Source organism: Neoalteromonas arenosi (assembly GCF_030362855.1).
Classification (GTDB): Bacteria; Pseudomonadota; Gammaproteobacteria; order Enterobacterales; family Alteromonadaceae; genus Alteromonas_E; species Alteromonas_E arenosi.
This window is the reverse complement of sequence record NZ_JAUCBP010000006.1, coordinates 96,892-154,562: the sequence shown is the minus strand read 5'-3', so window position 1 is coordinate 154,562 and position 57,671 is coordinate 96,892. Positions and strand designations below refer to the sequence as shown.

The 57,671-nt window shown below is 46.0% G+C and carries 46 protein-coding genes, 2 tRNA genes and 1 riboswitch (1 of these 49 running past the window's edge); of the genes, 24 read left to right on the top strand and 24 right to left on the bottom strand.

Features of this window, described 5'->3' with window-relative positions; all coding sequences use genetic code 11:
- From QTP81_RS04910 to QTP81_RS04895, 4 genes are all read right to left on the bottom strand, one after another.
- Window positions 1-1,832, bottom strand: the 5' portion of a protein-coding gene (locus QTP81_RS04910) for a copper-binding protein (protein ID WP_289364125.1). It extends 442 nt beyond the left edge of the window; 1,832 of the gene's 2,274 nt are visible here — the first part of the coding sequence; the start codon lies at window positions 1,830-1,832; the stop codon falls past the left edge of the window.
- Window positions 1,832-3,352: a TolC family protein gene (locus QTP81_RS04905; RefSeq protein ID WP_289364123.1), complete on the bottom strand. Its 1,521-nt coding sequence runs from the start codon at window positions 3,350-3,352 to the stop codon at window positions 1,832-1,834. The genes QTP81_RS04910 and QTP81_RS04905 overlap by 1 nt, the downstream gene beginning before the upstream one ends.
- A 147-nt stretch (window positions 3,353-3,499) precedes the next feature.
- The gene (locus tag QTP81_RS04900; RefSeq protein WP_289364122.1) at window positions 3,500-3,946 is read right to left on the bottom strand and encodes a hypothetical protein; all 447 of its coding nucleotides are present in this window, start codon (window positions 3,944-3,946) and stop codon (window positions 3,500-3,502) included.
- Between the two features lie 32 nt (window positions 3,947-3,978).
- Window positions 3,979-4,722: a MauE/DoxX family redox-associated membrane protein gene (locus QTP81_RS04895; RefSeq protein WP_289364121.1), complete on the bottom strand. Its 744-nt coding sequence runs from the start codon at window positions 4,720-4,722 to the stop codon at window positions 3,979-3,981.
- A 100-nt stretch (window positions 4,723-4,822) separates the two neighbouring features.
- Here QTP81_RS04895 and QTP81_RS04890 point away from each other — a divergent pair, with 100 nt between their 5' ends.
- Window positions 4,823-5,203, top strand: coding sequence for a MerR family transcriptional regulator (locus QTP81_RS04890; RefSeq protein ID WP_289364120.1), 381 nt, complete (start codon window positions 4,823-4,825; stop codon window positions 5,201-5,203).
- A gap of 140 nt (window positions 5,204-5,343) precedes the next feature.
- Here the strand turns inward: QTP81_RS04890 and QTP81_RS04885 are convergent, their stop codons facing one another.
- The gene (locus QTP81_RS04885; protein WP_289364119.1) at window positions 5,344-7,188 is read right to left on the bottom strand and encodes a CocE/NonD family hydrolase; all 1,845 of its coding nucleotides are present in this window, start codon (window positions 7,186-7,188) and stop codon (window positions 5,344-5,346) included.
- A gap of 178 nt (window positions 7,189-7,366) precedes the next feature.
- Here QTP81_RS04885 and moeB point away from each other — a divergent pair, with 178 nt between their 5' ends.
- A complete protein-coding gene (gene moeB / locus QTP81_RS04880) occupies window positions 7,367-8,116 on the top strand; it encodes a molybdopterin-synthase adenylyltransferase MoeB (RefSeq protein WP_289364118.1) in 750 nt (249 codons plus the stop codon).
- Window positions 8,117-8,166: 50 nt separating this feature from the next.
- On the opposite strand, the gene QTP81_RS04875 is transcribed toward moeB, so the two are convergent.
- From QTP81_RS04875 to asnS, 9 genes are all read right to left on the bottom strand, one after another.
- On the bottom strand, window positions 8,167-9,393 hold the full coding sequence (locus QTP81_RS04875; RefSeq protein ID WP_289364117.1) for a threonine/serine exporter family protein: 1,227 nt from the start codon (window positions 9,391-9,393) through the stop codon (window positions 8,167-8,169).
- A gap of 23 nt (window positions 9,394-9,416) precedes the next feature.
- On the bottom strand, window positions 9,417-11,711 hold the full coding sequence (locus QTP81_RS04870) for an efflux RND transporter permease subunit (protein WP_289364115.1): 2,295 nt from the start codon (window positions 11,709-11,711) through the stop codon (window positions 9,417-9,419).
- Between the two features lie 148 nt (window positions 11,712-11,859).
- Complete coding sequence (locus tag QTP81_RS04865; RefSeq protein ID WP_289364114.1) at window positions 11,860-15,015, bottom strand: efflux RND transporter permease subunit; 3,156 nt, start codon at window positions 15,013-15,015, stop codon at window positions 11,860-11,862.
- A gap of 13 nt (window positions 15,016-15,028) precedes the next feature.
- On the bottom strand, window positions 15,029-16,192 hold the full coding sequence (locus QTP81_RS04860) for an efflux RND transporter periplasmic adaptor subunit (RefSeq protein ID WP_289364113.1): 1,164 nt from the start codon (window positions 16,190-16,192) through the stop codon (window positions 15,029-15,031).
- 134 nt (window positions 16,193-16,326) lie between these two features.
- Window positions 16,327-17,421, bottom strand: coding sequence for a GGDEF domain-containing protein (locus QTP81_RS04855; RefSeq protein ID WP_289364112.1), 1,095 nt, complete (start codon window positions 17,419-17,421; stop codon window positions 16,327-16,329).
- 8 nt (window positions 17,422-17,429) lie between these two features.
- Entirely contained in the window at window positions 17,430-18,038 is a 609-nt protein-coding gene (locus QTP81_RS04850) for a PqiC family protein (protein ID WP_289364111.1), read from the bottom strand.
- Window positions 18,031-19,689, bottom strand: coding sequence for an intermembrane transport protein PqiB (gene pqiB / locus QTP81_RS04845; protein ID WP_289364110.1), 1,659 nt, complete (start codon window positions 19,687-19,689; stop codon window positions 18,031-18,033). Before pqiB ends, QTP81_RS04850 begins: the two co-directional genes overlap by 8 nt.
- On the bottom strand, window positions 19,679-20,731 hold the full coding sequence (locus QTP81_RS04840) for a paraquat-inducible protein A (RefSeq protein ID WP_289364109.1): 1,053 nt from the start codon (window positions 20,729-20,731) through the stop codon (window positions 19,679-19,681). The genes pqiB and QTP81_RS04840 overlap by 11 nt, the downstream gene beginning before the upstream one ends.
- 217 nt (window positions 20,732-20,948) lie before the next feature.
- Entirely contained in the window at window positions 20,949-22,346 is a 1,398-nt protein-coding gene (gene asnS / locus QTP81_RS04835) for an asparagine--tRNA ligase (RefSeq protein WP_289364108.1), read from the bottom strand.
- A gap of 141 nt (window positions 22,347-22,487) precedes the next feature.
- On the opposite strand from asnS, the gene QTP81_RS04830 reads away from it, so the two are divergent.
- On the top strand, window positions 22,488-22,916 hold the full coding sequence (locus QTP81_RS04830) for a hypothetical protein (protein WP_289364107.1): 429 nt from the start codon (window positions 22,488-22,490) through the stop codon (window positions 22,914-22,916).
- A 1-nt stretch (window position 22,917) separates the two neighbouring features.
- Here the strand turns inward: QTP81_RS04830 and bioA are convergent, their stop codons facing one another.
- Window positions 22,918-24,192, bottom strand: a complete 1,275-nt coding sequence (gene bioA / locus QTP81_RS04825) for an adenosylmethionine--8-amino-7-oxononanoate transaminase (protein ID WP_289364106.1) — start codon at window positions 24,190-24,192, stop codon at window positions 22,918-22,920.
- Window positions 24,193-24,290: 98 nt separating this feature from the next.
- Here bioA and bioB point away from each other — a divergent pair, with 98 nt between their 5' ends.
- The 4 genes from bioB to bioD are packed head-to-tail and all read left to right on the top strand — an operon-like array spanning window position 24,291 to window position 28,088.
- Window positions 24,291-25,394 carry a biotin synthase BioB gene (bioB, locus tag QTP81_RS04820; RefSeq protein WP_289364105.1) on the top strand — a complete coding sequence of 368 codons (1,104 nt, stop codon included), beginning with the start codon at window positions 24,291-24,293 and terminating at the stop codon, window positions 25,392-25,394.
- Between the two features lie 4 nt (window positions 25,395-25,398).
- Window positions 25,399-26,565: an 8-amino-7-oxononanoate synthase gene (bioF, locus tag QTP81_RS04815; RefSeq protein ID WP_289364104.1), complete on the top strand. Its 1,167-nt coding sequence runs from the start codon at window positions 25,399-25,401 to the stop codon at window positions 26,563-26,565.
- Window positions 26,562-27,389, top strand: coding sequence for a methyltransferase domain-containing protein (locus QTP81_RS04810; RefSeq protein ID WP_289364103.1), 828 nt, complete (start codon window positions 26,562-26,564; stop codon window positions 27,387-27,389). The genes bioF and QTP81_RS04810 overlap by 4 nt, the downstream gene beginning before the upstream one ends.
- A 3-nt stretch (window positions 27,390-27,392) precedes the next feature.
- Window positions 27,393-28,088 carry a dethiobiotin synthase gene (bioD, locus tag QTP81_RS04805; RefSeq protein ID WP_289364102.1) on the top strand — a complete coding sequence of 232 codons (696 nt, stop codon included), beginning with the start codon at window positions 27,393-27,395 and terminating at the stop codon, window positions 28,086-28,088.
- Here bioD and pepE read toward each other — a convergent pair.
- On the bottom strand, window positions 28,085-28,804 hold the full coding sequence (gene pepE, locus QTP81_RS04800; protein ID WP_289364101.1) for a dipeptidase PepE: 720 nt from the start codon (window positions 28,802-28,804) through the stop codon (window positions 28,085-28,087). The genes bioD and pepE overlap by 4 nt on opposite strands.
- Window positions 28,805-28,930: 126 nt before the next feature.
- Here pepE and QTP81_RS04795 point away from each other — a divergent pair, with 126 nt between their 5' ends.
- The 4 genes from QTP81_RS04795 to QTP81_RS04780 are packed head-to-tail and all read left to right on the top strand — an operon-like array spanning window position 28,931 to window position 32,571.
- A complete protein-coding gene (locus QTP81_RS04795; protein ID WP_289364100.1) occupies window positions 28,931-29,413 on the top strand; it encodes a low molecular weight protein-tyrosine-phosphatase in 483 nt (160 codons plus the stop codon).
- The gene (locus QTP81_RS04790; protein WP_289364098.1) at window positions 29,403-30,413 is read left to right on the top strand and encodes a FecCD family ABC transporter permease; all 1,011 of its coding nucleotides are present in this window, start codon (window positions 29,403-29,405) and stop codon (window positions 30,411-30,413) included. The genes QTP81_RS04795 and QTP81_RS04790 overlap by 11 nt, the downstream gene beginning before the upstream one ends.
- 1 nt (window position 30,414) lies before the next feature.
- On the top strand, window positions 30,415-31,173 hold the full coding sequence (locus QTP81_RS04785) for an ATP-binding cassette domain-containing protein (protein WP_289364097.1): 759 nt from the start codon (window positions 30,415-30,417) through the stop codon (window positions 31,171-31,173).
- Window positions 31,174-31,224: 51 nt separating this feature from the next.
- Window positions 31,225-32,571: a class II 3-deoxy-7-phosphoheptulonate synthase gene (locus QTP81_RS04780; RefSeq protein ID WP_289364096.1), complete on the top strand. Its 1,347-nt coding sequence runs from the start codon at window positions 31,225-31,227 to the stop codon at window positions 32,569-32,571.
- 69 nt (window positions 32,572-32,640) lie between these two features.
- On the opposite strand, the gene QTP81_RS04775 is transcribed toward QTP81_RS04780, so the two are convergent.
- A complete protein-coding gene (locus tag QTP81_RS04775; RefSeq protein ID WP_289364095.1) occupies window positions 32,641-34,431 on the bottom strand; it encodes an ABCB family ABC transporter ATP-binding protein/permease in 1,791 nt (596 codons plus the stop codon).
- 187 nt (window positions 34,432-34,618) lie between these two features.
- On the opposite strand from QTP81_RS04775, the gene QTP81_RS04770 reads away from it, so the two are divergent.
- From QTP81_RS04770 to QTP81_RS04745, 6 genes are all read left to right on the top strand, one after another.
- On the top strand, window positions 34,619-35,365 hold the full coding sequence (locus QTP81_RS04770) for a tellurite resistance TerB family protein (RefSeq protein WP_289364093.1): 747 nt from the start codon (window positions 34,619-34,621) through the stop codon (window positions 35,363-35,365).
- Between the two features lie 24 nt (window positions 35,366-35,389).
- A riboswitch (molybdenum cofactor riboswitch) is annotated at window positions 35,390-35,552 on the top strand.
- Window positions 35,542-36,510, top strand: coding sequence for a GTP 3',8-cyclase MoaA (gene moaA, locus QTP81_RS04765; RefSeq protein ID WP_289364092.1), 969 nt, complete (start codon window positions 35,542-35,544; stop codon window positions 36,508-36,510). (Overlaps the previous riboswitch by 11 nt.)
- 1 nt (window position 36,511) lies before the next feature.
- A complete protein-coding gene (locus tag QTP81_RS04760; protein ID WP_289364091.1) occupies window positions 36,512-37,054 on the top strand; it encodes a GNAT family N-acetyltransferase in 543 nt (180 codons plus the stop codon).
- A 71-nt stretch (window positions 37,055-37,125) separates the two neighbouring features.
- Entirely contained in the window at window positions 37,126-37,758 is a 633-nt protein-coding gene (locus QTP81_RS04755) for a YceI family protein (RefSeq protein ID WP_289364090.1), read from the top strand.
- Window positions 37,759-37,775: 17 nt separating this feature from the next.
- Window positions 37,776-38,333 (top strand): cytochrome b, encoded by a 558-nt coding sequence (locus QTP81_RS04750; protein ID WP_289364089.1) that lies wholly within the window; start codon window positions 37,776-37,778, stop codon window positions 38,331-38,333.
- The gene (locus tag QTP81_RS04745; RefSeq protein ID WP_289364088.1) at window positions 38,330-38,884 is read left to right on the top strand and encodes a YceI family protein; all 555 of its coding nucleotides are present in this window, start codon (window positions 38,330-38,332) and stop codon (window positions 38,882-38,884) included. Before QTP81_RS04750 ends, QTP81_RS04745 begins: the two co-directional genes overlap by 4 nt.
- A 61-nt stretch (window positions 38,885-38,945) precedes the next feature.
- Here QTP81_RS04745 and QTP81_RS04740 read toward each other — a convergent pair whose 3' ends face one another.
- From QTP81_RS04740 to putP, 3 genes are read right to left on the bottom strand one after another with little or no spacing between them, the layout of a single operon-like run.
- A complete protein-coding gene (locus QTP81_RS04740; RefSeq protein WP_289364087.1) occupies window positions 38,946-40,193 on the bottom strand; it encodes a glutamate-5-semialdehyde dehydrogenase in 1,248 nt (415 codons plus the stop codon).
- Window positions 40,190-41,293 carry a glutamate 5-kinase gene (gene proB / locus QTP81_RS04735; RefSeq protein WP_289364086.1) on the bottom strand — a complete coding sequence of 368 codons (1,104 nt, stop codon included), beginning with the start codon at window positions 41,291-41,293 and terminating at the stop codon, window positions 40,190-40,192. The genes QTP81_RS04740 and proB overlap by 4 nt, the downstream gene beginning before the upstream one ends.
- Before the next feature lie 13 nt (window positions 41,294-41,306).
- Complete coding sequence (gene putP / locus QTP81_RS04730) at window positions 41,307-42,803, bottom strand: sodium/proline symporter PutP (RefSeq protein ID WP_289364085.1); 1,497 nt, start codon at window positions 42,801-42,803, stop codon at window positions 41,307-41,309.
- 314 nt (window positions 42,804-43,117) lie between these two features.
- On the opposite strand from putP, the gene QTP81_RS04725 reads away from it, so the two are divergent.
- The gene (locus QTP81_RS04725) at window positions 43,118-43,597 is read left to right on the top strand and encodes a MarR family winged helix-turn-helix transcriptional regulator (RefSeq protein ID WP_289364084.1); all 480 of its coding nucleotides are present in this window, start codon (window positions 43,118-43,120) and stop codon (window positions 43,595-43,597) included.
- A gap of 10 nt (window positions 43,598-43,607) precedes the next feature.
- Window positions 43,608-44,180, top strand: a complete 573-nt coding sequence (locus QTP81_RS04720) for a tRNA-uridine aminocarboxypropyltransferase (protein WP_289364083.1) — start codon at window positions 43,608-43,610, stop codon at window positions 44,178-44,180.
- A gap of 38 nt (window positions 44,181-44,218) precedes the next feature.
- On the opposite strand, the gene QTP81_RS04715 is transcribed toward QTP81_RS04720, so the two are convergent.
- The gene (locus QTP81_RS04715) at window positions 44,219-45,841 is read right to left on the bottom strand and encodes a response regulator (RefSeq protein WP_289364082.1); all 1,623 of its coding nucleotides are present in this window, start codon (window positions 45,839-45,841) and stop codon (window positions 44,219-44,221) included.
- A 60-nt stretch (window positions 45,842-45,901) separates the two neighbouring features.
- Complete coding sequence (gene glpK / locus QTP81_RS04710; RefSeq protein ID WP_289364080.1) at window positions 45,902-47,410, bottom strand: glycerol kinase GlpK; 1,509 nt, start codon at window positions 47,408-47,410, stop codon at window positions 45,902-45,904.
- A gap of 201 nt (window positions 47,411-47,611) precedes the next feature.
- Between glpK and QTP81_RS04705 the strand changes: the two genes are divergently transcribed.
- The 5 genes from QTP81_RS04705 (at window position 47,612) to QTP81_RS04685 (ending at window position 57,307) form a co-directional block, all read left to right on the top strand.
- Window positions 47,612-49,213, top strand: a complete 1,602-nt coding sequence (locus QTP81_RS04705) for a glycerol-3-phosphate dehydrogenase/oxidase (RefSeq protein WP_289364505.1) — start codon at window positions 47,612-47,614, stop codon at window positions 49,211-49,213.
- Window positions 49,214-49,716: 503 nt separating this feature from the next.
- Complete coding sequence (locus tag QTP81_RS04700; protein WP_289364078.1) at window positions 49,717-52,284, top strand: TonB-dependent receptor plug domain-containing protein; 2,568 nt, start codon at window positions 49,717-49,719, stop codon at window positions 52,282-52,284.
- A 164-nt stretch (window positions 52,285-52,448) separates the two neighbouring features.
- Window positions 52,449-53,018, top strand: a complete 570-nt coding sequence (locus tag QTP81_RS04695; RefSeq protein WP_289364077.1) for an RNA polymerase sigma factor — start codon at window positions 52,449-52,451, stop codon at window positions 53,016-53,018.
- Window positions 53,015-54,070 (top strand): FecR family protein, encoded by a 1,056-nt coding sequence (locus QTP81_RS04690; RefSeq protein ID WP_289364076.1) that lies wholly within the window; start codon window positions 53,015-53,017, stop codon window positions 54,068-54,070. The genes QTP81_RS04695 and QTP81_RS04690 overlap by 4 nt, the downstream gene beginning before the upstream one ends.
- Before the next feature lie 324 nt (window positions 54,071-54,394).
- The gene (locus tag QTP81_RS04685) at window positions 54,395-57,307 is read left to right on the top strand and encodes a TonB-dependent receptor plug domain-containing protein (protein WP_289364074.1); all 2,913 of its coding nucleotides are present in this window, start codon (window positions 54,395-54,397) and stop codon (window positions 57,305-57,307) included.
- A gap of 174 nt (window positions 57,308-57,481) precedes the next feature.
- On the opposite strand, the gene QTP81_RS04680 is transcribed toward QTP81_RS04685, so the two are convergent.
- Window positions 57,482-57,557: transfer RNA gene (locus tag QTP81_RS04680), tRNA-Val, on the bottom strand.
- Between the two features lie 38 nt (window positions 57,558-57,595).
- Window positions 57,596-57,671, bottom strand: a tRNA-Val gene (locus tag QTP81_RS04675).

The window sequence follows — 57,671 nt, the reverse complement described above, 5'->3', positions numbered from 1 at the left end:
ATACCCGTTTTGAAATCCGACAATGCGATGTCATCCGCCACGCTGAAATCCATCGTCATGCCCATCATGTCAAAGGCATCGAGATAATCATGGGTTAAGTTAACGCGACGCCTTTCTACATCAATGTCATTGACCGTGGCTTGGGTCCACGCGCTTAAATCGTCTTCTAATAGCCCGTTTTCAGGCATATCCATTTTGCCCATCGCCATATGCTGATGACTGGCAATAGGGGGGGAGTCGCTGTTATTGACATCAGTGCTGACATCCTCATCTATTGAAGTCTGATCGACAAAATGGACGGTTTTTATTTGAAACATACCTGAAGGTTCTCGAATGACTTCAACGTGGATCTTCATGCCTTCCTTGAAATCTGACAAAGCGATGTGATCCGCCAAGGTAAAATTCATCGTCATGCCCATCATGTCGAAAGCATCAAGCGGACCATGAGTGATATTGATCATGTTTCGGTCAGCTAAGACTTCATTCACTGTCGCTTGAGTCCAAGCACTGGTATTCATATCCAAACTATTTTCGGCAGGTGCCATGCGCATGAAGTCAGAGTTAATACTGCTCTCTGAATCAATGAGAAACTGCGCGGAAGTGACAATTTCATCACCTTCTACCAGGCCATCGAGCACCTCAAAAACATCTTTGAAGTCTCGGCCCAGCTGCACATCAATGGATTTGTATTTGCCATCACCCAAGGCTAAGACGACACGGTCGCTCATACCTGTCCGAATAACAGCTTGCTTAGGAACTACTAAAACGGATTCCTTTTGTCCCGTCGGATGCTGACTCTCGTAGGAAATGTGAACGTTCGTATACATCGCTGGCTTGAGCCAGTACGACAGTTTGTCATCCTCTTCGTAATGTTGGTTGTTCACCACAAAACGAGCTTGTACAGTACGCGTAGTAGTGCTCAATGTGGGATAGATATAATCCAGCTCAGCATTAAATGTTTTACCGGGAAGATCATTGCTCATAATGACAGCACTTTGACCTAAGCTCAGCATACTCGCGTCGCTGGGAAACACATCAGCAAACACCCAAACTGTTTCTAGCGAAGCAATTGAAAGCATGGTCATGCTGGGTTTGACATAAGACCCTTGTTGAATATTAAGCGATTCGATAAAACCCGTTGAAGGCGCAAGAAATGTAACTGTTTGAGATACTTTGCGTGTTTTCTCCAGCGAGTCTATTTGTGATTGTGGCACGGCCAAAGCGCGTAATCTTGATTTGGCTGCATTGATGAGTGCCGGGTTATTTTGACTCAGTGCTATGACAAACTCTTCTTGCGCATTAACCAACTCTGGCGAATAAATCGAATAAAGTGGCTCACCTTTTGTGATGAAATCACCTTGCGTACGAACATTCAGCACCTCTATCCACCCTTCAATACGAGAATGTACGTGCTGAATGAGGTCTTGCGCAAACTGCACTTGGCCAACCGCAGTAATGGTTGCGTTAGGAACAATAGTTTTAATAGTGCTTGTTTTGACCCCTAGATTTTGAATTGTCACAGGGTCGATAGAAACTGTACCCGGTGAGTCGTTTGCACTACTTTCCTCATAAACGGGGACCAGATCCATTCCCATGGGGGATTTACCGGGTTTATCACGTTTAAAGTTTGGATCCATAGGAGCTACCCAATACAAGGGTTCATTTGCACCCACAATTTCATCGCCGGATGACCCGGTCATATCATGAGACGGTGCCAAGAGAAGGTAGCCGAGCACACTAAGCAATACTCCTGTAGCCAATCCAATACCCAGCGCTTTTTTTGTGTTTTGGCTGGTTGCCAAAGCGTCAGAACGTTTTGAATGATTAGTCATTATTTGATACCCCCGGCTCTTTCGGTTGAGCTACTCAAACGGCTAGCGTCGGCGGTGCTCTGCGCACCGGTGTGATATTCAGAAAAGTAATATTCAATTGTGGCCAGTGCTTTGCGCTTGGCTACGTCAATATTAACGGTGGTGATTTGAGCGTCCAACTCTGCAATTTTAGCTCTCACTACTTCAGAAAAGTCCCCCAAATCATTGGTGTAAGCATTAAGCACAGCATCAGTTTGTTGTGACATTTGCGGTAAGATCTGATCGCGATACACATTAAGTCGCTGTGACGCACCTTGATACTGATCTATGCTGCTTTTCAAGCCCGCAATCAATTCACGAAGTAATAGGCGCTTTTCAGTTTTCGTGATCTCAACCCGCTGAATACTACTGCTGACTTGCGCATCCTGTTTGGCGGTGGAGAACAAAGGCAGCGATACACTCATGCCAATGGAGAAAAAGTCCGCTCGACTATTGCCACCTTGAGCCACTGGAGTATCGTCGCGAAGTGCATAACTGGCGTTAACTCCATATTGTGGTTTATGGCTTTGTTGAGCGATATTTACACCAATCTGCTCAGCTGATATTCGTTGATCAATGGCTACTACTAAGGGGTGATTTATGAGCATCGAATACAGGGTATACTCATCGACGCTGTCTGACGTAAGCAAAGCCTGTTTATCGTGAGGAAGAAATTGCAGCTGTTCACTGGGAAGTGCACTGACTGACGTATAGTGAGTAGCAACACTGTTTGTATGATTAGTTGTTTGGCCTGCCTCACTTAAAAACTGTGTTAACTTGGACAATGCGAAGCGCTGTTGCGTTGACAATGTAACGAGACGATCCTGTAACCTAACTAATTCTAATTCGGCTCTGATTAGATCCTGTTGATTCGCTTTTCCTGTTGATGAGGTATACCCGGCACTGACAATATCCCCTAATTTATCAAATAGAGGTTCAGCGTCTTTCACTATGGCGTAGCTTGCTTGACTTTGGTACGCATCCAGCCATAACAAAGTCGTTTGTAACGCGACTTTTTGTCGTCTATCAGCCCGTTTGATGGGTTGTATATCAGCCATTTGCTGTAATTGTGCCTCTTGCAACGACAGAGTATCACCACGTGGAAACATTTGTGACACACCTACCTTTAGCTGTGTCATGGGCTCTTGATCTAAAGCTAAGCTGTCTGTAGGTAAATTGAGGAACCCCACACTTAATGTAGGATCAGGCAACACATTTGCCCCTTCACTTAGTGTAATTAAACGTTGTTGTTCAACTCGACTTTTAATCAGCCAGTCATCTCGGGTCTGAGCAATATTGATAGCGTTCTCGAGACTCAGTGTTGACTCGCCATTTTCATTGGTCAATCTAAGCTCTTTTGCGAAGGTCCAAGCGCTACTTGCGCAAAGTGACAACAACAGTATTGCACTGGTTAGAGTCTTATTAGAACTGGCGCGATGATGCGACCAATCTTGATTATTAAAAGAAAACAATCGTTTACGAGCAATTTGTAATAGGTCCATTTTGGATCCCCAGCAAAAAAGAGTTTGCGATTAGCGAAAGTGATGTGTACGACCGCACCAAAAAATGCTTTAAAGTGGCAAACGGGCAGGTGTAAGTACATTAACCGATCTAAATTGATCAATTAGTCGCTAAGGTATATGCGTTGATTAGGCGTGAAACTGGATTGGGGGCCGAATAAGAAGCGCTGAGAAGGCAGAGTGAGGCGGTGACGAAACGTGTCTGATTGCGTCGTTTGTACTAGGCATTTTCTCGTCAGAGAATTGAGCTTGTATAAACACATAGGTTGCAGCAAACGCGAAGCATCCACATTGTCCATCGCAGCAAACATTCACATCGTCAGTGTCACAACAATCCATTTCCATGGACATGCCATGTTCCGAAATTGTGGACTCAGACATCTTGGATTTTGCCATGTGGGTGTCATTCAAGGATTCAGCGTGAGCCCCGGACTGGGAAGAATGCTGGGGTGCTAAATGCATTGAACAAGGCATGTCTGGCGTCAAAGAAAATGCCATAACAGGGGCAAACGCTCCACTTATCTGTGTGATAAGGAGCGTCAACATCATAACGATCGTCGCAAGTTGCTTTGGCATTTTCATCCCACCAGTATAATTAATAACATCGATTAAATAAACAATTGGTGGAACAACATCCAAATCGCAGCTCCGAACATCACCGCATTTTCTGAAAATGATACAAAGCCGAGAGGTACGTTGGAATCGCCACCGACACAAGCACATTTCAGCTCACGTTTGTCGATGTATACAGCTTTGATCACTGACACGCCACCAATACCGCCGATAAACAACATGATAGGAATGGAAATCACGGATAACGTCCCAGCGACCATCAAAAGGCCTCCGAGGACTTCAGCATAGGGGTAAGTAAAAGCATAGGGCACATATCGGCGTGCTAGTAAGTCATATCCAAGAAAGCCGTTAACGAAAGCTTGCAAGTTTTGCAGTTTAAGTAAACCAAGCATAATCATAGATAGTCCGATGAAATGCATTACCAGAGTTTGTATCTCTAATTCACCAGCAAAAGGATATGCAATAGCACATGCAAGTAATGCTGCGACACCAAACACAGCCATCACAGGAAAATAAGTGGTTTTATTTTTATCTTTTGTAGCGATTCCTAAGTGACGTTGCAAGTCTTCAAAACCGCCAATTCGCTTATCATTAATGATGATTTGAGGCGTAGTCTTAACATCAAGTTTAGATTTCAGCTCGTCCACCTCTGCCCGAGAGGTCAAAATTTTATCGTCTATCTGGAAACCGTTTCGCCGCAACAAATCTTTGGCACGAAGCCCAAAGGGACAAGTATGGGCGTCGGTTTCCATACGATATAGCGTTGCTGATTTACTCATTGTCAGTCACCTTATTTGTGAAAACACGATGAAATGATAAACTGCGTACTTTACTACGGTGTCAAGTGGAATTTGATCAAACTTGTCGTATGAGGTGATTATGAAAGTGGGAGAGTTTGCGAAACATACTGGCGTGAGTGTGGAAACTGTTCGTTATTATCATCGCGAAAATTTGTTGCCTATTCCCGAATCTCCAGGTGCCTTTCGTCATTACACGACAAAGCACGTCGAAAGAATCGCTTTTATTCAAAGTGCTAAGTTAGCGGGATTTTCGTTGGCAGATATAAAAAAGCTGAACCGACTTGATGCATCAAACGATAAAACTACAATCAGGCAGATGTCTGAACAAAAGATGTGTCTTCTTGAACGTAAAATCCAAGAATTAGAAACGGCTAAAAAATTTCTGGCTGAGCTCGTCGATGCATGTCGAAGAAGTAATGATGAACCCTGCCCAATATTGCAAACACTTAGTGGCAAGTAGAGTAGTCATATCTACACGCCAACTACTGATCTGGAAGGCGTGCGTTTGGGGGCTCAGAGGTTATAAGCGGCAGTTAGCTTAAAACTATGCACATGCGGACTTTTAACCCGTTAGAGCTGACCAAAGCGGTCAGCTCGCCTTTATTCAATTACCGGTAAAACAATCTCTGCGGTAACACCTTCACCCAGATGAATACTGTTAGTTGCAATCGCGGTTTCAGTCGATGTGTACGGGTTGGCTGCCGTGTTTAAGTTACGCGCATATGAAGGGAAGTTGCTCGAAGAAACTTCCACTTGTAAGCGATGACCAGCAGCGACTGTGCGCGACAGTGGGATAGGTGGCAGCTCAATCGTATAGGCTTCTCCAGCAGTCATAAACACTTCTTGCTCTAGCCCGTCGCGGTAGCGCATACGCAAAATGGTATCGCCCAAATTAAACGCACGCCCATCAGGTAATACCTGATTAATTTTTACCGTAAAGTCGGTATCAGGCTGGTCTGAGGATACGGTTAAACGAACATTTGCTAAACCGAACACACTAAGGGCTTGCTCCAACGGTTCAGACGTAAAGACCAGCACGTCTTGACGGCTATGCAGTTTAGTCTGATCAAAACTGCCATCTTCATGGTCATCACCTTCGCCGTAGATTTCACCACCAACACTAGGTACGGGATTGGCTGGATCATATTGATAACTTATCGTCTTAACGGCACTGCTGTGCTGCATCGCGAGTGAGCCATCGCCATTTAAGTACCATGTTTGATTGCCGTTCATTGGCATGCTGTCTGTTTGATGCCACTGGCCATTGCCAAGATAAGCGGTGTAAGCCGCTGTGGACCCCGTTTCAGGTACTGCTTTTAGCCATTGATCAAACCAGCCGGTTACCTCGGCCACATAGTCATAACGCATATCGCCCAGTTCAAGATCGCCCATTTTAGCCGTCTCAGTTTCAACACTTGCGCGCCCAAATGAACAGTGGCCACCTTGGGTTAAGCGCAGTTTTTGGTTGTCGCGACCGGCGGCTGCGTTGGTTGCGCGATTCCATTCAAAATAGGCCAAGGTTGAACGTGCTGATATGTCATACAAGCTTTCAAACCATAGGGCAGGGATGTTTATTGCCTCGCCTTCACTGATGCGATTCACGCCCCAGCTCGGATCAACGGGGCCCATTTGCAAATAGCTGGGCACCTCATTACGAGGCGAATTAAGTTCGTCCATGATGTCAATCATCGGCAAGTGCATACGCGTTTGATTGTAGGTGCTGGAAGGGATTTTATAACCGGCATTGCTCAAGCTAAAATGGCCGATGATTTTTTGCCGTTCTTCGTTAGTCAGTTCAGGCGGGAACTGCGGCCATTCCTGGTGCATGGCTTGGTGGAAATAATTCATCCAGCCCTGCTGCCAAACACCGCCACGCCAAAAGTTACCTTGTTCGCGAAACGGCCCAGCTTCAGCCACGCCAACACCCGATGAGCCAATAACCATGGCTTTGTGAGCGGGGTGGTTGGCATTGCCCAGTTGCAACTGGTTTTCGCCTGATGATGAGCACCCATAAGTACCTATTGAGCCGTTTGACCAGGATTGCTCGACAATCCAGTCCATGGTATCCCAACCGTCTTCTAATGCACCACCGAGCATATTGAACTCGCCTTCACTGAAATAACGACCACGCTCGTGCTGCATAACGACTGCATAGCCTTTGTTTAACAGTGTTTCATGCAATACCGAGCCTGGCCTAACTTCCGTTTTATACGGCGTTCTGATCATTATCGCGGGCACTTTTTCGGTCTGCGCCACAGGAGGCAAAATCACCAGTGTATTCAGGCGCGCACCATCGCGCATGGTCACTTGCACATTGGCTTCAATGACAGAGCCTTGTGGCGGCACAAATTCAGTAGGACGCTTTTGAGCAGCGCTCGATTGCGGTGGCTCAGAGCAAGCCGTGACAGTGGTTAACAACAGTAAACTCAAAGCGACAGTACGCATGAAGACCTCAACAACAAAAATTAAAAACACGATTTCATTGAATGGCGCGCTTACGCCCCTTAAATTCATCGATAGAGCCAAAAGCATAGCGAAATCTGCGGGACGCGCAATCGTAAAGTTTGCAGCAACATAAGAGTAATGCTACAACTCCAAGCTAATTATACTGACTCGTAGTGTTATGACTCTCGAAATATCTACCGCCCAAGCAGTGCGTTATAGTCGCCAAATCAATCTGCCCGGCATTGACCTAGACGGTCAAGAACGGCTATTGGCTAGCAGAGTTTTGATTATCGGAATTGGGGGGCTCGGTTGCGCAGCTGCGCAGTATTTGGCAACTTCTGGTGTCGGACACCTAACCTTGGTTGATGACGATGTCGTTGAAGTGTCAAACTTGCAGCGCCAAGTCTTACATTCTGAGGCAACACTGGGAATGCTTAAAGTTGACTCAGCTAAGCAAGCACTCGAAGCGTTGCGGCCTGATCTGTCGCTCGCTACCATATCCGAGCGTTTAGATGAAATGGCCTTGGCGAAGCAGGTAAGTAGCCACGATGTAGTGCTGGACTGTACCGACAACTTAATCAGTCGTAATGTCATCAACAGCGCATGTGTAGCGGCTGAGAAACCATTGGTGATTGGCGCCGCTATTCGCATGGAAGGTCATTTGTTCAGTGTAATTCCCAAACAAAATACGGCGTGTTATGCCTGTTTGAGTCGCTTTTTCGCAGAGTCTGACTTAAGTTGTGCTGAGGCAGGTGTGCTTGCACCTGTTGTCGGTATTGTCGGTGCTGCACAAGCATTGGAAGCGATAAAACTATTACTTAAATTGGGCGAGCCAACGCGCAATGGATTACACGTATTTGATGCTCGTCAGTTCAGTTGGCAACGTTTTAATGTCACTAAACAAGCTGATTGTAAAGTGTGTAGCTAGGGCGTTTTCAACGTTTTTTTGATACGTCCGACAGTACACTGAATTTATCGTCAGAGTGCTTTCTTGGTCGGCATTATGACGTTTGCAAATATTAATCCAGCAACCAATGACATGAAAATAACAAAAGTTTCTTGGCCAATATGGTCAGTCGAGACAAAATCTTGGCCTGAGACAAATGAATTCAATCCAATATACGTTTTAGAGCCCGGTACCAGTACGATTAAACCTTGCATCAGCACTATACTGGCGGGTGCGTTGGCTATCCGAGTGAACAGGTTAGCAAATACACCAACAGCAAATGCCCCCACGAAGGTGCCCAGACCAAATTCCAAGTATTTCGACGCCCAGTAGGTGCCGAAATAACCAATAAAACCGCAGGTTATTGCCCAGGGAGCGTGTTTTATTCGGATTTTAAAGATAATCACAAGTGCCGAACACAAGATTAATACGGCAACAAAAATCGCCCATTTGGGTAAGGCCTCAGTGGTTGTCATTGCGACTTCACTGAACAGAGTGAAGCCTAAGGCTATCCCCAAGAAGGCGCCAAAATACAGCTTAAACAGTTGCATCAATGCATCCATTACGCGCGCAGTGCCCGATACCAAGTGCCGTGATGATAATTCGGCAAGTCCTATGGTCAACGCCAGTCCGGGGATAAATATGATAATTGACGAGAGGACAACTAGACGGATGTTAATCGCTGGGTCGATAAAACTACTGATGGCGCACGCACACAAACCGGCAACTAGTGCGACTGCAACTTCAAGCATGTGATTAACACGCTTGCTGCGCATCGCCCATGCTGCGAATAAATACATGATAAGGCCAATAAAGCCAGACGCGTAAGCATCGACCAAACTAGCCCCCATCACAATGGCAAAGGCGCCAGTGGATAAGCCAAACGCAATGCAGGTTAAAAAAGAATTGTAGAAATTGGGGAGCTCGTCAATCTCATCGAGTCTTTCATTCGCTTCTGCCAAGGTGTACTCACCAGCCAACAATTTATTGACCAGTTCGTCTGTCCGCGATAATGAGCCTAGATCAATATCGCCAGGCTGAACGCGGGCTGCATGATTGTATTCATCTTCATGCTTGTCACTCCAAATCACAAAGGTCAACGACGTAGGCGTGCTGATAAAGCCTGCATGGACGTTTAAATAAGCAGCCACTTCGGACATATGAGCCTCCCAGCGAAACGCTGGGGTGCCGTATTTGTGTAACATCTTACCGAGTTTAACGATAAATTTACGGATCTGAATAAATTCTTGTTTATCCACTACTTCTCAGTCTTAAGGGATGGTTAGGCTGGCTTTGTTGGTGCTTGTTTACGATCAAAAAACAACAGTGCAGCCGGTAAAAAGATCAAATCGACAATCAGTGCGACAACAATAATGATGCTGGTCAGTAGACCCATATCTTCATTAAGCGCAAACGTTGAGAGCGACAATACCGCAAACCCCAAGGCAAGCACAACCGTTGTAATCAATAATGCTCGTCCAACGCTTTGAAATGCATAGCGAACACTTTTTTCCGCGCTGTCTCCGCGCTGTCGCGCGTAATTGTATTTGCTTAAAAAGTGCACTGTGTCGTCAACAATAATACCCAAGGTCATACTTAACACTACGGCAAGTGCCATATTGATTTGACCGGATATCAGCGCCCAAATACCAAAGCCAATACCTGCTGGTAACATGTTTGGGATTAAACTGATCAGTCCCATACGCAAAGAACGCAGAGCGAATATTAACAGGCCTGAAATCAGTACCAACGCTAGTAAGGTGCCTTCAATCATACTTTTCATGTTGGTTTCACCGATGTGGGCAAACATCAAGGGGGGACTGGCCGCCGTGATGCGTAAATTCGGTGCAAGCTGAGCAAACCAATCCAATGCGCGTTGTTCGAATTCGACGAATTCATTGCTGCCAAGGTTTTGCATGGTGACCATTATCCGTGTTGCGGATTTGTCGATATCGATTTGATTATTCAAATCAAGACCATAGGGCAGGGACATCTCAAATAACAATAAATACTGTGCGGCAAGTTCTTTTTCAGCGGGCAACTTATACATGGTTCGCTCGTCGGCGTGCATGTTTTTATTTAAGCGCTTCATCGTGTCAGACAAGGTCGTCACATGATCGACTTCAGGTTGGGCGCGTAACCAGGCACTAAACGCCGCGATGTACTGCAAATTTTCAGGCTTGTTAATATCAGAAGGCGTTTCGGTGTAAATACCAAAATCGGCGGTCGACATACCGCTTAAGTTTTCGGTTTGAAAATCAGCCGCCTGGCGAAACTCACTGGACTGATCAAAGTACTCAATGGCGACATCGTTGAGCACATTGGTAAAGGCTAATAATATGGCTGCGGCAAACGCAATGACACCATAGGGCAATATGCGCTTGTGATAGGTTATGACCCAATTGGCCATACTTTCCGGCCAAGTATGCTGGCCGCCAGAAACGGGGACTGAAACATTGGATACAACCAATAAGGCAGGTAAAAACGTCAGCGATAACCAACAGGCCAACATGACACCCAATGCGGTTAAGTTACCTAAGTCATTGAGGATCGGCACGGCTGAGAAATTTAAGGTTAAAAAGCCGATAGCAGTGGTAACACTGGTGATCACAATCGGCATGAGGTTGATATCAAGGCTATAGCGAATCGCCTCTTCTTTATTGCGGCCCTGGCGCATAGCAAAGAACATGGAAGAAATAACATGAATACAGTCGGCCACGGCTAATGTCATTACCATGGTCGGCACATTGACCGTTGATAAGCTTAAATAAAAACCGGTCCAGCCAGCAAAGCCCATGGTCGCAATAATCGAGAAAATGACGATGATCAGTGTTGCTATCGTACACTTGAACGATCGTAGCAGTAACCACATAACGACGATTATAGTTAGAAACATTAATGGTATTAGTGTTGAAGCATCCTGATTTGCGGCTTCTTGAAACGCATTATTAAGCATCACCATGCCGGTATGATGAAACTCATGCTCCGGATAACGCTGCTTAAATTCATCGGTCATTGCGCGCACAAACAGATTAATGGCGGTGACTTCTGGGGTTTGGTCTCCATCGGGTAATTGCACCGTAATATTTACCACGGCTACGTGACCTTGCTCAGAAACCAAACGCCCTACAAGGTTAGGCTCTGTTAGCGCGACTTGTTTAACTTGAGCAATTTTTTCAGCAGTTAAATCTTCTGGATACTCAATCAGGCTTTCAACCATCAAATCATCGTATTCAGAGTAAGTGTGTTGAAAGTTGCTGATAGAGTCGACACGTGTCGATAGCGGGGTTTGCCAGGCGGCTTCGGTTAACTCGTGAATCAGTGTGAGCGTTTCCGAGGTAAATACATCGCCATTTGGTGGCGCGATAATAATACTGGCATTTTCGTTTTTGTTGAAAATGTTTTGCATTTCTTCAAATGCCACACGCTGCGGATTGTCTTCGTGAAAGAAGACTTTGTAGTCCCCCCTGAAGTACAAATATTGCGCGCCAGCCGCTAGGGCAAAAACCGTAATAATATTTACGATCATAACTAGCCAAGGGCGAGCGATCACTAAATCCATCCAGCGTTGCTTCATCGAATAAACCATCAATTAGTGGCAAGTCTGCTAATTACACACTGGGTTTGTCGATCGTGCAAACTTTTAACGGGAAATTTATTTTTTATTTTGAGAGAGATAAAAAAACGGCTGCGAAAGCAGCCGTTTGGATAGCGTCAACGGTAGCCTATTTGCCAACACCGACTGGGTCACCAGCATTTGGTGCATCAGTGTCTTTAGTCCGCGTTAATCGACGCTTGATAGCACTGAATGGACGGCGCAGGTCGAGTAAAATCATGTATAAGCACGGCACTAGCAACAGGGTAACCAGTGTTGCATACATAACTGCGAATCCTAGCGCTACGGCCATCGGTATCACAAAAGCGGCTTGCAAGCTTGTTTCAAACATTATTGGCAACACACCAGCAAAGGTAGTTATCGACGTAAGTGTAATCGCTCTAAAGCGCGCACAGCCAGCCTCAACCACCGCTTCCCGAATGGAATAGCCTTGTGCGCGTCGTTGGTTCACAAAATCTGTCATTACTAAGCTGTCGTTTATTACAACACCTGCGGCCGCAATCAAGCCAAAGAATGACATCATGCTGAGGTCAATGCCCATGAAGAAGTGACCCCAAATCGCCCCTGTGAAACTAAATGGGATAACCGACATAATGATCAACGGCTGGCCATAGCTCTTCAGTGGCACTGCGAGCAGAATAAAAACAATAATCAAACCAGCAATAAAGAACATTAGCTGTTCATTTTGTTGCGCTTGCTGCTCTTTGATATCACCGCCCAGCTCGGTTTTAACACCTGGGAATTCCTTGAACAAGTTCGGTAACAAGGTTTCGCGAATATCTTCAACCACTTCGTTCGGTTCAACCAGACGCTCGTCAATTGAGCCCCAAACGTACACACTTTGATAGCCCGCTTCGCGGCGAATGTAACTGATACCTGGCTCTTCGGTAAGCTCTACAACATCACCGAGCATGACCTCTCGGCCAGATGGCGTGGTTATAACCGCGTATTTAAGCGATGCAAATTGCTCACGTGTTAGGCGCGGATAGCGCACCATTACTCGGACTTCTTCACCATTGCGAATTACCCGTTGTGCTTCGCCACCAAAGAAACTAGCACCTACTTGATTGGCTATACTGCTAAGATCGAGACCTAAATCATAGGCCACGGGCAACAGCGTCATTTGAATTTCTTTGCTCGCGGGGTCGATGGTTGAGCTAACGTCAAACAGACCCTCTTGTTGTTGCAGCATTTCAATAAATCGACGACCTGCGGCGTTCAATGTATCGAGATCAGGACCGAAGATTAAATAGCCAAACTCACCATTGTCACCGCCACCATTAACATCATCCTGAACGGTAAACGACTTCATTCCAGGAATGGGAGGGATAGCTTCTCGCCAGCGACGGGCAAGCTCAAATGTATCAAAATGACGCTCATCCTCGCCAACCAGTGGCACAACGATTCGGGCCTCGGTCCGACCTTGGTTAAAGGCAAGTAAGTCTCTGATCATGCCTGAGCCATGCTCTTTAATCGTGTCTTCTTCGATTTGCCAAATAACATTTTCAATCGTTTGCAATGCTTCAATGGTTGCAGTATCAGATACAGTTTCGTTCATTTCGATACGAACACTAGGGAAGTCGTGTGGCACTTTTGGATTCGGCACCGTTCTGACGTAGTTGGCTTGAATTAATCCAACACTGATTAACAGCATCGCCAAAAAGCCCATAAATACTGCCCAGCGCCACTCAATACATGCGGCAATGGCGCGTTTATAAGGACCATTGACGAAGCCAAAGAAACGGCTGTTAAAACGAGCGCGCCAGCTGTTTTTCTTTACGGGTGGAAACTTAGTGTGCGCCAAGTGTGCCGGTAAGATGAGTTTGGATTCAATCAAACTGAAGACCAAACACAAGATGACAACGACCGAGATATTATAGAAAAACGCCCCCTCTGGACCAGAGCTCATCGTGGCAGGCGCAAATACTGCTATAGTCGTTAATACACCGAAGGTCGCTGGTGTTGCCACGCGCTTAGCACCGCGTACGACGTTATCGACTCCTCCACCTTTACTTTCAATTTCAGTATAGGCGCTTTCTCCTATAACAATCGCATCATCGACCACAATACCCAGTACCATGATGAATGCGAACAGTGACAAAATGTTAATGCTGACGCCAAAGACTGGCATCATCATTACCGCCCCTAAAAAACATACCGGTAAGCCGACCATTACCCAGAAGGCCAAACGGAAGCGCAGGAATATTGTCAGTAATAATGCAACCAGTATTGCGCCTTGGAACAAGTTGCTGAGCATCATATCCAGACGTGCATTGAGGTAATAGGTCATATCGACCAGTATTTCGAGCCGGACGCCATCAGGAAGGGTTTTGTTACGCTGCTCAATATATTGCTTAACGCTCTCAGCTACGGGGACCATATTTTGGGTCTTGGTGGCTTTAACCGCCATCCACATCGCATTTTGGCCGGAGTATTTGAAGTAACGCTCACCCTCTGTAAAGCCATCAGTTACAGTAGCCACGTCACCGAGAAGCACTCGAGCCCCGTTATTACCTATCTTGATAGGTATTTGGCGAAATTCTTCACCACTGTAATACTGATTTTCTACACGCACTGAAATAATCCCGGAATCTGTGCGTAATTGACCAGCAGAAATATTCGCAGAATAACGACGAATAGCCTGAGTGATGTCGTTAATGGTGACATTGTATTTGCGCAACATTTCTGGTTGCACCTCAACGGCAATTTCGTCATCAGGCGCGCCCATCTCAACCAATGCGACGTTGTCGAGTTGTAACAATTCCTGCTCGATTTGTTTAGCTAATACTTTCAGCTCACCTAAGGGCAGGTCGCCGACCAAAGGCATTTCTAACACATCTTGCCGGAATTCGATTTGGTAAACAGTTACCGGCTCCATATCCGCCGGAAAAGTTGCTATGCCATCGACCCGCAATTTGACCTTGTCGAGTACGTCAGTTAAATCTTCTTCAGGAAAAATTTCCAGCGTAACCCGGCCACTATTCCTGAAGCCACGTGACACGATGCGTTTGATCTCGGTGACGTCTTTGAGCGACTCTTCGATTTTGATTAAAATTGATTCTTCAATTTCTTGCGGTGATGCGCCGCGATACTGAGCTTCAATATTGATGTAATTAATTTCAATATTGGGAAACATTTGGCGCTGGATAGTAAGATAACTGACTATCCCCATGATGATGATAAAAAACATCATGAGATTGGCCGCTACTGAATTATTTGCGAAAAATGCAATTATGCCGCTTTTTGCGTCGTTTCGAGCATTCATATTCTGTACCTTACTATTCTGATGGCGCTAGCGCGTCAGTAGTATTCTCGTCAATAACTATCACTTCCATACCGGTTTGTGGGTATTCAGGTAGTGTAAGAACGATTCGCTCGCCGCTATGTAAGCCAGCGTCAATCAAAAAGTAATCGCCTTGTTCGCGGACAACATTGACCTGACGTTTTTGCATTTGACCGTTTTCATCCAGTAGCCAAACAGCACTCTTATTCACCAAATCTTGTTTGATTCGAAATACATCTTCGAGCACAATGCCGGCAAAACTTACTTCGACATAGTTACCAAACTTCAGGGCTTGCTCACCGCTGTTGACCCCATAAGGATCGTCAATGCGGATCACTAAATTAGACATTCGTGTTGCTTCGTCAACAACGCCTAAATCCCGCGCTACGTACCCGGTTCTTGACACAGGGCGACGACCACGAGTAATAACTTGCGCAGGTTTTCCAGCAATTACCTCTGGCAAATATTCTGTATCAAAACCCGCAATAGGGAAGACAACTTCAGCGGTTTCAATATTGTGGAGCATGGCGGTATTCATGCCCACATTAACAAACTGACCAACACCAATCTCACGCGATACGACCAATGCGTCATAAGGCGCTTTCACTTGGGTATTGTCTAAGTCTCGCTGAGCGATGCGCAACTGAGCTTGGGCTGACTTCACGCTAGCTTGGGCACTCATTACTTGAGGCTTGCGCAGATACAAATCCGACACTTGCTGATTAGGTAAGCTGCTGGCTTCGCGTTTCGCGACGTCTGCTCGCGCTTGCTCTTCAATTAACAGAGCTTGTGCTTGAGAGAGTTGTGCTTCCGCTTGTAAAAGTGCCGATTCGTAGGCATCACGTTCAATGCTAAACAGCACTTCGCCGCGCTTTACAATACCGCCGGGAACAAAGTTGGGATTCCAGCTAACCACTTCACCGGCAACCTGAGCTGACAAGTTAGTGCTCTCGAGCGGACGAACTTCACCGTAACTTTCTATCGTTACGGTGTAATCAAGGGCGTTTAGCGGTTGGATCCTTACCGTTGGACGAGTATCTTGAATTTCCTCTTCCGTTTCCTCGGAGCCACTCGAGCCAATCGCCATCATGCCTCCGATGCCAGCTCCTAATATGACTACAGTGACCAGCAGTTTTAGCCATATATTGTTTGTTCTCATATGCGTAAATTTCTAGTGAGTTAATTCCTTTGTCTAATACTACTTTGATATAGGAAAAAAACGATCAGTGAAATGTAACGAACTGTGATTACAAATTTGTCATGAAACGGTGGAAGGGGAAGCTAAAGGCTATTTTATTGCCATATGACTCTGTTCCGACCATCCTGCTTAGCGATATATAAGCGTTTGTCAGCCAAATTAATTGCATCGTCAATGCTGGTGTTCGGATTCACTTCGGCTACACCAATACTGATGGTAACGGGGATAGGACGTTGATTCTGCCATACCGGTTCGTTGACAGTCTGCAACCGGACCTTTTCAGCCACTTCTGCAGCTTGTTGTAGCGAGGTCTGAGGTAGTAAAAATAAAAACTCTTCACCGCCCCATCGCGAAACTAAATCCTGATTGCGTACGGCTTGTTTGAAGCGTTGAGCAAGTATGAGCAGAACTTCGTCACCTGCATCATGACCGAAATCATCATTAATGCGCTTAAAGAAGTCAACGTCGGCTAAAAGCAACGAAAAAGGCTCTTTTTCGCGCAAAGTTCGCTGATATTCGTGCTTTAGTTGCTCGTTCAAGTTACGACGATTCGGCAGTTTAGTCAGTTGATCATGCAGGGCTTGACGCTCGAACTCATCGCGCAATTGACCAACCGCCGAGTAGCTTTGTTCGCGACTGTATTCATAAAAAGCGGACAAAAAGATGATGGTCATAAACGAGTACAGCAGGCGTGTTTTAAACTCAAAACTATAACTGGTGAGGAGTAACATCTCACTGGGCGCAAACAGAATAATAGCCAGTATTGCGGTATAGATAAGATTCGCAATCAGGCCATACTTGAAACCACCGAGAAACATACATACCGGAGGTACCAAGTAAATCCAAAGGGGGCCGGTATTATTATTACCACCCGCAATGACTAGGTAGAGAGTCAAAACCATTAAGCAACATTGCAAAATGGTTGATGAAACCGTCTGATAAAAGCGAGTCGGTTTGAGAATTTGTAACCAGCGCGTGCTGAAAAACAGTAAACTGGCGATAAATAGCGAAATAGCTAAGTGGTTATCATCGCCCATTATCGCGCGAATACCCAAAACCAAGGTAATCCCGCCACCGATAAAGACGAATAGATTGACCACGACAACTCGACGGTTAGTGTCTTCATCAAAGTGGTCAGAACAACCCGCTTTTGCGTAACGACGTGCTAATTGTCCTAGTAAAGCGAACATATATAAGGCTAATTAACCGTTTGTTGTCGTTGCATTGTAGCACTAATATCTGCCGCCAAAAGGCGAATTAATAACCGCATTTGCGCAACTGAAGCCGCATAACCATCAGCACTGAGGCTTGCTTGATAAGTAAACCGCTGTGGAGCCTGTAAGTGGGCGTTGTGACGCTCCAGCCAATATCCCGTGAAAGTTACATCGCCAGTAGCGAGTGGCATAAAATGCTCAACGTAAACAGATATCACTGCAGTGTTATCCTCATGGCGGCTCATCGCTGCTCCGGTATAAGCATCGAAGGACTGTAATTTTGTGATTTCAGTGGCTAGAAGACCCGCAATATCAACATCCAACGGTTGCGCCCAAACGTGCTTTGTTGCGATAGATAGCGTTCCGTTAGATTGCTGCATGACTAAACTACGCTGCTCTAGATGTTCAGGTAAGTGAACGCGTTCAATACTCACCTGCGGTAAATCGGACGTCGAGCGGGCCACTTCGGATGTCGCCAGGTTCAACATGTAATAGTTAATAACAACAGGTTGTGATGAACAGCCAACAAGCACCAGTGTCAAGGCTGCCAACAAAATGACCTGCGAAGTGCTGCACAATAGTTGCCTAATCATTAGTTGATTTCCTTGTCGGTTGAGGGTCTTGTGAGAGGTTATCCCCAAACACCAGACTGTTTGGTTTTTCATTCAAGCGAATTAACAATGGTTGCATGTCACGCATAGTTTGTTGCAGTGCGCGCATGCTGTCATTGATGTTCTCATAGGAATTAGAACCATCGGAGTAATCGGCTAACAGTTGAGTTAACTGGCCGCTCACGACAGCGATTTGTTGGTTTAACAGTTGCACATCCAATTCGCTAATTTTAGCGTTTATATTGTCGCTGGTTTGTGCCACCGAATCCGCGGTTGCAGTCATGGTTGCAATCACTTGTTGAATATCCTCAACCACAGTATCAAGTGGAACCTGATTGAGCTTGTTGAGTAGCGCGTCAACCTTTTGCGTAATTTGGGTAAATTCATCGGATGCACTGGGTATAAAATCATAACCCAGTAACGCTGCTTGCTTTACAGGAGGGGCATTTTCTACGTGTTGCAGGTCGACATATAGGGCACCGGTTAACACATTGCCCATGCGCAACGTAGCCCGCAGGTCTTGTTGTACCCAATGCTTTATTTGTTTTCGAACAAACTCTAATCCCTGTTGGTTATCTGGTTGGCGAACTTTCCCTGGGTAGATATTGATCAGTACAGGTATATCGTAATCTTCTTCTAAGATCGTCCCAGGCAGCGGGCTTTGCATGTTGATGGCTAATACCTCGCCAATCTCTATACCGCGATATTCCACGGGGGCACCGACTTCGAGTCCGCGCACAGTTTCGTCAATTAACAATATAAACTCCGCCGAGAGCTTAAAGCGCTCATCAGCAGCAGACTCGTAGGACGGATAGATATCAAAATAAGCGCGCTTGGTGATTTGTTCGCCAGCAGCGAAGCCCGGCGGGATCCCAAAGGTCACGCCATTGGTCAAAAGTGTTTCCAAACTGCCGGTTTCAACCGATATGCCACTTGAGGCAAGGTTGATTTTAACGCCACTGACATTCCAAAAACGCGTGTTTTCAGTAATTAACTTGTGGTAAGGCGCTTCGATAAAAGCATTGTAATACACTACGCGCTCTTCGATATTAAAGAATATGTCTTCAAATTCACCGACTTTAAAGCCTTTGTAAATGATTGGGTCGCCTTCTTTAAATGCGAATTCGTCAGCACTGTTAAGTGTGATATGCAGTCCCGGTGTGCCAGGTGGTGTCACGGGGGGACGACTTAAAGCGATAAAGTCGCTGCGGATCTGCCCGTTTTCAGCCGGCTCCATGGCAATGTAACTACCGGATAACAAGGTATTTAGCCCTGATACACCGCTAAACGAAATACGCGGCGATACTACCCAAAATTCTGTGTCGGTAGTAAGCAAGTCGGCAACCGATTTGTCCATTCTAGCCGTAATGACAACGCCATCTAAATCGGGTTTTAAATCGATACTTTTGACGACACCGACGTCGAGATCACGCGCTTTGATCGGGGTTTTATTGACTTCAATGCCACTCGCTGTCTCGAGCTCGATGGTAATTAGCGGACCTTGGTTTGCCCATTGCTGGAATATCATCCAAGCACCAACTAACAATGCAACCAGCGGTATAAACCAAACCTTTGACAATCTTGCTGCCGGCTTAACCGCTGCGGTCCGTGTTACGTTTGTTTCATTCGTCATCAAACTCATACCAAATCAAGCGACTATCAAAAGTCATTGCAGCGATCATCGTAATAAAGACCACTGCACAAAAAGCCAATACAGCTGGGCCAGGGTAAATCGACATGGTGTTACCCAACTGAATAAGCGCGACGAGAATCGCGACTACAAACACATCAATCATTGACCAGCGACCAATTAATTCCGTTACTCGGTAGCTAAATGCGCGCAACCTTTGGTTGGTAACATGCTGATATTGAACTGAATAATTAAGCCAAGCCAAAGCGAAAAGTTTAGCCACAGGCACTACGATACTAGCGATAAAAATTATAGATGCAACCGGATAAGAGCCACTTTCCCATAAGGTTCTGACTCCACCGACGATGGTACTGGGTTCATTGCTACCCAGAAGAGTGGTATTCATAATGGGTAAGGTGTTCGCCGGTATATAGAGTAGCGCAGCCGTGAATAACAAGGCCCAAGTGCGCTGCACACTGATATTGGCTTGCTTCGAATCCAAGGGAATCTCATAACCTGCTTCAATATCCCCTAGCCACCATTCTGCATCCACGCGTTCAAAATAGAGCATGGCGCAGGCAAAGCAGATAGTAAATGCGATATAGGCATAAAACGATAAGCCGAAATAAACGTCCGCCAGTGAGGTTATTTTGATCAGACTTACTAGCGTACCAACAAGAAAAATTTCCGCCATACTCCATGGCATTAAGCGTTTTATCCACAGTAGCGTGTTAGCGGCAAACTTTGACGGCTTGGCAAATAAGCGCAAATGTTGAAACACGGCAATGCCCAACAGCGTTAAACCGGGCAGTACGAGTGTGCCCAGTGCCATAATAATAGCCAGCGAGGTATAATCATTATCACTGAGAGTTAACAATGCCGCAGGTAAGTCCATAGCATTTTGTTGGCCGCTGGCGCGGAACGACAGGAAGTCAAATAACAAAGACAGTATCAAAAACAGCAAACCACTGACTGCGAACGCGTAAGCATATTCAACACCATTGCGTCGATGTGCGACTAATTGATGGCCACAACGCGGACACATGGCCCTTTCCCGATGCGCTAAAACCGGAACGTCTACAGCTAAGTCACAATGTTCGCATTGAATTAATGGCACAGTATTCTTTCGGTACGCGGGAGCATGTCAATAAGTCCAGCATAGAGCAATCGATAGCGTTACTCCAGTTCAAATATACGTGGGATCAAAAGCTTAGCGTGTTCTTAGCAATAAAAAAGGCCGCGGATGCGCGGCCTTCTGACGATTAATATTGAGCGTTGCCCGGTGTTCGCGGAAAGGGGATGACATCGCGGACGTTTTGCATGCCAGTGACATATGCCACTAAGCGCTCAAAACCAAGTCCGAAACCACTGTGCGGTACCGTACCGTAACGGCGTAAATCGCGATACCAAGAGTAGTCCTCTTGGCTCAATCCCATTTCAGCTAAGCGGCGATCGAATACGTCGAGGCGCTCCTCGCGCTGTGAGCCACCAATGATCTCACCAATGCCTGGTGCCAATACGTCCATTGCTGCAACGGTTTTGTTGTCGTCGTTAATACGCATGTAGAACGCTTTAATATCCTTCGGATAATTCTGCATGATGATTGGCGCACCAACGTGCTCTTCAGCGAGATAACGCTCGTGCTCAGACGATAAATCAACCCCCCACTCGACGGGGAACTCAAATGTCTTGCCGCAGTTCTGTAGAATTTCGATAGCATCGGTATAGTCCATGCGCACAAATTCGCTATCGACTAATTGCTCTAAACGACTTATTGCGTCTTTGTTGATACGCTGTGCGAAGAACGCCATATCATCAGGTAACTCTTCAAGTACGGCTTTACATACGTACTTGAGCATATCTTCTGCCAATTGTGCGATATCGCTCAAATCGGCAAATGCCACTTCTGGTTCAATCATCCAGAATTCCGCCAAGTGGCGACTGGTATTACTGTTCTCAGCGCGGAACGTTGGGCCGAAGGTGTACACTTTTGACAGGGCACAAGCATAGGTTTCAACGTTCAGCTGGCCCGAAACGGTAAGGTAAGTTTCTTTGCCGAAGAAGTCTTCTGAATAATCAACGTTACCTTTGTCGTCGCGCGGTAAGTTCATCATGTCGAGCGTACTAACACGGAACATTTCACCGGCACCTTCGGTGTCACTTGCCGTTAAAATTGGCGTGCTGATCCAAAAATAGCCGCGCTCGTGGAAGAATCGGTGGATGGCTTGCGACAAACAGTTGCGCACGCGCGCAACGGCACCAATTACATTCGTGCGTGGACGCAAATGTGCATGTTCTCGCAAGTATTCGATGCTGTGTCGCTTAGCCGCCATAGGATAGGTATCAGGGTTTTCTACCCAGCCATTGACTTCGATAGCTGTCGCTTCAATCTCAAGTGCTTGGCCTTTGCCTTCAGACGCTTTTACTGTGCCAGTTGCCGTAACCGCGCAGCCCGCTGTCAGACGTTGAACGTCTGCATAATTGTCGAGATTATTGAGTGCTATCACCTGTACCGGATCAAAGCAGCTACCGTCGTGTAGCGCAATGAATGAAAGTCCAGCTTTTGAGTCACGGCGGGTTCTGACCCAGCCTTTAACCGTCACAGTTGTGCTGATTTCATATTGACCCTTGAGCACGTCAACGACAGGGGCGTGCGACATAAATACATCTCCATAATTCGAGGCAAAAATCAAACCTCGTAGTATACTGATCCGCAGCGCTTATACCAGCAAAGACTGCTGCATTTATTGGTTATTGTATTTGTTGTTGGTCCAACACTTGTTGGCAGTGGAGAATTAGACGTGAGTGATAACAAAGAGTCTCAGGCACAAGGTGTATTAACCGATTTGGAATACATGCGCATGTCGGGCCGTGACCGGCGCACTACGCCGCGTATTCAAGATCGCATTTACCGTTTATCTGTTGCTCTTAACATAGTTGCCTGGTTGGGGTTAGCAGGCGCTTTAGTCTTGTTTCATTATGCGCGACCCGAGTTGATGACGGGGTTACACGCCTACTTTAATATCGAGGTTCGCGAAGACTGGTCACAGGTTCACGTGGATCTGTTGAATATACTATTACAGGCGTGCTTGATCATTACGCTGATAAGCGTAATTTTAAACCGCCAACGCTCACGCCGCCAAACCGATCGTTTTGGCGTTAATCTGGTCATTCTGGCTGTCATAGTGGTCGTTAGCTTGTTGACCTTGCAAATCACAGTGGATTTTTGACCTAGCTGTATTTGCTCAAGGTAGTAAATAACGACTGCGTAAGCTTTGACAATTGCTCTGCATTAATCACAAATGGCGGCATAATATAGACCAACTTGCCAAACGGCCGGATCCATACGCCATCGGCTACAAAATGGCGTTGTAATTCAGCTACCGGTATAGCGCGCTCAGTTTCAATTACACCTATAGCTCCGAGCACACGTACATCGGCGACAATACTCAGAGCACGACAAGGGGCTAGCTCCTGTTGCAGCTGACGTTCAATTTGCGGCACTTGTGACTGCCAGTGGTTTTGTTGAATTAACTCCAAACTCGCATGCGCGACGGCACAAGCCAGTGGGTTACCCATATAAGTAGGGCCGTGCATAAATACGCCAGGTTCCCCCTCGCAAATACCTAACGCAACTTCTTGCGTACAGATGGCGGCTGCCATGGTCATATATCCGCCAGTTAAGGCTTTACCCAAACACATAATATCTGGCGCAATACCCGCATGCTCGACACCAAATAGTTTGCCTGTACGCCCAAAGCCGGTAGCGATCTCATCGACGATTAACAGAACATCGTATTCATCACACAGTTGACGAACGCGTTTTAAATACTCTGGGTGGTACATGCGCATGCCGCCAGCACCTTGAACGATAGGTTCGAGGATCACAGCGGCCATTTCGTGGTGATGTTGCTCGAATATCTCGATAACGGGTAGCATCTCATCTTCGTTCCACACAGCACCAAAACGTGTTTGTGGTGCTGGGGCGAACAATTGCTGGCTCAACACGGATTGAAACAGACTGTGCATACCATTAACGGGATCACACACCGACATGGCGGCAAAGGTATCACCGTGATAACCGTTGCGCGGACTTAACAAGCGGTGTTTCTGCGGTTGCCCCTGCGCTGCCCAGTATTGAATAGCCATTTTAATCGCAACTTCGACCGAAACCGAGCCTGAATCGGCTAAAAAGATTCGTTCCATCCCATCGGGTAGCAATTCTAAAAGAGTACGACACAGCTGCACTGCGGGTGGATGAGTAATACCGCCAAACATTACGTGTGCCATCTTTGCGGTTTGAGTTTGTAGCGCCGCATTTAAATGTGGGTGATTGTAGCCATGTATCGCCGCCCACCAAGAAGACATACCATCAACCAACTGCCGACCGTCAGCTAAGGTAAGCTCTACGCCTTTAGCGCTAACTACCTCGTAACAGGGCAAAGGATTGGTGGCGGAGGTGTAAGGATGCCAGATATGCTGTTTATCAAATTCAATGATGTTCAAAATTTAACCGTTAGTCAATGTTGGTGAATGGTCAGAGTTGACAAGTCGTTTGCGGCGCTTAGACTAAGCCAGTATTTTTTGCATGTAAAGGGTAACCCATGTCTGCTTCGGCATCGCCTAGTTTGAATTCTGAATCTCTCGTACGTCACGATTGGACCATTGAACAAGTCAATGAGTTGTTCCAAATGCCTTTCAACGATTTACTGTTTAAAGCCCAGACGGTGCATCGCCAACATTTCGACCCTAATCAAGTCCAAGTCAGCACATTGTTATCGATTAAAACCGGTGCTTGCCCGGAAGATTGTAAGTACTGCCCGCAAAGTGCGCGCTACGATACCGGCTTGGAAAAAGAGCGATTATTAGAAATTGAAAAGGTTATTCAGCGTGCGCGCGAAGCGAAAGCTGCAGGTTCAACGCGTTTTTGTATGGGCGCGGCGTGGCGTAATCCGAAAGATCGCGATATCCCTTATGTGGCCGACATGATCCGCGAAGTGAAAAGTCTAGGACTAGAAACCTGCATGACGCTGGGGATGCTAACGCGCGATCAAGCTATTGCGTTAAAACAAGCGGGATTGGATTACTACAATCACAACCTTGATACCTCACCTGAATACTATGGCGATATTATCACTACAAGGACCTATCAAGACCGTTTAGATACCTTAGAGCACGTGCGTGAAGCCGGTATGAATGTGTGTTCTGGCGGCATTGTTGGGATGGGGGAAACGCCTGAAGATCGCTCAGGATTATTGATGCAACTGGCCAATTTACCGCGCCAACCTGAGAGTGTGCCCATTAACATGTTGGTTAAGGTTAAAGGCACACCGTTAGATAGTGTCGAAGACCTCGAACCTTTCGAGTTTATTCGCACCATCGCAGTCGCACGTATCATGATGCCTAAATCCTATGTGCGCTTATCTGCTGGGCGCGAAGCCATGAACGAGCAGATGCAAGCCTTGTGTTTTATGGCTGGCGCAAACTCAATTTTCTATGGTTGTAAGCTGTTGACCACATCAAATCCAGAAACCCATGAAGATGTGATCCTGTTTAAAAAGCTAGGGATTAATTCTGAGCGTACGCGCGAGTATTCTGACGAAGCACATGAAGCGGCGTTGCATGAAGAGATTGATGCTCAGAAAGGTGCTGAATTGTTTTATGACGCGACCCAGGCAAACACTCAAAAGGCTGAAACCGTAAAATAAGCCAATGGCGTTTGATTATATCCAAGCCGACCTAGAGGAGCGTCGGCAAGCCCACCTTTTGCGTCAGCATCAAGTTGTAGACGTTAATTACGACGGTTTAATAACCGTTGCAGATAACGCTTATCTCAATTTTGCCAGCAATGATTACTTGGGGTTGCGCCAGCACCCAGACGTATTGCAAGCGTGGGTTGAAGGACTTGAACTTTACGGCGCGGGCAGCGGCGCTTCACCGCTGGTAACCGGTTTTAGTCGAGCGCACCAGCAGCTAGCAGAAGCGTTAGCTGAGTTTACCGGCCGCGACGCCTGTTTATTATTTAATTCCGGTTATGCTGCCAATCATGCAATTTGTCATGCATTGTTTAAACAGCCGGGTACTTTAATCGCCGATAAATTATCGCATGCCTCTTTAATTGAGGCCGGGCGCACCAGCGGTTGCCAATTCAAACGTTTTAAACACAACGATCTCTACCACCTAGAAGATATTGCCAGCAACCAAGTGAGTGCTGAAGGTGGCAATGTACTGATTGCTACTGAAGGCGTTTTCAGTATGGACGGCGATACCGCCCCGATTGACAAGCTCGCGAATTTGAGTGAGCGGCACAGCGCTTGGTTAATGATTGATGATGCGCACGGTTTTGGCGTATTAGGTGAGCAAGGGCAGGGCATTGGCGCTGCGTCCACCGACCAAAATAAATGTCAGGTGTTGATGGGGACTTTGGGTAAAGCATGCGGTACTGCAGGCGCATTTGTTACGGGCAGCCAAACGTTAATTGATTACCTGACAAACTTTGCTCGTCATTACATCTACAGCACAGCAATGCCGCCCGCGCAGGCCCATGCAACGCTAACGTCGTTAGCGTTAATCCAACAGGGCGATTTACGCCAACAATTACACGCAAATATTGCGTACTTTAAAACTAAGATGGCTGATTTGGATTTTGCGCTTATGCCGTCTGATTCCGCTATTCACCCCTTAGTAGTTGGCGATCCTGCCGCAACTATCGCTTATGCAGAGCAGCTCAAGTCGCTCGGTGTCTGGGTTGGCGCCATGCGTTACCCAACCGTACCTAAAGGATCAGACCGCTTGCGTATTACATTGTCAAGTTTACATTCAGCGCAAGATATAGACGCGTTGTGTGATGCATTGGTTATTGCGAGGGATAGACTATGACTAACCTCGCACTGCAGCAAGATATTGGCACAATTGATAAAAGCCGAGTCGCAGCAGCATTTTCGCGTTCAGCACAAAACTATGCGGAAATTGCGCTGGTCCAGCGCAGTATCGCCGAGCAGCTTGCCCGACAAGTCACCGTACTTCCGATCACTGGGCGGATTATGGACTTGGGCTGTGGCACAGGTTATCTCACTCGGTTATTGAAAAAGCCTCAGCAACAATGGCTATGTGTTGATCTCGCTTCGGGTATGCTTGAACACGCATCTAAGCTCAATCAGCAATGCAGCCATACACGTGACTGTGAGTACTTACAGGGCGATATGGAAGCATTGCCAATCACCGAGAACCTTCTCGACACAATAGTGTCGAGTATGGCGTTGCAATGGGCGCAATCTCCGCAACGTGTATGTGCAGAACTAAAACGCACATTAAAACCGCAGGGACAGGCTTATTTGGCGATATTGCGTCACGATGCATTACCGGAGCTGCGCCAAGGCTGGCAGTCCATCGGTCAGTCAAAGCGGGTCAATCAGTTTGCTACACGCCATCAGTGGTTAAGTGCAGCCCATAGTGTAGGTCTAAAGACTGCTGCCGTAAAACAACATGATTTTGTTACTGAGCACACCGATATTCGTACTTTACTGCACAGTATCAGAGGGATTGGCGCAGGTGTAACTCGCAGCCCCCAGTTACCGCTAAAACGCAATGATTTACACAGTTTGCAGCGCTGGTGGCAGCAAAACCATGCCCGCGAGAACGGTCTACAGCTTACATACAGCGTCGATTTTTATCACTTTCAACAGCAAAGTGCAGGAGCTTAGTGAATGTTAAACTTGTTTGTTACCGGTACGGATACTGATGTAGGTAAAACCCTGATTAGCACCGGTTTACTCGAAGCCTTTAATCGGCTTAACAAGCAAACTATAGGCTACAAACCCATATCTGCCGGCTGTGAACAAACTGAGCATGGCTTAGAAAATGGTGACGCCAAAGCCTTGCTGCAACACAGTAGTGTTGCGCTTACATTAAGCCAGGTAAACCCAATTGCTTTTGCGCCGCCGATCGCCCCTCATATTGCCGCAGAGCAAGTCGGACAGACCATTACCGCTTGCGAGATAATCGCTGGCTGGCAGGCACTGGCCGATTTACAACCTGATGTGTTACTCACTGAAGGGGCTGGTGGCTGGCAGCTACCGATCAACAATCAGCAGTGTTTGCCCGAAGTATTAAGTGAGTTAAAACCTCGCGTACTTATTGTGGTTGGTATGCGCTTGGGTTGTTTAAACCATAGCTTGCTTACGGTTGACGCTATTAAGCGCCAAGGCTTTGAAATAGCTGGATGGGTGGCAAACCACTTGAGTACCGATATGCCTGTTGCGGCTGAAAACCTCGCAACATTAAAGGCTTTTATTGATGCGCCCCTAATTGGTGAAGTGCCGTATTTAGGCGACAACGCACAGTCTACTGCAGTTGAGCGCGTCGCCGATTGTCTTGATGTTAGCGGGTTAACCGTCGCTTAGTCTTGTTCAGTTGCCCATTTGTTGAGTTGCGTACCTGTTGTAATGGGTAGTTTTTCGCTGCCAATAAATACGAATCCATCTAGCGCACCGACTAAGGTTATGTCATCGCCGTACTTAGTCAGTGCAGTACCCTCACGAATCGCAATCACTGGCGTTTTCGGCCATAGTTGACAGAACTCAGCGAGGCGCTGGTCACGGGTTTCACCATTGTGATTGGGCGGTTGATAATCACTGTAGTGTGGGTTTAATTGACAGTCGATAAAGCCTAAAGCAGCAAAACTATCAGGCTCGACAATTGGCATATCGTTGGTTGTGCGAATAGTTCGGCCGCAAATATTTGAGCCAGCACTCCAACCGATATAGGGCAAGCCGTTATTTACCCGATCCTGCAACGGCTCGATAAGCTCGTTGGCATACAGTTGCTGCAACAATTGAAATGTATTACCACCACCGACCATTATCACATCAGCTGCAGCTAGACCTTCTCGTGCCGTGTCGAAGGTGTGAATTCCACGTATGTTTTTACCCGGTAATGCAGCACTCACGCGCGCTGTGTATTCTTCGTAATCAATGGTTACGCCCGCATAGGGAATAAACACGATATTAGTGGTTGCGACGCTGGCTTTAGCCAAGTGTGCATCAATCATGGGGACTGCGTGTTCTAAATAGTCTTCAGTGCTAGCTCTGGAGCTGCTCAACATCAAAATGTGGTGCATGGAGTGCCTGTTTCAGTGGTAAATTTCGCGCCATAGTGTAGCAGCTTCTTTAAAATAAGACTTCAAGCGTTGCAGTCTCACCGAGACTGATTAGAATGATGGCTCTTTAAACTCAAGGGAAATGTTATGTCTGGGTCAGTGCCTTCAGTGCTGTTTGTATGTTTGGGAAATATTTGTCGTTCACCGACTGCAGAAGCGGTGTTTCGCGCAAAGGCACGCGAGGCGGATTTAACGGTCGATATCGATTCGGCTGGTACACATGGTTATCACATTGGCAAAGCACCCGATCCGCGTTCCCAGCAGGCAGCGATTGCGCGCGGGTACGACTTTAAAGGCATTGCCTGCCGTCGGGTCGATGACAGTGACTTTGAACAATTTGATTTAATCTTAGGCATGGACGACGAAAACATCGAGAACTTGCTAAAACGCTGCCCGGAAGAGCACAAGCATAAAGTCAAGCTTATGCTCAACTTTGGTGAAAGCCGTTATACAGAAGTCCCCGATCCATACTACGGCGGTAAGCGCGGTTTTGAATTGGTTCTCGACTTAATTGAAGACGCTTCAGATGGTCTGGTAACTCACTTGCAAAAGGCACAGAGTGACGACTAATTTTGTACTGACTAGCACATCTAGCACAACAAAACCCTTGCGCGTTATTGTCGCGTTAGCTGTGTTAGTGCTCTTGCTATTTGCTGCAGTGTTAGTGCATTTAAAAATGACACTGGCAAATGCCCATGCCTTTGAGCATGTGATGTGGCAACTGACATTACCGACCTTAGTCACAGCATTTTTGGTTGGTGCGGCGCTGGCAGTAAGCGCCGGGTGTTTACAGGTTCTACTGCAAAACCCACTGGCCGATCCCGGGATTATTGGTATTTCCAGTGGTGCGAGTTTAATGGCCGCAGCGGTATTGTTATCCGGCTTTGGTGCTGGTTTTCTAGCGGTACAATATTGGTTGCCGCTTGCGAGCTTTATCGGTGCACTAGTATCTACATTCATTATTATAAAAATCGCCGCGCGTTTACAGCATTCACCGGTAGCAGTGATCCTGGCTGGGATTGCCATTTCTACTTTGAGTGGAGCAATTATCGCTTGGTTGTATTACTTTGCTGATGCTCAAGCCATGCGCAACCTTACTTTTTGGTTGATGGGGAGTTTGTATCAAAGCGATCCGAAAGTTTTACTAATTGGCGCGCCTATTCTCTTGTTCGCGATTGGTTTTATCCTCGGCAAAACAACCCAATTAAATCAGTTGTATCTAGGAGCAAACAATGCCATTGCCGCAGGCGTAAATGTGCAAGCGCTACAAAAGCGGTTGCTAATCGCCTGTGCGCTAGCAGTGGGATGTGCGGTTTCTTTAGCCGGCTCGATTGCGTTTATTGGCTTGTTGGTCCCACATTTCTTGCGCTTCATGATTGGCTATGACAATCGGTGGTTGATACCAGCGTCTGCACTACTAGGCGGGGCATTACTGCTATTGGTAGTTCTGGTTACCGAAGTATGGGCGGTAACGACATTACCGGTATCGATGTTAACGGCTTCCATCGGTGGTCCCATTTTTATTTGGGCCTTGCTACGCGGGCAATTTCGACCGGCGGGCGGGCGTTAGAATGAGTGCCGCGCCTGTGTTGTGTATCGAGCACTTAGAAGTCGACAACCGACTCACAGTGCAACACTTGCAGTTTTATCCCGGCCAGTTGGTACATGTCGTTGGCAGTAACGGCGCGGGTAAATCAACTTTGTTGAGCTGCGCAGCAGGATTGTATGCGGAACATCGCGCTCATGTAATGCTGCGTAACAAACCCTTATCGGAATGGCCATTAAATCTACTGGCACAAGAACGTTGCTTGTTAGAGCAGGGTGTAACTTGTCAGTTTGAAATTAGCGTGCGCGAAGTACTGAATTTTTATGGTGTTACTACAGATATTCCAGAGCAGTTGGCTGTAGCACTGGAACTTAAGAGTTTGCTTAACAGGCCCATAACGCAACTTTCAGGGGGCGAATTACAGCGCGTTCATATTGCCCGCTGTTTGTTGCAAATTTGGACCTGTATCAGTCGCGGAGAAGCACTAATATTCTTAGACGAACCTATGCAAGGATTAGATGTAAAGTATCAGCTGGCAGTGATGGATTTTTTAACTGCATTAGTCGCACAGGGCAATTGCGTAATTATGTCATGTCATGATTTACAACTAACTGCGCGATATGCCACTGATTGTGTCATGTTAGAAGGTGGCAGAGTGACTGCCAGCGGGATTAAATCAGCCGTTTTAACGGCGGCAAATTTGTCGCGTTGCTTTGGATGTGAATTTAATCTTATTTATTCTGAAAATGCATACGAATTCTACCTTCCGAGGCTGATACCGTAACTATGCCTGTGCTATTCTGCACAGCTAAATAAACAACAGGAACGATGACCGATGAGTGAGTGGCGGCCAGATAGCTGGCGCGAAAAACCGATATTGCAACAACCAACATATAAAGATACAGCGCTTCTGGCAGAGGTCGAGCAGCGCTTAGCCACGTATCCGCCGTTGGTATTTGCCGAGGAAACTCGTCAATTGCGTAAGCAATTAAGCGATGTTTGTTTAGGTGAAGGCTTTTTATTGCAAGGCGGGGACTGCGCAGAATCATTTGATGAGTTTAACGCCCCGAAAATTCGTGACACCTTTAAAGTGTTACTGCAGATGGCAATTGTTTTGACTTTTGCGGGGCGCTGTCCGGTGACTAAAGTTGCACGAATGGCCGGTCAGTACGCCAAACCTCGCTCAGCCGACACCGAAACGATCAACGGTGTTACTTTACCCAGCTATCGCGGCGATATTATCAACAGCTTTGAATTTACACCTGAAGCGCGTGAGCCCGATCCTAATCGTCTGCTCGATGCCTACCATCGCAGCGCATCAACACTAAACCTGTTGCGTGCCTTTGCCCAAGGTGGTCTGGCGGATCTACAGCAGGTCAATCGCTGGAATATGGCGTTTGTTGAAAACAACCCACTCAAAGAGCGTTACAGTGATATGGCAACGCGGATCCAAGATACGCTCGACTTTATGAACGTGATTGGAATCAATGCCAGCAATACAGGAACCTTGCATGAGACTTCGCTGTTTACATCGCACGAAGCATTATTGTTGAATTATGAGCAATCGCTAACGCGTATCGATACTTTAACCGGTAAGCCTTACGACTGTAGCGCTCACATGGTGTGGATCGGTGAGCGTACACGTCAGCTCGACCATGCGCACATTGAATTCTTCCGCGGTATCCACAACCCAATCGGTGTGAAAATTGGTCCATCAATGCAAGGTGATGAGTTAATTAAGCTGATTGATGCCTTAAACCCAGATAATGACCCAGGACGCTTAACCTTGATCACGCGCATGGGCGCCGACAACTTAGCTGAAAATCTTCCTGCACTGTTACGCCGCGTTAAGTCCGAAGGCCGCAATGTGGTGTGGAGTTCAGATCCTATGCACGGCAATACGTTTAAAGCGAGTAGTGGCTATAAGACCCGTGATTTCGAAGCAATTCTACGTGAAATCCAGCAGTTCTTTGCCGCACATGAGCTCGAAGGTACCCATGCAGGTGGTATACACTTGGAGATGACCGGACAGCACGTGACTGAATGTACCGGTGGCGCTTACAAGATCAGCGATGATGATTTAGCCCAAGCTTACCAAACACAGTGTGATCCGCGGTTAAATGCTGATCAGGTCTTAGAAATGGCGTTTTTGGTCGCTGACCGTTTGAGAACCCATCGATAAGCTTTTGTTTGCAACGAAAAAAGGCATCCTTGCGGATGCCTTTTTTATTCTCTCACAGAGTGTAACAATTTAGTCTGCCGATTTTCGTTGCTGCGCAGCCCAAAGCGCAGCATAAGCACCTTGCTTGTCCAATAAACTTTGGTGGTCGCCTTGTTCAATAATCTGACCTTTGTCGAGCACGATGATATTGTCAGCATCGACGATGGTAGAGAGGCGATGAGCGATCATAATACTCGTATGGCCTTGGGCAATTTCTCGTAGTGCTGCCAATATCGCTTGTTCAGACTGCGAATCGAGCGACGAAGTGGCTTCATCAAATACCATAATCGGCGGGCGTTTAAGAATAGTGCGCGCGATGGCCACCCGTTGTTTCTCGCCTCCGGATAGTTTCAGGCCACGCTCACCTACAGCGGTGTTTCCGCCTTCAGGTAGCCCAGCGATAAATTTATCTAAATGGGCAAGGCGTATCGCCTCTGCAACCTCCTCATCGCTGGCATCAGGGCGCCCATAGCGGATATTTTCTTCAATGGTGTCATTAAACAAAACGGTGTCTTGGGGCACTATGCCTATGTGTTTGCGTACCGACGCTTGGGTCACATCAGCAAGTGACACGCCGTCGATACTAACCGTGCCACTTTGCGGATCGTAAAAGCGAAATAATAGTTTAACAATTGTTGATTTGCCTGAACCACTTTCACCGACTATTGCTACTTTAGAGCCGGGGGCAACGCTAAAGCTAACACCTTTTAAAATTTGCCGATCAGGTCGGTAACCAAATGCAACGTTATCAAACACAATAGTGCCGGTATCAACGGTCAAATCCGCAGCATTGGGTGTATCTGTGACCTGTGGCTTTTTAGCAAGGAGATCAAACAGGTTCTCTATGTTCGCCAGTGAGCCTCTGATTTCCCGATACACAAATCCCAAGAAGTTAAGCGGCATAAAGATTTGCATGGTAAAGGCGTTAATCAGCACAAAATCACCGATAGTCATGGTGCCATTAGCTACATTAATCGCCGCCATTGCCATCATGCTAGTCATCGCAGCCGCGATGATAAAGGCTTGCCCGCCATTTAACGCAAATAGTGACAAACGGTTTTTGCGTCGCGCTGTTTCCCACGTAGCCAAATCGCTGTCATAGCGGTTGGCTTCGTATTGTTCATTATTGAAATACTTGACCGTTTCAAAGTTTAACAAGCTGTCGACTGCACGTGTTGTGGTGCTGTTATCGGCTTGATTAACCTCACGTACAAAGCGCGTGCGCCAGTCAGTAGCTTTTACTGAAAAGCTCACGTACAGCACTACTGAACTCAGAATGATAGCAGCGAAAGTAAAGCCATAGTTGTAGAACAGTATGCCAACAACCATGATAATCTCGAGCAACGTTGGGCCAATATTAAACACCATAAAACGCATTAAGAAACTGATCCCGCTCGACCCGCGTTCAATGTCCCGAGAGAGCCCTCCCGTTTGACGACTGAGGTGAAAATCTAAATCTAGTTTGTGTAAGTGTTTAAATACCGTGAGTCCCAACCGGCGCATCGCTCGTTCAGTGACACGACCGAATAACGTATCGCGAATTTCACCGAATAACACATTGGCAAGGCGCAAGCCACCATAAGCAATAATCAATGCAATCGGTGCAACCAAGATTTGTTCAGCAGTGGTATCGAGATTCAGTGCATCAACTGTGTATTTGAGTACAAAAGGCAAACCGACACTGGCGACTTTTGCCGCAACTAAACACAAGATGGCAAGCCAAACGCGTTGTTTGAACTCTGTTAAGTAAGGCCAAAGTTGTTTGAATATTCGCCAGTTAATTGGCTTGTCTTGGTCGTTGTTGGCGCGGGAGCGACGCATAAATTCTCATCAGTTAACTATTACTCTAACAGTGTGCCACAACTTGGTTTGTTTCGTTATTCGCAAAACAAATTTGCTATGCCCAGCAATCCAATATTCAGTTTTTCTCGAATAATCTTGTAACAAAGTTCGGATTTAAGTTGATTAATAATTCGCCTAAGCTGGACGGCAACATAAGGAGAACATCATGCGTGATTTGCAAAAGTTAGTCGGTGGCCTGTCTAAATCGGGTGCTTTAAGTGGCTTTTTAGGCGGTGTAGCGGGTGGCGGTTTAACCAGTATGGTAACCAGTAAAAAAGGCCGCAAGGCTGGCGGCAAAGTACTTAAGTACGGTGCGCTTGCAGCCGTTGGTGGGTTGGCTTGGAAAGCCTACAAGCAATATTCGGCTAACCAACAAGGTCAACAAGCCGGTCAACAACACCAAGGCCAACCGCAACAAGGTTATCAGCAGCCACAGCAACAACCGCAAACACTCGCGGCTGATACTTACACGCCTGATCCGCGCCGTATCCATGGACAAACCTTTGATTTCGCACCTGCGACGATTTCGCAACAATCGTTTGAGGAAGTCGTTGATGAAAGTAATGAGGGAGGACAACTCATTCTAATGCGTGCCATGATTGCAGCAGCGTATGCCGACGGTCATATTGATGAAAACGAACGGCAAAATATTTTCAATCAAGTTGAGAGTATGGAGCTGAGTATCGAAGAGAAGGCCATGCTGTTTGATGAACTGCGCAAGCCAATGTCTATGCATGAATTGGTTGCTGCTGTGCCTAATGCGCAGACGGGTATTGAAGTTTATGCAGCCAGCGCCAGTGCGATAGATTTAGAGCAGCCAGTGTCAGGTCAGTATTTACAGGCGCTAGCCAATCAATTGTGTTTACCGAGAGAGTTGGTGAGTAGTATTCATCAGCAATTGCAAACCGCGTAAACACTGAGTTATAGTCGACGTCAGCAATAAAACTAGCTCCGAGCCTGTCTCTCTACGTAACAATCAAAAGTTTATATGAGATTCAGGCCAGCGCATCGAACCTTGGTGTGCGCGGGTTGGCCGAGAAATTTGCCAGCCTCCCGAAAGCTCAAGCTTTAATTTGGAAAGGTGTTAACGTGCTAGAAGATAAATTTGGTCGCAAATTTAAGTATTTGCGGCTGTCCATTACTGATGTTTGCAACTATCGTTGTGACTATTGTCTACCGGACGGTTACCAAGGGGATAAGCCTGAAGGCTTTTTGTCACTGGAAGAAGTTGACACCTTAGTCAGTGCCTTTGCGAATTTAGGTACAGAAAAAGTACGCATAACTGGCGGTGAACCGAGCCTGCGCAAAGACTTACCCGACATCATTGCCAGGGTTAAGCAGCATCCCAAAATCAAACACGTTGCGCTAACAACCAATGGCTTCTTGTTGGAAAAGCAGGTTGAACACTGGGCTAAAGCGGGCTTAGATTCAATCAACATCAGTATCGATAGCTTGGATCCTGCAATGTTCAATGCAATTACCGGTCATGACCATTTAGATCGCATTTTACGCGGTATAGATAAAGCGCTCGCTTTGGGGTTAACGGTTAAAGTCAATGCGGTGTTGATGCGCAAAGTTAATCAACGTTCGCTGCAGGGCTTCCTCGATTGGGTCAAACAGGTGCCGATTACATTGCGTTTTATCGAACTTATGCAAACGGGGGATAACAAGGTATTATTTGATGCCCAGCATGTATCTGGTGAACCGCTAAAACGAGATCTGCTTAGCCAAGGTTGGGTACCAATATTGCGGGACAAAGTCGCCGGACCTGCGCAAGAGTTTTCGCACGCTGAGTATGCCGGTAAAATTGGTCTTATTATGCCTTACAGTAAAGATTTCTGTGCGACCTGTAACCGTTTAAGAGTCACTGCTAAAGGTGATTTACACTTGTGTTTGTTTGCCGACAATGGGTTATCGTTACGCGAGGAACTCATATCTGGTGATGTGGAACGAGTGGAACAACGCTTGGTGGCGCTATTAGGCGATAAACATGCGACGCACTATCTGGATGTGGGCTTTACCGGTGCGACAAAACACTTAGCCATGTTGGGGGGGTAACGTGGTTACAGTTGTTCCTACAGAGCATCTAAGTTTTCGGTTGCTTGAGCCCAATGCTACTGACGCAGTGCTGCTGTGGGAACTGGATCAAGATCCCGAAGTCATGCGCTTCATCAATGGCGGAAAACCGACATCAAAAACTGAGATAGACCAGGTGTTTTTGCCACGTTTGATCAGTTACACCAATCCCGAATCTGGCTGGGGAATGTGGGGCGTTTTCGACCAGCAACAGTTTGTGGGCTGGATCTTAGTCCGGCCGATGAACTTCTTCAGTGAGAGGCCCAAACTAGCGAACCTAGAACTGGGTTGGCGATTTAAACGTTCAACTTGGGGCAAGGGAATAGCAACTGAGGCCGCTCAACAGGTCATGCGTTCTATCCGTGAACAAACTGGAGTGACATTGTTCAGTGCGATTGCGGTAAAGGAAAATACGGCTTCAATTCGGATCATAGAAAAGCTTGGGATGCAGTTTAAGTACTCTGGCATACACCATGACCCACTCGGCGATATGCAAGTCGATACCTATACGGTTAAGTTAGATTGATTGCCATACATCCTTTTTGCTGAGCTAAGCGTATAGCTCAATACATGTCTTAAACAAATCTAGGAAAAACTATGAATCGCATGGCGAAAATGAGTCTGTTATTGGTGCTAATGCTCAGTGGCTGTATCAGTTGGGTGTTTGCCAAAAGTCCGTTTAACGATATGCCATCAGGTGAGTACAAACTGGATTTGACCCACGCCAGTATTGTTTGGAAGGTCTCTCATTTGGGACTCTCTGACTATGTCGCACGCTTTGCCGACTTCGACGCCAGTATTGATTACAATGCCAGTGATGTTACTGAAAGCGTTGTTACCGCGAGTATTAATCCGCTATCGATCCAAACGGCTTACCCGTTAGCTGACGAAAAAGACTTCAACCAAATTCTAGCGACCGATAAATCTTGGTTTAATGCCGGTCAATTTGCCAGCATTGATTTTCAATCTACCAAGATAACAATGACAGGTGAAAAAACCGCCGAAATGGTGGGTGATTTAACCTTTTTGGGCGTTACCAAACCCGTTACTTTAAACGTTACTTTTAATGGCGCAATGTTACGTCAACCTTTTAGCGGCAAACCAACAATGGGCTTTTCAGCCACTACCAGCCTTGAGCGTTCGCAATGGGGAATGACCAAATACGTACCTAATATTGGCGATGAAGTTGAAATTATGATCGAAGGCGAATTTGCCAAAACTGACGACTAATTTTGCGGCCTTCAACAATGAGCTCACCCCATCGCTATCACTCCATTGCCATAGTCCTCCATTGGGTCATCGCACTGGCGTTGCTGTTCATGTTTGCCAGCGGTCTGTATATGGTCAACGTCGATATCAGTAAAGCGGAGCAGTTCCGATGGTTCCAAATACATAAAAGCGCTGGCGTTCTGATGTTGTGGGCGATCGTTTTGCGGCTTATTGTTCGATGGTTTAGCAAGCAACCGTCATTACCTATAGAAATACCCCAAAACGAGCACAAACAAGCGCTATGGGGCCATCGACTATTGTATGTCGCTCTGATACTGATGCCGCTGACCGGCTGGATGATGGTGTCTGCCAGTTCGTTTGGTTTACCCACCATCGTATTTGATTGGTTTAAGTGGCCGCACATACCTGGCGTTCGTGGAAATGAAACAGTGGAATCGCTTGCGCGTTTGAGCCATTGGTATATCGCGCTAGCGTTTATGGTATTTATCAGTATCCATATAGCTGCGGTTGTGAAACACAAATACCGTGACAAAGTGAACTTATTACCGCGTATGTGGTGGAGTCGAAGTCAATGAAAACAATGATAATGTGGCGCGGAGTAGCGTTTGGTTTTATGGCGCTGGGTTTTCATACGCTCGCTCAGCAGGCTGCCCAGCAGTGGGTGGTTGATGCAAATCAGAGCTCGGTTCGATTTAGTGGCGAGCATGCGGGTATGACATTTAATGGACAGTTTAATGATTGGCAAGCGACACTTGTTTTGCCGCCGGCGGAGGCACCGTCGATTAGTGCCGAATTTGTGGTTTCATCAGCTGAAACTGGTGATTTTACCTATGACAGTACGTTGCCAGAATCTGAATGGTTTGACGCGGAGAATTACCCCGTAGCGCGCTTTATTAGCACCGAGATTACTAGCACCAATAGTGGCCAAGGCTATCAAGTGACAGGGGAGTTAACGATTAAAAATAAAACGCGACCGGTGAGCTTTGAACTTGTACAAAGTGCCGTTCAATTGTATCAGGCCGAATTTAGCATTGACCGATTAGCTTTTGATATTGGGGTTGAGTCGGACCCCGACGCCGAATGGGTCAGTCGAGAGATAGCGATTGAAATACAACTGCGGAAATAAAAAAAACGGCGCAAAAGCGCCGTTTTTAGAAATACCGATACACGTTGGTCAGAGCGCTCGTTTAGGCGCGAATCTGTCCATCACCATGCACTAAGTATTTTTCGGTAGTGAGTGACTCTAGTCCCATTGGGCCATAGGCGTGTAGCTTGGTTGTAGCAATACCAATTTCCGCACCCAACCCCAACTGGCTGCCATCAGAAAAGCGCGATGACGCATTCACCATCACGACAGAGGCATCGACACTGCGTTGGAATCGCTTAGCTGTGATCTCGTTTTCGGTACAAATAACTTCAGTATGGTTACTACCAAATCGCGCGATGTGAAGCATAGCTTCATCTGTGTCAGCCACGATACGTATAGCGATTTCCAAATCCAGATACTCTGCACCAAAGTCTTCAGTGTTTAATTCATGAATATCCGTATTGTATTGTTTGGCTTGCTGACAGCCGTTTATTCGCACGCCGTGATCTTTCAACAGCTGGATTGCTTTGGGCATAAACTCATCGGCGATATCAGCGTGCACAAGCAAGCCCTCAAGAGCATTACACACACCCGTGCGTTGAGTCTTACCGTTTTCGAGTAAGTTTAACGCTTTTTCGATGTCAGCATCTTTGTCTACATATAAGTGACATACGCCTTTAAAATGCTGAATAACCGGTACTTTACTGTTATCGGTGACAAAATTGATCAGTCCTTCTCCACCTCGTGGGATGATGACATCAATCAACTCGCGTTGCTCCATCAGTTCCATCATATGAGCGCGGTCTGGGTCGGGTACTACCGAAATAAGCGCTTCAGGTAAACCGTGCTGATTTAATACCGCTTGCAAAACCTCGGCTATTGCTAAACTACTGTTTAGGGCCTCTTTACCACCACGCAAAATTACGGCATTACCGGATTTAAAGCACAGGGCTCCGGCGTCAGCAGTTACATTGGGGCGAGCCTCATAAATCATACATACAACGCCTAATGGCACACGCATTTTGCTGATCTTAATCCCGTTAGGACGCTCACCTAAGTCACGCTCTGCACCAATTGGGTCATCAAGTTCGACAATAGTCTCAATACCAGCAGCCATATCTTCGATACGCTCTGGGTTTAACGTTAAACGGTCAATCATTGATAGCGCTAAGTTGTTTTTGTGCGCTTCGACCAAATCTTTTTCATTGGCGGTGAGGATACTCAACTGTTGTTGTCGCAATGCCGTTGCCATATCGGTCAACACCTGGTTCTTTTTGTTCTCATCAAGCACCGCTAGCGCGCGAGCTGCTGTAGCAGCGGCTGTTGAAATAGTCCTAATTAAACTCATGATTCCTCCAATATTGCGATGTTGTTTTCTGACAAAATAGGGCCAGTGGTTTTTTGAAATTCGTCGGCATATTCCGGATTTTCTTGCTCTGCAATAAAACTCAACAAACAGCTACTGTAGTTTGAGCGTGCTTTGGCAATCTTTGTCCCGTCATCTTTGCGCACCAGTACCGTGTCGCCGACATTAAATTGCCCTTTGACTTCTTTTAATGCTGCTCCGGTCAGCGGTTCGTTGTGCTCTTCATCTTGCATATCAAAATGATCTTCAACGACTAACTCACCTTGTGCTCGGGTTGTATGGGTCATCCAGTGCTGATGGTCACTCAAAGGTTTTGCCAACGGCTGAAAGTGCGTGCCTGGGTTTTTACCCTGTAACAATTGGTTAAATGACAGTTCGGTAAATCCATTAACTATAAATGTGTCAATGCCGTGAGACGTTGCTTTCTCCGCCGCTTGGATTTTCGTTTTCATTCCACCAGTGCCCACAGAACTTACCGCGTCTCCCGCTATTGCATAGATCGATTCGTCTATGTTTGTCACCCAAGACAACAGCTTTGCATCGTCGTGCTTGTGGGGGTTTTTATCGTATAAACCATCCACATCAGAACAAATGATCAACGCATCCGCGTCAAATGCTGCAGCAACCATAGCCGACAAGTTGTCATTATCACCGACCTTTAATTTGTCTGTGGTAATCGTGTCGTTTTCGTTCACAATCGGCAAAATGCCATTGTTTACCAAGGTGTCTATTGTGGACCGAATGTTTTCGTAGCGGTCTCGGTTGCGCAGGTCTGCATGCGTTAGCAATACCTGTGCTGTAGCGAAATCAAATAATTTGTCCCACGTCGCCATCATCTCGGTTTGTCCCGCAGCCGCCATGGCCTTTTTAACGGCCAAGGTTTGCTCTTCTTCGTTGAAAAGATGAGCACCAGCCGCTACTGAGCCTGACGACACTAAAACGACGTCGATCCCACGTTCACGACAGCGCAGTATAAAATGCGCAATACTCAGTAAATAATGGCTACTACAGCCGTTTTTCTCTGGCGCTATTAACGCGCTACCGCATTTGATTACAATGCGTTTCCAATGGGTGTTATCCACACTAAACCTCTGGTTATGAATGTTGATTAACTAAACGTTGTGTCTCGGCAAAGTCGCGCTTAGCCTCTTTTGATGGCGCCGCATCCAATGCGGCAACAACAAATATTGTCACTGTACTTACGATGAACCCTGGTACGATTTCGTACACCAGTGAACTCAAGGTCTTGCCGTCTTCAAGAACTGGCAAATATATCCAAGCCAATACTGTTATTGCCCCTGAAATAATGCCTGCGATGGCGGCCCTATGGGTCAAGTTGCGCTTGTACAAACAGCACAAGACGAGTGGACCAAAAGCAGCACCAAAACCTGCCCAAGCGTTGCTCACGATACTTAAAATACTACTGTTCTTGTCCAGCGCTAGCAGCGCTGCCACCAAGGCAACCGCTATAACACCGACTCGACCTATCGTTACCGACCGCGAGGTGTCGGGCTCTCCTGAGCCTAGCACCCGATACAAATCTTCTGTCAATGAACTTGATGAAACCAACAGTTGCGACGAAATTGTGCTCATGATGGCTGCTAAAATAGCGGCAAGTAAAAAGCCGCTGATCAACGGGTGGAACAGAATCTCTGAAAATACGATAAAGATTGTCTCAGCGTCGTTAACGGAAATTCCGAACTTGTTCACGTATGCAATCCCCACCAAGCCTGTTGCCAGCGCACCAACTATGGTGACAAACATCCAGCTCATACCGATATTACGCGCCATACCGATGTCTTTAATTGAGCGGATCGCCATAAAGCGCACAATAATGTGTGGTTGGCCAAAATAACCTAGTCCCCAGGCCAAACTACTGATAATGGCTAGCAATGATAATGAGCCAAGGCCTTCAGTTAATGTCGGTATAGACTGCGTGGCAAACGCGTTCACTTCATCGACACCAGTGAAGCTTTGGAATGCGACTACCGGCACTAAAATCAGTGCTACAAACATAATGCAACCTTGAACAAAGTCAGTCATGCTGACTGCTAGGAATCCCCCAAGAAGGGTATAACTAACCACGACGCCCAAAGTAACGAACAGTCCGATGGTGTAATCGACATTAAATGCTGATTCAAACAGCTTTCCGCCCGCAACCAGCCCCGCACTGGTATAGACAGTGAAGAACATTACAATAATAACTGCGGCAGTGATCCGTATTGCGTGTTTGTCTTTGCCAAAACGGTTGGCGAAGAACTCCGGTAACGTCACTGCGTCGCCCGCAACTTCGGTGTAAACCCTCAGCTTTGGCGCAACAATCAAATAATTTGCGAGTGCTCCGGCAAGTAAACCGATGGCAATGTAAATTGTCTCAAATCCCACCAAGAACATAGCGCCGGGTAAACCCATCAGCATCCAGCCGCTCATATCAGAAGCGCCTGCCGATAATGCTGTTACCTGAGGACTAACCTTACGTCCACCCAACAGATAGCCAGACACACTGCTCGTAGAAGTGCGATACGCAAAAAGGCCGATCGCCAACATCACTAAAAAATACAAGCCAATGGAAATCCATTGCGAATGATCCATAATCTCCGCCATTAGTTTCAAAAGTAATAATTAGAATACGAACTATATTTTGCAGTTATTTGGATAATTTATCAACAACTCTTTATGGTATAGCGATAAAGATCCCGAAATATGCGAGTTTTTGTAATTATTTTTCAATAAATAAGCGTTATTGAAAAAATAAACTAATTAGTGTTGTTTATATTGTTGCGGTGATTATGATAACTTAATTATCTTACTACTTATTTGTGTTGGTATTATTTTGGATGCATACACTTAAATATCAGCGTATATTACCGGACAGAAGACTCAGCCTGTTTTTAGGGGGAGATGACATGGAAAAATATGACGAGTTGCTAATAGGACTCCGCCAGGTTATTCGCGCTATCGATTTGTACTCGAAGAAGTTGAACAAAGAGTCGGGTTTAACAGGGCCCCAACTCCTGGTATTACAGGCCATCGCCAATCGCGACGGTGTGTTAGCGAAACAAGTGGCTGACGCAATTAATTTAAGTTCGGCGACAGTGACAAGCATTTTAGATCGACTGGAAGCGCGCGATTTGGTTAAACGTGAGCGCTCCACGCAAGATAAACGCAAAGTATTGTTGCACCTCACAGAAAAGGGGGAGCAAGCAGTTGGGGATGCGCCAAAGCCACTGCAGCAACATTTCATAGACCGATTTGAAAAGCTCGAAGATTGGGAGCAAAACATGATGATCGCGAATATGCAAAGAATTGCTAAGATGATGAACGCCGATGATATCGATGCTGCACCAGTATTAGAAGTTGGTACCATTCAACAGCTATCGGAATAACCTATAGTCAATGTCACCGAAACGCTCAGTCTGTGCCGTTTGTCACTATCCTCAGACTACCTGTATTTGCAACGCAGTGGTGAAAGTTGATACCAACATAAAAGTCACTGTTCTTCAGCATCCGAATGAAACTGGCCATGCAAAGAACACTGTACGGCTGTTAGCACTGGTTTTGCCAACTTTGGATATTTGCGTGGGTGACAAGTCGGTGGATTTTTCAGCTATGCGCAAACGGCTTGGGCCCGATACCTTGGTTGTGTATCCCAGTGAAAGCGCAAAACCGATAACGCAATTAGCCAACAACAATACTCATTATCAACATATCGTGTTACTTGACGGTAGTTGGCGCCAGGCAAAAAAAATATGGCTATCCAACCATTGGTTAGCAGAGTTTGACAGTGCCATTATTGATTCCGAAAGAGCTACTGGATACACGATTCGTAAAGCGCCACATACCAATAGTTTGAGCACGCTTGAGGCTACCGCATTGATTTTAAATGCGATCGATGAAGTACCTTTATCTCCATTTTATTCAGCATTAACAGCGCTAACGACAAACTGGCAGAAGTACTCCATGCGTTGAACCTTTGCTGGAAAGCAAGAAACTAGAGGGGGAGTTGCCTAAACAACATCCTTTAAGTAGCTTTTTACATTGTGATAGCGCTGCTCTTGCTCTGGTGTGAGCTTGCCGTTCTCAATGGTGCGAATACAGTTCCTGATCAATTGCGGGGCTTGGTCGGTAAGCCCTTGCTCCTTTATCTCTACCGCAGTGGCTTGCAATAAATTGAGCGCAATGGAGGGGTTTTTGGGCATAATCGTAAACGCTTGCCGGAATATTTCTAGCGCTTCCTCTAAGTCGCCTTGCTGATAATGAGACACCGCCGCGTTGTTGAGCTCTTTGGGACTTGAGGTAATAGTGGTTTTCTCAACTTTTTCTTGTTCAATGTAGTGTAAGAACAGTTTGCCTTGCTCAGGGTTTTGTAAACAGCGTCGCTCAATGACGTCTATTATATTCAAGGCATGCTCAACCAATCCAACCTCGTGAAAGGCTTTGGCTTTATCGAGTAACCCTTCTAACTCTTCGGCTTCCCAGCTTTCGTTACTCAATTGACTCAGCAAAGCTTTTGCATTGTCGGTTTCATCTTGTAAATACAGTAAGCGTGCATCAATGACTTTGACCTGATCATCGACGTCAGCCTTGGGGAAGGACGACTTAAGCTGCTTGAGATATTCGGTTGTTTGCTTGACTAACTTAAATGTCTGAGACTCGTCGGCGGTCATTGCGAAGTCAATGCCGGCACGTGCCACAGCGAGATAATTCTCGGGTTTATCATGGATTGAATTTTTGGCGAATTTGACGATGCGTTTTGCGGCTTCAAATTGTGCTTCATAATCATGGGTTATCCGCGATAAATCTAATGCGGTCTTATGGCGACGTATGTTACGGGGTGAAATCTCGGTGGCTACCTCAACACTCTCCAGTGCATCATCAAATTCTTGTTGCTTGATCTGCAGCGCTGTAAGTAAATCATAAGCCGCCAATTTGCAGTCTGGTTTAAATGCTAGCTCTAGAATACGTTTTTCGGCATCTTCATCGTGATCAGTTTGAATCAAGCAGCGCACCGCACCAAGCTGGGCCCAAGCAAATGACTGAACATTTAAAATCGCTTGATAGAACTCTATGGCTTGCTCGTAATATCCACATTCTTCGAGTAATTCACCCTTGGTTTTGAGGGCGAGTGGAAAAAACTCTGAATTTTTCGGTTCGCTAAGAAACTGCTCGAGCAACGAAAGCGCCTTCTCTGGTAGGTTTTTTTCCATTAATTGATAGATTGATTTGAGCGCCTGCTTGCGTTGTAGAACACGTGACAGTCGTTTATCAAGTTCCCTAACAGTAAAGGGTTTGGCCAAAAAGTCATCGGGTTGCAACTCGACGATACTGTGGACTATGTCAGGTGTGGTATCTGCGCTAATAAATACAAATGCTGTACTTGGCGCTATATCGCCATCTTGTTTGAGTTGATCGTAAAGGTAGTAACCGTCTTGTTCGTTTTTTAAATCATAAGAACAAATAATTAGATCAAAGTGTTCACGTCGAATTGCTTGTAGGGCTTGGTTAACTTTGTCGATATATTCGATGTTATGAAAGCCAAGCTCCTCAAGCGAATACTTCATGTATCCCTTCGCTAAGACTTGATCGTCAATGACCAATACTTTGGATTGTCTGGCGAGTTTTAAATTCATAACGGTTACAGCTGCTTATCTATCTCCTTTTATCGTACGTTAGCACAGAATATTGAGAACTTATTGAGTTTCTGCCTGCTGTGCTGTTTGCGCAAAAAGTCGAGTTGCGTCTACCGCTGCTTTCCAGCGCGTGATGGATTTGCTGCGTTGCTCACTTGACATAGAGGCTTCAAACGTTTTATCGATGGGGTTTTGTGCTGTAAGTTGGGTTAAATCTTTATACAAACCACAGTGTAAACCAGCCAAGTATGCAGCCCCAAGGGCAGTGGTTTCCATCACTTGTGGTCGTACTACATCGATGTTTAAAATATCTGCTAAGTACTGGCAAACCCAGTTATTCGCCACCATGCCACCATCTACGCGAATACTGGCCACTTCGATGCCATCTTGCTGCATCGCGTTGAGCAAATCATGGGTTTGATAACACACAGACTCTAGTGCTGCTCGCGCAAGATGTGCTTCTGTGGTGCCGCGCGTTAAACCAAATACACTTCCGCGTGCATGCGGATCCCAATGGGGGGCGCCTAAACCGGCAAAGGCAGGGACAAGTACTACACCGTGACTGTCTTCAACAGTTTCTGCCAGTGCCTTTGTTTGTTTGGCGTTGTCAATGACTTTAATACCGTCGCGCAGCCATTGCACTGCCGCGCCAGCTATGAATATTGATCCTTCCAGTGCGTATGACGTTTTGCCATTAATCGAATAACCTACCGTTGTGAGTAATTGGTTGCTCGAGCGCAGAGGTGTTTCACCTGTATTAACTAACGCGAAGCAACCAGTACCATAGGTACTTTTGAGTGTTCCCGGTGTGAAGCAACATTGGCCGATGAGCGCTGCTTGTTGATCGCCAGCAACACCACCAATAGGGTATCTTTGATCGAGTAAGCCATCTGCAGTGGTGCCGAAATCATCTTCACTTTGTTTTATTTCAGGCAACACTGCGGCGGGCACATTGAAAAGCGAGAGTAGCTCATCATCCCACGCCAATGTGTGAAGGTTCATTAAATTAGTGCGACTGGCGTTTGTTGTATCTGTTGCGTGAACGACACCACCGGTTAGCCGCCAAATCAAGAAAGTATCAATCGTGCCAAAGGCTAAATCGCCAGCGCTTGCTCGTTGTCTTGCACCTTCAACATTATCTAATATCCAAGCAATTTTAGTTGCTGAAAAGTAAGGATCTAGACGCAAACCGGAGCGAGAGGATAAATCAATATTTTTACTACTCAGCTTGGCACAGATGTCTGCTGTACGTCGGTCTTGCCAGACAATGGCATTGTATATGGCCTTGCCGGTTTTGCGGTCCCATACCACAGTAGTTTCACGTTGGTTTGTAATACCGATAGACTTGATTAGGTACCCAGCTTCCTGAGCAATAGCGATAGCGTCTTTGCACACCGTTAGAGTGGTCGACCAAATTTCTTCTGGATCGTGCTCCACCCAGCCGTCATTGGGATAAAATTGTGTGAACTCGAGTTGTGACGAGGCGATGATTTCGGCGTTTTCAGAAAATACTATTGCGCGACTAGAGGTTGTCCCTTGGTCGATGGCTAAAAGGGCATTTTGGGGCATCGTCATTCACCTGTAACTGTGTGTAGTAATAATAGAAGCATAAAATATATCACTTGAATAGGTTTACCCGTCTTCCAAATGTCATATTTATCATATAAATTGAGTGTTGAGTAATCTAGTGTGTTGTCCAGCGCTGTTCAAGCGTTTATGGATAAGATATTTTGTAATTCTAAGAGGCACCGTCGAGAACAAACCATGAATATGAAGCAATTGCGTGAATCAAATCTCATAAAAATGGAATCTGAGTCTTTTGACGTATTAATTGTGGGAGGTGGGATAAATGGTGCCGTATCAGCCGCGTCTCTGGCTAAGAAGGGTGCTAAAGTCGCATTGATAGATAAAGGTGATTTTGCCGGTTTTACCAGTTCTAACTCGAGTAATTTGGCGTGGGGAGGGATCAAATACTTAGAAAGTCATGAGTACCTTTTGGTCAACAAGCTGTGCAAAAGCCGCAACCATCTCATGCGCGCATATCCTTCGACGGTTAAAGAGATTCGTTTTTTAACCACTTTGCAAAAAGGGTTTCGTTTTCCACATTGGTTTATTTTTCTGGGCGCGTGCCTATATTGGTTAATGGGACGGTTTTTTACGCAGCGACCGCACCTGCTAAATGCCCAGTCGATCAAGCAAATGGAGCCTGCGATCAATATCGCTAATGCGGCTGGCGGTCTCGAGTATTCTGATGCGTTTTTGTACGATAACGACGCGCGTTTTGTATTTAACTTTATTCGCAATGCGATGGATAACGGTGCATGTATAGCTAATTATGCAAAAGCTGATGATGCCAGCTTTGCCGATGGAATGTGGACAACTAAAGTAAGCTGTCAGGAATCAAACCGCACGTTTTCGATTAAATCCAAGACTGTAATCAATGCCTGTGGTCCCTATGTAGATGCATTTAATCAAATTACACGGGTAGAGACTCAGCACTCACATCTGTTTTCCAAGGGCGTGCATTTATTAGTACAAAAATTGACGAAGGTCGATAAGGTGCTAGCGTTCTTCGCTTCTGATGGGCGTCTGTTTTTTGTTATCCCCATGGGTAAACGAACTTGCATTGGTACCACCGATACGCAGGTGGATTCACCGGCTAGTTCGGTGACTGATGCAGATGAACAATTTATCCTCGACAACGTCAACCAGTTGCTTGATCTCGAAAAACCATTGACCAGTGATGATGTTATTGCTCGACGCTGTGGGGTTCGACCATTGGCCGTCAAAGGACAGGGGGGAGAGGCCGATTGGGTACAATTATCGCGCAAACACGCCATTGATGTTGATAAAGATAAGCGTTTTGTCAGTATTTTCGGCGGTAAACTTACGGACTGTATCAACGTTGGCGAAGAAGTAGCAGAAACCGTTCAATCGCTTGGAGTAGCGCTCTCTAAGCCAGACGATGTGTGGTATGGGGAATCAGGAGATACATTTAAGCAGGCGTTTTTAGAGCGCGCGCGGTTAATCGGTTTGGATGCAATGACGCCGGCGTACTGCTCTGAACCTTTAACGACTCGATTGTGGCGCCGCTACGATGCCAATGCGATTCAAATTCTCGATGAAATCCAACGCGATCCTAGTCAAGCCGAGCAACTGATTGAAAACGCTGAATACATTCGAGCCGAGTTGCACTATGCTGCTCGGCGAGAAATGATCACGCGCTTGGAGGATTTTTTACGCCGCCGCTCGAAAATTGAGATGGTGTTAACAAAAGACGAAATACTTGCGGCCAGAGGGTTAAAAGAAGCGTGCCAGATCCTGTTTGGTGATAAGGCCGATGAGAAGCTTGCTGAGTATGCCAATAGATAAGGTGAACAATATTCAAGGTAAGTCTCTTAAACAAGGCCTGTGAACACGGCATAAACGCATTACTTATTTCGCAGTGTTGTGTGGTTCACCTCTATATTGTCAATGTTTAAATAAAGTCAAAATGCCACATCCGTCACAGAGTACCAATCTGCCAGCACACTAATTTTCGGATCTATTATTGAAGAGACGACGCAAACATTGGTAACAACATAAAGGAATAAGTAACTTCAAATTTTGACCGTAAACGCATAAAAGCACTGCGTTTGTGAGACGCTTTTATCCCCTCAATCTCTATATAGACAAGTCAGAATTTCAAATCCTCTACGCCGTAAAAATAAATAATTATTTTACTATTTTTCGTTTGTTTTCAATGGTTTTAGGCGCTATAAAAAATTGCCGAATAAATTCGGTGTTTATCATGTTGAACAATAAATATACAGATTTCGCGATCTAAAATTTTGCTGTTTTTGTCGCAAGAAATCGAAACATCCACGGAACTCATTATGAAAACTTCAGAGTCTTTATTGACCAAACATTTACGCCGTGCATTAGGCGTTACAGCAACACTTAGTATTGTGGCAATTGCACCTGCGCATGCACAAGATGCACAAGAGCAAGCCCAAGATGTAGAGAAAATTGCGGTAGTCGGTACGCGTGCAGCTCCTCGCTCTGTAGCGGACTCTTCTGTACCGATTGACATCATTGGTACCGAAGAGTTTGCCAATCAGGGCTCTACCGATATGGTCTCGATGCTACAGACGTTAGTACCGTCGTTTAATGTCAACGATCAACCTATCAACGACGCGTCGACTTTAGTTCGTCCTGCCAACTTGCGCGGTATGGCGTCTGACCACACACTAGTATTAGTTAATGGCAAGCGCCGCCATCGTTCAGCTGTAATTACTTTCTTAGGCGGTGGTCTATCTGACGGTGCACAAGGGCCTGATATTTCGGTGATTCCATCGGTAGCATTAAAACAAGTAGAAGTACTAAGAGATGGCGCAGCAGCACAATATGGTTCTGATGCCATTGCAGGTGTTGTTAACTTTGTACTTAAAGATGACACAGAGGGCGGCGTAGTCGAATTCCGCACTGGCTCTTATTTTGAAGGCGATGGTGATATGTTTCAGATCGCAGCCAACGTAGGGGTACCATTATCAGACGCAGGTTTTGCTAATTTCAGTGCTGAATATCGCACTGCAGATGACACGTCGCGCAGTGTGCAGCGTGATGACGCTGCCGCATTGGTTGCTGCTGGTAATACTGCGGTTGCTGATCCAGCCCAAATCTGGGGTAGTCCAGAGATTAAGCATGACGTTAAGCTATTTGCCAACCTAGGTTTAGAGCTAAATGCTGATGCCGAAGCTTATCTCTTTGGTAATTACGCAGAGCGTGAAGTCGAAGGTGGTTTCTATTTCCGTAATCCGCATAATCGAGGCGGTGTTAACGATGGTGGCACCAATGACAATGGCGACCAATTATTGCTAGTTGGGGATTTAACACCAGACGGCACTGGCAATTGTCCGACTGATATCGTTGTGGGTGACAACGTGTTATTGAACCAACGTTATATAGACTTAGTTGCTAATAATCCTGACTGCTTTGCATTCAATGAGATCTTACCTGGTGGCTTTACACCTCGCTTTGGCGGAACTGTGAAGGACTCATCTTTGGTCTTTGGAACTAAAGGAGAGATCGCGAACGAGTGGGGTTATGACATAAGCGTAAATTTAGGTCGTAATGAAATCGACTTTGCGATTAAGAACACTATCAATCCTTCTCTAGGTCCTGATACACCATTTGAATTTAGTCCAGGTAAATACATTCAGTCAGAGCAGACATTCGACTTTGACCTGACCAAAGCCGTAGATATTGGCTTGGATGATCCATTGTATTTTGCCGGTGGTTTCCAATACCGCAATGAATCATATGAAAGCATCGCTGGTGATCCAGCATCATATGAGATTGGTCCTCTAGCATCTCAAGGCTTTGGTATTGGATCTAACGGATTCCCAGGGCTTTCCGCACGCAGTCAGGGCAAAGCGTCTCGTAACAACATCGCGCTTTACGTCGATGCTGAAATGTATGCGACGGAAAACTTATTGCTAACAGCAGCACTTCGTTATGAAGACTTCTCAGACTTCGGCAATACGACTAAAGGTAAAGTGTCATTCCGTTACGAATTAATGGAAGACATTGCTTTACGTGGTGCATTCTCAACAGGCTTTAAAGCGCCAACTATCGGCCAGAACAACGTGCGCAATGTTACTACTGCGTTTGGGACAGATGGTCGTTTAATTGACCGTGCAACATTACCACCGACTGATCCTATTGCTGCACAAGTAGGCGGTGAACCATTGCAACCAGAAGAGTCAGAAAGCTACAGTTTAGGGGTTGTAGCCAGCTTTGATAACGGTCTGTTTTTCACTGCGGACTACTACAATATTGAAGTTACTGATCGCATTAGTACCGTTTCAGGCATCGCGTTAACACAAGATGATATTGATGCGCTACTCGCTCGCGGTATTCGTGACGCATCGAGTTTCTCGGAAGTCAGTTACTTTGCGAATGACTTTGATACTACAACTGAAGGTGTTGATGTTGTTGCAAATTACGGCATGGAAATGTTTGGTGGCGACACTAAGTTTGCTTTGGCATATAACTGGACGTCGACCACAGTTGATCAAGCATCTGAATTCATCTCTGCAGATCGTATCCGTATGATTGAAGATAACCTGCCTGCTGTGCGTTATAGCTTGACGGCAAACCATACTAATGGCGATTGGCGCTTACTAGGACGGGTTAATTATGCGGGTAGTATTTTCGAAGACCACTTAGATTCGGGCTTACCCATTGATAAAGTTGGTTCTGAATTTACTTTAGACTTGGAGTTTGGTTACCACGTATCAGAAAACTTCGAATTGGTGGTCGGCGCGAAGAACGCATTAGACGAGGAGCCTGATCGCAATGTTCTGTATGACAATGAAATCGCAGGTTCAAAATTCCCAACCACATCTCCAATTGGGATAAATGGTGGCTTCTATTATGTACGAGGTTTATATACCTTCTAAGTGATTTGTCACCCTTTGAGGGGGCGATTTTCGCCCCCCGTTTTGTTAGGATTTACAACTCTGAGGAAACGCGGTAAATAATTCTCGATTTATTTGTACAAACGCAGAGTAAAAGCACAACAAACACACTGTAAAGTAATACAGACGTTCAGGTCTAAAAAAATATGACGAGAAAGTCGACACTAACGGTAACTTATTTAAAGTATCGCTCGAAATTGATGCGAGCAGTCGGAGCAATAGTTCCCTCAGAAGATATCGAGGACATTGTTCAAGAAACTTTTGTTAAAAGTTACGAAGCTAATTTAAAACAAGAGATTCGCTACGAGCGAACATATATGTTGAAGACAGCGCGTAATTTGGCACTAAATCATGTGGCTCGGGCTGAACACGTGCAGAGTCAACAGATTGAGGACATGGATGCGTTACCCCACGAACTGGTGGGATATACATTAGAAAAAAACGTTGAAAGTAAAGAGCGCTTTTTAAACTTTTGTAGAGCAACTGATACCCTTTCTCCAGATGTGAAAAGGGTCTTTTTATTAAAGAAAGTTTACGGTAAAAGCCAGCGGGAAATTGCAGAGCTCCTTGGATTGAGTGAAAGCACCATAGAGAAGCATGTTGCCAAAGGCTTGCTACTCTGTTCGCGGTATTTAAAAGAATTATCACAGAAAAGGGAGGATATTTCGGATTTGTCGGATGATCACTCCCCATTAAAAGATGGAAATAATCCATGAGTAACGTTCACAATTTCGACACACGTGAGGACATCAATGAGCAAGCGTGTGTTTGGATCAGCCGTATTGATCGAGGGCTGAACGAACAAGAAAAAGACCAGTTGTCCAAATGGATGGCAATCTCAAACGCCCACCGCGAGGTACTCTTTGAGTTGGCTAGTCTATGGGATGACATGTCGGTTATGCACCAATTAAGCAGTTTATTTCCATTAGAACAGCAGCCAACGACTCAAATCGAATCACGTTATAAGAAGACTAATTGGCAAATTGCAGCGAGTATCGCTTTTGTATGTTTAACTATCGGCGGCTTTTTATTCAGTCAGTGGAACACTTCACCAGATGCAATGGTAATTGCTGCACAACATGCGTCAACTCTAGTGGGTGAGCAAAGAAGTATTACGCTGTCGGACGGCTCGACTTTGCATTTGAATACAAATTCCGCTGTCAGTATTCGCTTTACTGGAGAAGAAAGACGCATTTCTTTACTTAGGGGCGAAGCCTATTTTGATGTTGCTCATGAAAAATCACGTCCTTTCGTTGTTGCGGCCGGTCGTAATACAGTGACAGCAATAGGTACTGCATTTAACGTTCAACTGGTCGAAGAGTCGGCATTTGAGTTAGTTGTAACAGAGGGGCGAGTTTTGGTCCAAGATAAAGCCGAGCAAAGCGCTATCGAGGGTGCGAAAATTCTGAGCGGCCAAAATGCTATCGTTGACCAGGGGCTGATTGTATTCTCTGGTGAAAAGGCAACGGTAGATGCAAGTATTAGCGATCGCAAAACGGTTAGTCAGGATCTTGTCGCCGACGATTTAGCGTGGCAAAAAGGCATGTTAGTGTTTAAAGGGGAAACGCTAGATGTGGTCTTGAAGGAAATCACACGTTATACACCCATGCGTTTTCAAATCTCTGATGAAGCGTTAAAGAGGCAGCGCGTTGCTGGTTACTTCAAAGTGGGTGACATCGACGGCTTGTTGAATGCGTTGGAGAATAGCTTTTCAATCAAAAACGAGCGGGTGTCAGAGTATACAATTCTACTTTCTCAAGGAGCCTAAAGGCTCCTTTTTTCTTCCCATTAGGCACGGTTTTCGGCGCACTTAAGCGCTTTACCTCGACAAATCATTGTTATTCCAGCGTTGATATTGTAGCGTTATGCTTACATTTTGATGCTGCACGTAAATTGCATGTAGATTTAAGTCAAATTCAACTAAAAGCCGAAATAAAACAATAATAAATTACAATGCGGTTAGAATTTAACTCGTGTGTTTATAATTCGATTGTCATAAACAAAATTGACGGTCGTTATTCTTATCAAATCTCTCTAATTTGCCTGTTCAAGAGAGTCGTTAGCTCGCGTCTAACTTGGAGTAAACTTTTCGATGACTAGTTGGTTATCGCGCCTCTTATCAGGAATTAACAGGCTGTGGGTTGGAGGAGTACTATTTCTCAGTCCTATCGGACTGGCACACGCCCAGTATGCTATATTTGATATTCCATCTCTTAGAGCTGATGAAGCTTTAATTCTTTTCGCCAAACAAGCGGACATAACATTATTGTTTCCGTTTGATGAGGCTGAAACTTTTACCACTCAATCATTAACCGGCGAATTTACTCATCGCGAGGCGTTAGAGTTATTACTCAAAGATTCAACCTTGATAGTTGTGCAGGATGAAAGTGGTAAGCTAAGTGTCCAAGTAGCCCCATCAGACACTGCCGAATTGGTAGATGGTAATGATGACGGCTCTAACGATGAATCGGCCTATAATTCAACTGTAGAGCAGATAGCTGTAGTTGGTAGCCGAAGCTTACCGCGTACCGTAACTTCGTCACCGATTCCAATTGACGTGATTAATACAGAGCAGCTATCCCAGCAAGGTGAGACAGATGTGCTTGGAATGTTGAGCAATCTTGTACCTTCGCTAAATGTTAACGATCAGTCTATTAATGATGCTGCCAGTTTAGTACGTCCTGCCAACCTAAGAGGCATGGCTTCTGACCATACCCTGATACTTGTGAATGGCAAGCGCAGGCATAGAAGTGCTGCTATCACGTTTTTAGGCGGAGGGTTGTCCGATGGTGCGCAGGGCCCTGATGTATCTGTTTTGCCCGCTTCAGCGATCCGGCAAGTTGAGGTGTTGCGCGATGGTGCTGCGGCTCAATATGGCTCCGATGCCATTGCTGGCGTAATTAATTTTGTCCTTAAAGAAGACTCGTCTGGGGGGCGTGTTTCTGTGCGCGGTGGATCTTTCTTTCAAGGCGATGGTGAGGATTTCCAGGTACAAGCCAATGTAGGGGTGCCGCTAGGCAGTCAAGGCTTTGTTAACGCAAGTGCTGAATTTCGTCAACGTGACGCGACGAATCGCGCAGTTCAACGAGCGGACGCGCAAATGCTGCGCGACGCTGGTAATGGCTTTGTAGCAGACCCGGCTCAATATTGGGGCACTCTTGATGTCGATGACGATGTCAAATTTTCGATTAATGCGGGGGCTAACATAAACGATGATTTGCAATGGTACAGTTTCTCCAATGTGGCCCGTCGGAAAATAGAAGGCGGTTTCTATTTTCGCCATCCCCACCTGAGACGCGGCGTCTTTGCTGCGCCTAATGGCGGCCAAGGACAATCCCAATTGCTAGTCGGCGATCTCGATGGTTTGAATCAGGGCATTGAGTGTCCGACGATACTGATAAATGACAACAATGTTCTGGATGAACCAGGTTATCTGCTTATTGCTAACAATACGACAGCGATTGGACAGAATTGTTTCGCGTTTAATGAAATTCTTCCCGGTGGTTTTTCGCCTCGATTTGGCGGTCGCGTCGAAGATGCAGCTTTCAATATGGGAATAAAGGGCTTTTTTGCTGATGATTGGGCATATGATCTTAGTGTGAGTTTGGGGTATTCAGGAATTGATTATTTAATTTCAAATACGGTAAATCCATCCCTTGGGCCAGATTCTCCTACTGAATTCGCTCCCGGCGGAGCAAGGCAGATAGAGCGGACGATAAGCTTTGATATCACTAAATTTATGGATGGCATTATGGATGAGCCTATCCATATTGCGGCAGGGCTTGAATGGCGCAAGGAGAGTTATCATCAAAAAGCGGGTGAAGAAAGTTCTTATCAAGCAGGTTTCCTGGCATTAGAACCAGATTCTGGACTGAGTCAGGGGTTTAGCGTCGGTTCGAATGGTTTTCCGGGATATACACCACAATCAGCAGGGTACTGGAGCCGCAGCAATATGGCGGTATATTTTGATGTAGAGACCTATTTGAATGACTCATATTTGATGGGAGCAGCTTTGCGGTACGAGCACTTTAATGACTTTGGAGCAACATTCGAAGGTAAAGTGACTGGCCGTTATGAACTAAGTGATCTTGTCTCGCTTAGGAGCTCAATCAGTACCGGGTTTAAGGCACCGACTGTAGGTCAAAGTAACGTTATCAATGTAACAACTGCATTTTCAGAAAGAGGCCTTGAGGACCAGGCAACATTGCCTCCCACAAATCCCATATCAATTCAGGTAGGGGCAACACCATTGCGTCCCGAGGAGTCTGTGAACAAGAGCTTAGGCTTGGTTTACTATTGGCATGACGGACTATTTGTAACACTTGATTACTTTCACATCACACTGAAAGACAGGATAAGTACAACATCGGCAATTCAATTATCTCAAGACGATATTCGCTCCTTGACCCGTGTTGGCGTTCCGCTGAGTGAGATATTTGAAAGTGTAAAGTTTTTTACTAATGACTTTGATACAACAACCCAAGGAATTGATGTAGTCATTAACTATGAGTTTACGAGTGGTCGAGTACAAAACTCGTTTTCTGGCTCTTTAAACTGGACCCAAACGGAAGTTGATAGAGTCACGCTTTATCCACGCATAAATGCGCTGGGTGGGCTGGAGCCTGTTTCAAATCTGACGCCCGCTCGAATCCACATGTTGGAGGATAACTTACCCGACTTCAGAGCCGTATTTGCTTTGAATCAGTCATTTAATGATTTCGACTTTCTTTGGCGACTGCGTTATTTTTCAGGTTTCTATGAGGACCATTTGGACGCATCAGCTGGTTTGGATATCGAAGCGAGTGCCGAGACCGTCTTTGATGTAGAGCTCAGTTATCGCTTTAACGAAAACTGGCGAATGACCATCGGCGCGCAAAATTTCTTTGACAATCGACCGTCCGAAAACCCCTTCAGTGATTTGGCTGGTGCCAGGTATCCACCCACATCTCCACTTGGTATGAACGGTGGATATTATTACGCCCAAATGAGTTATTCATTTAATTGATATCTAGGGAAAAGTGGTGAACGCTGCTGCGGTTGGTTACCACGTAATTGAATCAGCTCGCCTTCGAATTTACGGAAATATTTAAAAAAAGAAGTGGTGGACACTGCTGCGGTTGGTTACCACGTAATTGAATCAGCTCGCCTTCGAATCTACGGAAATATTTAAAAAAAGAAGTGGTGGACGCTACTGGGCTTGAACCAGTGACCCTCGCCTTGTAAGGGCGATGCTCTCCCAACTGAGCTAAGCGTCCATCTAAGAATGTTAACCGCGCGGTGTAAAGGAATAAAGTGGTGGACGCTACTGGGCTTGAACCAGTGACCCTCGCCTTGTAAGGGCGATGCTCTCCCAACTGAGCTAAGCGTCC

Coding starts and splice junctions, on each gene's coding strand:
- moeB (WP_289364118.1), top strand. CDS start 7,367: ATGACTCTCGAAATATCTACCGCCCAAGCAGTGCGTTATAGTCGCCAA.
- QTP81_RS04685 (WP_289364074.1), top strand. CDS start 54,395: ATGACTAGTTGGTTATCGCGCCTCTTATCAGGAATTAACAGGCTGTGG.
- QTP81_RS04705 (WP_289364505.1), top strand. CDS start 47,612: ATGAAGCAATTGCGTGAATCAAATCTCATAAAAATGGAATCTGAGTCT.
- QTP81_RS04690 (WP_289364076.1), top strand. CDS start 53,015: ATGAGTAACGTTCACAATTTCGACACACGTGAGGACATCAATGAGCAA.
- QTP81_RS04750 (WP_289364089.1), top strand. CDS start 37,776: ATGAGCTCACCCCATCGCTATCACTCCATTGCCATAGTCCTCCATTGG.
- QTP81_RS04900 (WP_289364122.1), bottom strand. CDS start 3,946: ATGCCAAAGCAACTTGCGACGATCGTTATGATGTTGACGCTCCTTATC.
- QTP81_RS04865 (WP_289364114.1), bottom strand. CDS start 15,015: ATGAATGCTCGAAACGACGCAAAAAGCGGCATAATTGCATTTTTCGCA.
- QTP81_RS04725 (WP_289364084.1), top strand. CDS start 43,118: ATGGAAAAATATGACGAGTTGCTAATAGGACTCCGCCAGGTTATTCGC.
- pepE (WP_289364101.1), bottom strand. CDS start 28,804: ATGCACCACATTTTGATGTTGAGCAGCTCCAGAGCTAGCACTGAAGAC.
- QTP81_RS04720 (WP_289364083.1), top strand. CDS start 43,608: ATGTCACCGAAACGCTCAGTCTGTGCCGTTTGTCACTATCCTCAGACT.
- QTP81_RS04775 (WP_289364095.1), bottom strand. CDS start 34,431: ATGCGTCGCTCCCGCGCCAACAACGACCAAGACAAGCCAATTAACTGG.
- QTP81_RS04890 (WP_289364120.1), top strand. CDS start 4,823: ATGAAAGTGGGAGAGTTTGCGAAACATACTGGCGTGAGTGTGGAAACT.
- QTP81_RS04770 (WP_289364093.1), top strand. CDS start 34,619: ATGCGTGATTTGCAAAAGTTAGTCGGTGGCCTGTCTAAATCGGGTGCT.
- QTP81_RS04715 (WP_289364082.1), bottom strand. CDS start 45,841: ATGAATTTAAAACTCGCCAGACAATCCAAAGTATTGGTCATTGACGAT.
- glpK (WP_289364080.1), bottom strand. CDS start 47,410: ATGCCCCAAAATGCCCTTTTAGCCATCGACCAAGGGACAACCTCTAGT.
- QTP81_RS04755 (WP_289364090.1), top strand. CDS start 37,126: ATGAATCGCATGGCGAAAATGAGTCTGTTATTGGTGCTAATGCTCAGT.
- QTP81_RS04745 (WP_289364088.1), top strand. CDS start 38,330: ATGAAAACAATGATAATGTGGCGCGGAGTAGCGTTTGGTTTTATGGCG.
- QTP81_RS04895 (WP_289364121.1), bottom strand. CDS start 4,722: ATGAGTAAATCAGCAACGCTATATCGTATGGAAACCGACGCCCATACT.
- asnS (WP_289364108.1), bottom strand. CDS start 22,346: ATGTCGCACGCCCCTGTCGTTGACGTGCTCAAGGGTCAATATGAAATC.
- bioF (WP_289364104.1), top strand. CDS start 25,399: ATGGCGTTTGATTATATCCAAGCCGACCTAGAGGAGCGTCGGCAAGCC.
- QTP81_RS04850 (WP_289364111.1), bottom strand. CDS start 18,038: ATGATTAGGCAACTATTGTGCAGCACTTCGCAGGTCATTTTGTTGGCA.
- QTP81_RS04860 (WP_289364113.1), bottom strand. CDS start 16,192: ATGAGAACAAACAATATATGGCTAAAACTGCTGGTCACTGTAGTCATA.
- QTP81_RS04840 (WP_289364109.1), bottom strand. CDS start 20,731: ATGTGTCCGCGTTGTGGCCATCAATTAGTCGCACATCGACGCAATGGT.
- bioD (WP_289364102.1), top strand. CDS start 27,393: ATGTTAAACTTGTTTGTTACCGGTACGGATACTGATGTAGGTAAAACC.
- QTP81_RS04695 (WP_289364077.1), top strand. CDS start 52,449: ATGACGAGAAAGTCGACACTAACGGTAACTTATTTAAAGTATCGCTCG.
- QTP81_RS04905 (WP_289364123.1), bottom strand. CDS start 3,352: ATGGACCTATTACAAATTGCTCGTAAACGATTGTTTTCTTTTAATAAT.
- putP (WP_289364085.1), bottom strand. CDS start 42,803: ATGGATCATTCGCAATGGATTTCCATTGGCTTGTATTTTTTAGTGATG.
- QTP81_RS04780 (WP_289364096.1), top strand. CDS start 31,225: ATGAGTGAGTGGCGGCCAGATAGCTGGCGCGAAAAACCGATATTGCAA.
- QTP81_RS04870 (WP_289364115.1), bottom strand. CDS start 11,711: ATGAAGCAACGCTGGATGGATTTAGTGATCGCTCGCCCTTGGCTAGTT.
- QTP81_RS04810 (WP_289364103.1), top strand. CDS start 26,562: ATGACTAACCTCGCACTGCAGCAAGATATTGGCACAATTGATAAAAGC.
- QTP81_RS04700 (WP_289364078.1), top strand. CDS start 49,717: ATGAAAACTTCAGAGTCTTTATTGACCAAACATTTACGCCGTGCATTA.
- QTP81_RS04885 (WP_289364119.1), bottom strand. CDS start 7,188: ATGCGTACTGTCGCTTTGAGTTTACTGTTGTTAACCACTGTCACGGCT.
- pqiB (WP_289364110.1), bottom strand. CDS start 19,689: ATGACGAATGAAACAAACGTAACACGGACCGCAGCGGTTAAGCCGGCA.
- QTP81_RS04785 (WP_289364097.1), top strand. CDS start 30,415: ATGAGTGCCGCGCCTGTGTTGTGTATCGAGCACTTAGAAGTCGACAAC.
- bioB (WP_289364105.1), top strand. CDS start 24,291: ATGTCTGCTTCGGCATCGCCTAGTTTGAATTCTGAATCTCTCGTACGT.
- QTP81_RS04855 (WP_289364112.1), bottom strand. CDS start 17,421: ATGTTCGCTTTACTAGGACAATTAGCACGTCGTTACGCAAAAGCGGGT.
- QTP81_RS04740 (WP_289364087.1), bottom strand. CDS start 40,193: ATGAGTTTAATTAGGACTATTTCAACAGCCGCTGCTACAGCAGCTCGC.
- QTP81_RS04795 (WP_289364100.1), top strand. CDS start 28,931: ATGTCTGGGTCAGTGCCTTCAGTGCTGTTTGTATGTTTGGGAAATATT.